The 57,671-nt window shown below is 37.7% G+C and carries 54 protein-coding genes, 1 tRNA gene and 1 other RNA gene (1 of these 56 running past the window's edge); 35 read left to right on the top strand and 21 right to left on the bottom strand.

Going from position 1 to position 57,671, the window contains the following annotated elements:
• Window positions 1-319 precede the first annotated feature (319 nt).
• From hmgA to A994_RS06355, 5 genes are all read left to right on the top strand, one after another.
• The gene (hmgA, locus tag A994_RS06375) at window positions 320-1,528 is read left to right on the top strand and encodes a hydroxymethylglutaryl-CoA reductase (NADPH) (RefSeq protein ID WP_004030550.1); all 1,209 of its coding nucleotides are present in this window, start codon (window positions 320-322) and stop codon (window positions 1,526-1,528) included.
• A gap of 225 nt (window positions 1,529-1,753) precedes the next feature.
• Complete coding sequence (locus tag A994_RS06370; RefSeq protein WP_004030549.1) at window positions 1,754-2,335, top strand: TIGR00267 family protein; 582 nt, start codon at window positions 1,754-1,756, stop codon at window positions 2,333-2,335.
• Between the two features lie 356 nt (window positions 2,336-2,691).
• Complete coding sequence (gene dph5, locus A994_RS06365) at window positions 2,692-3,480, top strand: diphthine synthase (protein WP_004030548.1); 789 nt, start codon at window positions 2,692-2,694, stop codon at window positions 3,478-3,480.
• Window positions 3,481-3,532: 52 nt separating this feature from the next.
• A complete protein-coding gene (locus tag A994_RS06360) occupies window positions 3,533-4,477 on the top strand; it encodes a DNA adenine methylase (RefSeq protein WP_004030547.1) in 945 nt (314 codons plus the stop codon).
• A 65-nt stretch (window positions 4,478-4,542) separates the two neighbouring features.
• Window positions 4,543-5,118: a DUF1847 domain-containing protein gene (locus tag A994_RS06355; protein WP_004030546.1), complete on the top strand. Its 576-nt coding sequence runs from the start codon at window positions 4,543-4,545 to the stop codon at window positions 5,116-5,118.
• A gap of 113 nt (window positions 5,119-5,231) precedes the next feature.
• Here A994_RS06355 and A994_RS06350 read toward each other — a convergent pair whose 3' ends face one another.
• Window positions 5,232-5,456 (bottom strand): hypothetical protein, encoded by a 225-nt coding sequence (locus A994_RS06350; RefSeq protein WP_004030545.1) that lies wholly within the window; start codon window positions 5,454-5,456, stop codon window positions 5,232-5,234.
• Window positions 5,457-5,932: 476 nt separating this feature from the next.
• Here A994_RS06350 and A994_RS06345 point away from each other — a divergent pair, with 476 nt between their 5' ends.
• The 5 genes from A994_RS06345 (at window position 5,933) to A994_RS06325 (ending at window position 9,851) form a co-directional block, all read left to right on the top strand.
• Complete coding sequence (locus A994_RS06345) at window positions 5,933-6,445, top strand: PadR family transcriptional regulator (protein WP_004030544.1); 513 nt, start codon at window positions 5,933-5,935, stop codon at window positions 6,443-6,445.
• 95 nt (window positions 6,446-6,540) lie between these two features.
• Window positions 6,541-6,786, top strand: a complete 246-nt coding sequence (locus A994_RS06340; protein ID WP_004030543.1) for a hypothetical protein — start codon at window positions 6,541-6,543, stop codon at window positions 6,784-6,786.
• 191 nt (window positions 6,787-6,977) lie between these two features.
• Window positions 6,978-7,919, top strand: a complete 942-nt coding sequence (locus tag A994_RS06335) for an ABC transporter ATP-binding protein (protein ID WP_004030542.1) — start codon at window positions 6,978-6,980, stop codon at window positions 7,917-7,919.
• Between the two features lie 6 nt (window positions 7,920-7,925).
• Window positions 7,926-9,200, top strand: a complete 1,275-nt coding sequence (locus A994_RS06330) for an ABC transporter permease (RefSeq protein ID WP_004030541.1) — start codon at window positions 7,926-7,928, stop codon at window positions 9,198-9,200.
• Window positions 9,201-9,272: 72 nt separating this feature from the next.
• Window positions 9,273-9,851 (top strand): class I SAM-dependent methyltransferase, encoded by a 579-nt coding sequence (locus A994_RS06325; protein WP_004030540.1) that lies wholly within the window; start codon window positions 9,273-9,275, stop codon window positions 9,849-9,851.
• Window positions 9,852-10,179: 328 nt separating this feature from the next.
• Here the strand turns inward: A994_RS06325 and A994_RS06320 are convergent, their stop codons facing one another.
• A complete protein-coding gene (locus A994_RS06320; RefSeq protein ID WP_004030538.1) occupies window positions 10,180-10,908 on the bottom strand; it encodes a queuine/other tRNA-ribosyltransferase in 729 nt (242 codons plus the stop codon).
• 300 nt (window positions 10,909-11,208) lie between these two features.
• On the opposite strand from A994_RS06320, the gene hdrC reads away from it, so the two are divergent.
• From hdrC to A994_RS06285, 7 genes are all read left to right on the top strand, one after another.
• Window positions 11,209-12,126 (top strand): CoB--CoM heterodisulfide reductase subunit C, encoded by a 918-nt coding sequence (gene hdrC, locus A994_RS06315; RefSeq protein WP_004030537.1) that lies wholly within the window; start codon window positions 11,209-11,211, stop codon window positions 12,124-12,126.
• Window positions 12,127-12,136: 10 nt separating this feature from the next.
• The gene (gene hdrB / locus A994_RS06310) at window positions 12,137-13,033 is read left to right on the top strand and encodes a CoB--CoM heterodisulfide reductase subunit B (RefSeq protein WP_004030536.1); all 897 of its coding nucleotides are present in this window, start codon (window positions 12,137-12,139) and stop codon (window positions 13,031-13,033) included.
• A 114-nt stretch (window positions 13,034-13,147) separates the two neighbouring features.
• The gene (locus A994_RS06305) at window positions 13,148-13,414 is read left to right on the top strand and encodes a DUF749 domain-containing protein (RefSeq protein WP_004030535.1); all 267 of its coding nucleotides are present in this window, start codon (window positions 13,148-13,150) and stop codon (window positions 13,412-13,414) included.
• A complete protein-coding gene (locus A994_RS06300) occupies window positions 13,411-13,956 on the top strand; it encodes a DUF2096 domain-containing protein (RefSeq protein WP_004030534.1) in 546 nt (181 codons plus the stop codon). The genes A994_RS06305 and A994_RS06300 overlap by 4 nt, the downstream gene beginning before the upstream one ends.
• Window positions 13,957-14,280: 324 nt before the next feature.
• Window positions 14,281-14,949 (top strand): metallophosphoesterase family protein, encoded by a 669-nt coding sequence (locus A994_RS06295; RefSeq protein ID WP_004030533.1) that lies wholly within the window; start codon window positions 14,281-14,283, stop codon window positions 14,947-14,949.
• A gap of 126 nt (window positions 14,950-15,075) precedes the next feature.
• Window positions 15,076-15,993 (top strand): 2-phosphoglycerate kinase, encoded by a 918-nt coding sequence (locus A994_RS06290; RefSeq protein WP_004030532.1) that lies wholly within the window; start codon window positions 15,076-15,078, stop codon window positions 15,991-15,993.
• Window positions 15,971-16,369: a CBS domain-containing protein gene (locus tag A994_RS06285; protein ID WP_004030531.1), complete on the top strand. Its 399-nt coding sequence runs from the start codon at window positions 15,971-15,973 to the stop codon at window positions 16,367-16,369. Before A994_RS06290 ends, A994_RS06285 begins: the two co-directional genes overlap by 23 nt.
• Before the next feature lie 163 nt (window positions 16,370-16,532).
• Here A994_RS06285 and A994_RS06280 read toward each other — a convergent pair whose 3' ends face one another.
• From A994_RS06280 to A994_RS06270, 3 genes are all read right to left on the bottom strand, one after another.
• Complete coding sequence (locus A994_RS06280) at window positions 16,533-16,946, bottom strand: hypothetical protein (RefSeq protein ID WP_004030530.1); 414 nt, start codon at window positions 16,944-16,946, stop codon at window positions 16,533-16,535.
• Window positions 16,947-17,214: 268 nt separating this feature from the next.
• Window positions 17,215-18,438: an FprA family A-type flavoprotein gene (locus A994_RS06275; RefSeq protein WP_004030529.1), complete on the bottom strand. Its 1,224-nt coding sequence runs from the start codon at window positions 18,436-18,438 to the stop codon at window positions 17,215-17,217.
• A gap of 347 nt (window positions 18,439-18,785) precedes the next feature.
• Window positions 18,786-19,766 (bottom strand): inorganic phosphate transporter, encoded by a 981-nt coding sequence (locus A994_RS06270; RefSeq protein WP_048204104.1) that lies wholly within the window; start codon window positions 19,764-19,766, stop codon window positions 18,786-18,788.
• Window positions 19,767-19,849: 83 nt separating this feature from the next.
• On the opposite strand from A994_RS06270, the gene ffs reads away from it, so the two are divergent.
• The 3 genes from ffs (at window position 19,850) to A994_RS06260 (ending at window position 21,871) form a co-directional block, all read left to right on the top strand.
• Window positions 19,850-20,165: signal recognition particle sRNA (gene ffs, locus A994_RS13050), an RNA gene on the top strand.
• A 197-nt stretch (window positions 20,166-20,362) separates the two neighbouring features.
• A tRNA-Ser gene (locus A994_RS06265) sits at window positions 20,363-20,447 on the top strand.
• A 122-nt stretch (window positions 20,448-20,569) separates the two neighbouring features.
• Complete coding sequence (locus tag A994_RS06260) at window positions 20,570-21,871, top strand: hemolysin family protein (RefSeq protein WP_004030525.1); 1,302 nt, start codon at window positions 20,570-20,572, stop codon at window positions 21,869-21,871.
• Between the two features lie 70 nt (window positions 21,872-21,941).
• Here the strand turns inward: A994_RS06260 and A994_RS06255 are convergent, their stop codons facing one another.
• The 4 genes from A994_RS06255 to A994_RS06240 all read right to left on the bottom strand — a co-directional run bounded on the left by A994_RS06255 (window position 21,942) and on the right by A994_RS06240 (window position 26,870).
• On the bottom strand, window positions 21,942-23,435 hold the full coding sequence (locus A994_RS06255) for a phytoene desaturase family protein (protein ID WP_004030524.1): 1,494 nt from the start codon (window positions 23,433-23,435) through the stop codon (window positions 21,942-21,944).
• A 111-nt stretch (window positions 23,436-23,546) separates the two neighbouring features.
• Complete coding sequence (locus A994_RS06250) at window positions 23,547-24,398, bottom strand: prenyltransferase (protein WP_004030522.1); 852 nt, start codon at window positions 24,396-24,398, stop codon at window positions 23,547-23,549.
• Between the two features lie 141 nt (window positions 24,399-24,539).
• Window positions 24,540-25,391, bottom strand: a complete 852-nt coding sequence (locus A994_RS06245) for a phytoene/squalene synthase family protein (protein ID WP_004030520.1) — start codon at window positions 25,389-25,391, stop codon at window positions 24,540-24,542.
• 6 nt (window positions 25,392-25,397) lie between these two features.
• Window positions 25,398-26,870, bottom strand: coding sequence for a phytoene desaturase family protein (locus A994_RS06240; RefSeq protein WP_004030519.1), 1,473 nt, complete (start codon window positions 26,868-26,870; stop codon window positions 25,398-25,400).
• A 253-nt stretch (window positions 26,871-27,123) separates the two neighbouring features.
• On the opposite strand from A994_RS06240, the gene A994_RS06235 reads away from it, so the two are divergent.
• Complete coding sequence (locus tag A994_RS06235; protein ID WP_004030518.1) at window positions 27,124-28,041, top strand: prenyltransferase; 918 nt, start codon at window positions 27,124-27,126, stop codon at window positions 28,039-28,041.
• Window positions 28,042-28,087: 46 nt separating this feature from the next.
• On the opposite strand, the gene A994_RS06230 is transcribed toward A994_RS06235, so the two are convergent.
• A complete protein-coding gene (locus tag A994_RS06230) occupies window positions 28,088-28,579 on the bottom strand; it encodes a carotenoid biosynthesis protein (RefSeq protein WP_202802586.1) in 492 nt (163 codons plus the stop codon).
• A complete protein-coding gene (locus A994_RS13465) occupies window positions 28,576-28,839 on the bottom strand; it encodes a hypothetical protein (protein ID WP_202802585.1) in 264 nt (87 codons plus the stop codon). Before A994_RS13465 ends, A994_RS06230 begins: the two co-directional genes overlap by 4 nt.
• A 122-nt stretch (window positions 28,840-28,961) precedes the next feature.
• Between A994_RS13465 and A994_RS06225 the strand changes: the two genes are divergently transcribed.
• From A994_RS06225 to A994_RS06215, 3 genes are all read left to right on the top strand, one after another.
• Entirely contained in the window at window positions 28,962-30,638 is a 1,677-nt protein-coding gene (locus tag A994_RS06225; RefSeq protein ID WP_048204124.1) for an ABC1 kinase family protein, read from the top strand.
• 58 nt (window positions 30,639-30,696) lie between these two features.
• Complete coding sequence (locus A994_RS06220; RefSeq protein ID WP_004030516.1) at window positions 30,697-31,065, top strand: DUF5518 domain-containing protein; 369 nt, start codon at window positions 30,697-30,699, stop codon at window positions 31,063-31,065.
• Window positions 31,066-31,244: 179 nt separating this feature from the next.
• A complete protein-coding gene (locus A994_RS06215; protein WP_004030515.1) occupies window positions 31,245-31,685 on the top strand; it encodes an Hsp20/alpha crystallin family protein in 441 nt (146 codons plus the stop codon).
• A 156-nt stretch (window positions 31,686-31,841) separates the two neighbouring features.
• Here the strand turns inward: A994_RS06215 and A994_RS06210 are convergent, their stop codons facing one another.
• The 8 genes from A994_RS06210 to A994_RS06175 all read right to left on the bottom strand — a co-directional run bounded on the left by A994_RS06210 (window position 31,842) and on the right by A994_RS06175 (window position 43,003).
• Window positions 31,842-32,156, bottom strand: a complete 315-nt coding sequence (locus A994_RS06210) for a VOC family protein (RefSeq protein WP_272942733.1) — start codon at window positions 32,154-32,156, stop codon at window positions 31,842-31,844.
• Window positions 32,157-32,409: 253 nt separating this feature from the next.
• Entirely contained in the window at window positions 32,410-33,984 is a 1,575-nt protein-coding gene (locus A994_RS06205; RefSeq protein WP_004030513.1) for a hypothetical protein, read from the bottom strand.
• Window positions 33,985-34,110: 126 nt separating this feature from the next.
• Window positions 34,111-35,025: a DNA-3-methyladenine glycosylase family protein gene (locus A994_RS06200; RefSeq protein WP_004030512.1), complete on the bottom strand. Its 915-nt coding sequence runs from the start codon at window positions 35,023-35,025 to the stop codon at window positions 34,111-34,113.
• Window positions 35,026-35,049: 24 nt separating this feature from the next.
• Entirely contained in the window at window positions 35,050-36,228 is a 1,179-nt protein-coding gene (locus A994_RS06195) for an aminotransferase-like domain-containing protein (RefSeq protein ID WP_004030511.1), read from the bottom strand.
• A gap of 176 nt (window positions 36,229-36,404) precedes the next feature.
• A complete protein-coding gene (locus A994_RS06190; protein ID WP_100222266.1) occupies window positions 36,405-37,259 on the bottom strand; it encodes a 4Fe-4S binding protein in 855 nt (284 codons plus the stop codon).
• A gap of 91 nt (window positions 37,260-37,350) precedes the next feature.
• A complete protein-coding gene (locus A994_RS06185; RefSeq protein ID WP_004030509.1) occupies window positions 37,351-39,906 on the bottom strand; it encodes a cation-translocating P-type ATPase in 2,556 nt (851 codons plus the stop codon).
• Between the two features lie 363 nt (window positions 39,907-40,269).
• Window positions 40,270-41,382 (bottom strand): guanitoxin biosynthesis PLP-dependent (S)-gamma-hydroxy-L-arginine cyclodehydratase GntC, encoded by a 1,113-nt coding sequence (gene gntC, locus A994_RS06180; protein WP_004030508.1) that lies wholly within the window; start codon window positions 41,380-41,382, stop codon window positions 40,270-40,272.
• A gap of 70 nt (window positions 41,383-41,452) precedes the next feature.
• Window positions 41,453-43,003, bottom strand: a complete 1,551-nt coding sequence (locus A994_RS06175) for a radical SAM protein (protein ID WP_004030507.1) — start codon at window positions 43,001-43,003, stop codon at window positions 41,453-41,455.
• 171 nt (window positions 43,004-43,174) lie between these two features.
• Here A994_RS06175 and A994_RS06170 point away from each other — a divergent pair, with 171 nt between their 5' ends.
• Both A994_RS06170 and yjjX read left to right on the top strand, forming a co-directional pair.
• The gene (locus tag A994_RS06170) at window positions 43,175-43,645 is read left to right on the top strand and encodes a phosphopantetheine adenylyltransferase (protein ID WP_004030505.1); all 471 of its coding nucleotides are present in this window, start codon (window positions 43,175-43,177) and stop codon (window positions 43,643-43,645) included.
• 1 nt (window position 43,646) lies between these two features.
• Window positions 43,647-44,174, top strand: a complete 528-nt coding sequence (yjjX, locus tag A994_RS06165; protein ID WP_048204122.1) for an inosine/xanthosine triphosphatase — start codon at window positions 43,647-43,649, stop codon at window positions 44,172-44,174.
• 70 nt (window positions 44,175-44,244) lie between these two features.
• Here the strand turns inward: yjjX and A994_RS06160 are convergent, their stop codons facing one another.
• Window positions 44,245-45,750: a hypothetical protein gene (locus tag A994_RS06160; RefSeq protein ID WP_004030503.1), complete on the bottom strand. Its 1,506-nt coding sequence runs from the start codon at window positions 45,748-45,750 to the stop codon at window positions 44,245-44,247.
• Between the two features lie 1,692 nt (window positions 45,751-47,442).
• On the opposite strand from A994_RS06160, the gene A994_RS06150 reads away from it, so the two are divergent.
• The 3 genes from A994_RS06150 to A994_RS06140 all read left to right on the top strand — a co-directional run bounded on the left by A994_RS06150 (window position 47,443) and on the right by A994_RS06140 (window position 51,991).
• Entirely contained in the window at window positions 47,443-49,071 is a 1,629-nt protein-coding gene (locus A994_RS06150; protein WP_004030500.1) for a glycosyltransferase family 39 protein, read from the top strand.
• A gap of 21 nt (window positions 49,072-49,092) precedes the next feature.
• Window positions 49,093-50,775 carry a glycosyltransferase family 39 protein gene (locus A994_RS06145; RefSeq protein ID WP_004030499.1) on the top strand — a complete coding sequence of 561 codons (1,683 nt, stop codon included), beginning with the start codon at window positions 49,093-49,095 and terminating at the stop codon, window positions 50,773-50,775.
• Between the two features lie 106 nt (window positions 50,776-50,881).
• The gene (locus A994_RS06140) at window positions 50,882-51,991 is read left to right on the top strand and encodes a glycosyltransferase family 4 protein (RefSeq protein WP_004030498.1); all 1,110 of its coding nucleotides are present in this window, start codon (window positions 50,882-50,884) and stop codon (window positions 51,989-51,991) included.
• A 410-nt stretch (window positions 51,992-52,401) separates the two neighbouring features.
• Here A994_RS06140 and A994_RS12885 read toward each other — a convergent pair whose 3' ends face one another.
• The gene (locus A994_RS12885) at window positions 52,402-53,061 is read right to left on the bottom strand and encodes a class I SAM-dependent methyltransferase (protein ID WP_004030497.1); all 660 of its coding nucleotides are present in this window, start codon (window positions 53,059-53,061) and stop codon (window positions 52,402-52,404) included.
• Between the two features lie 85 nt (window positions 53,062-53,146).
• Here A994_RS12885 and pseB point away from each other — a divergent pair, with 85 nt between their 5' ends.
• The 6 genes in view from pseB to A994_RS13450 are tightly spaced (at most 18 nt apart) and all read left to right on the top strand, a layout consistent with a single transcriptional unit that may run on beyond the window.
• On the top strand, window positions 53,147-54,145 hold the full coding sequence (pseB, locus tag A994_RS06130) for a UDP-N-acetylglucosamine 4,6-dehydratase (inverting) (protein WP_004030496.1): 999 nt from the start codon (window positions 53,147-53,149) through the stop codon (window positions 54,143-54,145).
• A gap of 12 nt (window positions 54,146-54,157) precedes the next feature.
• Window positions 54,158-55,078, top strand: coding sequence for a DegT/DnrJ/EryC1/StrS family aminotransferase (locus A994_RS06125; RefSeq protein WP_004030495.1), 921 nt, complete (start codon window positions 54,158-54,160; stop codon window positions 55,076-55,078).
• Window positions 55,065-55,289, top strand: coding sequence for a DegT/DnrJ/EryC1/StrS family aminotransferase (locus A994_RS13650; protein WP_081580329.1), 225 nt, complete (start codon window positions 55,065-55,067; stop codon window positions 55,287-55,289). Before A994_RS06125 ends, A994_RS13650 begins: the two co-directional genes overlap by 14 nt.
• 9 nt (window positions 55,290-55,298) lie before the next feature.
• Window positions 55,299-56,306, top strand: coding sequence for an N-acetylneuraminate synthase family protein (locus A994_RS06120; RefSeq protein WP_004030493.1), 1,008 nt, complete (start codon window positions 55,299-55,301; stop codon window positions 56,304-56,306).
• Window positions 56,303-57,058 carry a cytidylyltransferase domain-containing protein gene (locus A994_RS13455; protein ID WP_004030492.1) on the top strand — a complete coding sequence of 252 codons (756 nt, stop codon included), beginning with the start codon at window positions 56,303-56,305 and terminating at the stop codon, window positions 57,056-57,058. The genes A994_RS06120 and A994_RS13455 overlap by 4 nt, the downstream gene beginning before the upstream one ends.
• Before the next feature lie 18 nt (window positions 57,059-57,076).
• On the top strand, window positions 57,077-57,671 hold the 5' portion of the coding sequence (locus A994_RS13450; protein WP_004030491.1) for an aminotransferase class III-fold pyridoxal phosphate-dependent enzyme. The gene runs 722 nt beyond the window's last position; 595 of the gene's 1,317 nt are visible here — the first part of the coding sequence; it begins with the start codon at window positions 57,077-57,079; the stop codon falls past the right edge of the window.

Below are 57,671 nucleotides of genomic sequence, written 5' to 3'. Positions count from 1 at the left end.
CAAAATTTAATCCAAACAGAATATATTAATTTTTAGAATATATTATTCCATAGAATGATTATTTAAAACCAATAAACTGATTGCTTGAAAAAGGATATCCTATAACAAGGATTATTCATTAATTTTTACCAAAAAAAATATTCATAACATTGAGCTTAATTCTAATTGTAAAAAAGAAATTTACTATTAAAATTGATTAAGACTCAAAATGTCCAATTTCACATGGAAATAGTTTACAGGAAATTATAGTTACCTGGGAAATTTACAGGAAATTTTATCAACTTATTTACTACCGGGAAAACATTACAAGAGGGTTTTTATGGAAAACAAAGCAGAAATTATTGAAAAACTGATTAAGGGAGAATTGAAACTCCATCAAATTGAAAATTACACTAACAACGTCCAGGAGGCAGTTGATGTAAGGAGAGAGTTTGCGGAACACTTCTCCGGCGCTAATTTAAACCATATCTCTAATTACTCTCTAGATCTGTCTGAGGCCATGAAAAGGAACATTGAAAATCCCATAGGAACTGTGCAGATCCCGGTGGGACTGGCTGGACCACTGCACCTCAATGGAAAATATGCTCAGGGAGCTTACTATGTTCCTCTGGCTACTTCCGAAGGTGCGCTGGTTGCATCCATCAATAGGGGATGTTCCGTCACTCGGGAAGCAGGTGGGGCCACAGTACGCATAATCGACGACAAAATGACCAGAGCGCCAGTTATACAGGCAGATTCTGTTTCTGAAGCCATTAAAATTAAAGAATGGATTGAAAGACATTTCATAGAACTAAAAGAAGCTGCAGAAAGTACAACCAGCCATGGTCGTCTTTTAAAAATCGATCCCATAATAGTGGTGGGGCGTTACGTTTACCCACGTTTCACATTCACCACCGGCGACAGTATGGGCATGAACATGGTCACCATAGCCACTGATAAGGCCATGGATATTTTAACCAGGGAAACTGGAGCCCATGTGCTGGCGCTTAGTAGTAATCTCTGTGTGGATAAAAAACCATCAGCAATGAACCTCATAGAAGGACGGGGAAAAACCGTAACTGCAGATATTACAATTCCCAGGGAAGTAGTGGAAAAGAAACTTAAAACCACCCCTGAATCTATTATGGAAGTGAATATGGCTAAAAACCTCATTGGTTCTGCCATAGCAGGGAGTATGGGTTTCAATGCCCAGTACGCCAACATGATCGCTGCCATATTCCTGGCCACAGGGCAGGATGCAGCCCACGTAGTGGAAGGAAGCCTGGGAATAACCACTGCTGAGGTTAAAAATGGTGATTTACACTTTTCAGTGACCCTCCCTGATCTTCCCCTGGCCACAATTGGGGGAGGAACTCGTTTAGAGACTGCCCACGATTGTCTGGAAATCATGGACGTGGCTGGATCAGGTAAAGTTAACAAATTTGCAGAAATCGTAGCAGGAACAGTCCTGGCAGGGGAACTCTCACTTATGGGTGCACTGGCTGCTGGACACCTGGCACGGGCACATAAGACTCTGGGAAGGGGATAATAACTAATACATCCCTATACTCTATATTAATTAATTGAAGAAAAATAAGAGTTATTGAATTTATTAAATAATAAGTAACATATTCAAATAGTAATTAACATTCAGAATTAAAGGATAAATATATTGAATAAATGATAATATGCTGAACAAAAGATTAAATGAATGATAGATATTTAAAATAGATATTAAAATTAACTAATTTTTCAGATCGGAGATAATGACATTATGAACATCCGCGAATTTATACGAGAATATTTTAAAATGAGCCGTTACGTGGCTCTGGGAACTATGGACGGAATACTGGCAGTTATGGGAGTGACACTGGCTGCCAGTGGTGTGTCCGCCGCCAGTGGAGTAGAACTTTCCAACTTCGCTGTTGGCCTGACTGGTCTTTCCACTGGTGTGGCTCTGGCCATGTCCAATTCATATGGGTCTTTCATTGGTGAAAGGGCTGAAGAGGTTCGTAGTATACGTGACCTGGAGCACCAGATGATGCTGGAAGAGGGTAAACTGGATGACACCCACATTCACCAGCAGGCCAAAAGACGTATTTACATGAGCATGTTCACCCATGGATTCAGCAGCTTCGTTGGCTCATTCGTACCAGTCCTACCATTCCTGCTCCTTTCCACCAGAATAAATGCAATAATAATCACACTGGTGCTCTGCTTCACTGCACTGATCATACTGGGTGTGTACCTGGGGAAAGTATCCCGTGGAAGTCTAACCAGAACCAGCCTGGAAATCGTGCTTATTGGAATTTTAATCAGTGTAGTCTGTTACCTCATTGGTGGTGGGCATGGGTAAAACCATGTCCCGGTCACAGTTACTAAATTAATAATTAAAATAATATTGTGCTATTTTTCCAAACAACCATTGAATTCGTTATTTTGAGCTTAAAAAAGAGAAAATGTTGCAGAAATTATTGTAAATCAACGAAGTGTCTAGCACACTTCAAATTTTAAGAATTAGTTCACGATTCAAACCGGAACATACGTTTCTAACACTCCAAATATTTTTTTGTGAATTACCAGTTTAACAGATTACTGTTTTATTTGGGGTTTTTGGCAGTTTAACCTATAGCAGATTTAACATTTATCTTAACTCCAAAATAAAATTTTATAAACCTTCCATCCCATAATTAGATGTTGAAGGTGAAAAAAATGCTCTACCTGGTTGGATTGGGACTTTACAATGAAAAAGACATATCTTTAAATGGTCTTGAGGCCATTAAATCTGCTGACATTGTTTACGCGGAATTTTACACTGCACGCCTGTTTGGAGGTGATTTAAAATCACTGGAAGCACTGGCTGGAGTAACCATAAATATACTGCGACGTGAAGAAGTGGAAGAAGAGGATTTGCCTATTAAACAGGCAGAAACCAAAAATGTGGTGTTTTTAACCGCGGGTGATCCTTTAATGGCTACCACCCATTCTGATATTCTGATGGAAGCTCGAAAAAAAGGTATTAAAACCAGGGTTATACATGCGTCATCCATACTCTCAGCAGCTCCGGGTATTGCTGGGTTGCAGGCGTATAAGTTCGGTAAGGTTACCACTATACCTAGACCAGAAGAGAATTACTTCCCCCATTCTCCCTATCAAGTTATCGGGGAGAATAAGAAGATGGGATTGCATACCTTGGTACTTCTGGATATTCAGGCTCACCGGGATTATTACATGACTGCCAATGAAGGATTGGAATACTTAATACGCGTTGAAGATGAACGGAAGGAAGGGATTATATCTGAAGACAGTCTGGCAGTGGTTATTGCCAGGGCAGGTTCTCCAGAACCATTGGTTCGCGCAGACCGGGTGAACGCTTTAACTGGAGAAGACTTTGGAGGACCACTCCACTGTATTATAATACCGGGTGATATGCACTTTTTGGAGGCAGAGGGGCTGGTTGTTTTAGCGGATGCACCTGAATCCATTTTGGAAGAAGATTAAATACGATAAATTATTATTTGGGATTTTAAAAAAATTATAAGGATTTAAGAAAATGGCTACAAATCTAATTAAAAATAATTTCAATAATGCCAGACCATTTCTTAAATGGGCGGGGGGCAAAACTCAGCTACTTTTAGAACTTGAAAGAAGGTTCCCTAAGTCAATACGCAAAAGTAGGGTTATCAAACGATATATTGAACCTTTTGTTGGTGGCGGGGCCATGTTCTTTTACCTTAAAAATCATTACCTGGTCAAGGAATCCATTCTTATGGATGTGAATCCGGAGTTAATCATGGCTTACAGGGTGATTCAACAGGATGTGGATAAACTCATTACCATACTAGCAGATATGGAAACTGAACATCTTCAAAAGGGCGAAAATGCCAGAAAAGAGAATTTTTACAGTATTCGGGCAGACTACAATCAACAACTGGAGTTGGTGGATTATTTAGATTATGGGACTGGATGGATCCAGAGAACTGCTTCCTTGATTTTCCTGAACAAGACATGTTTTAATGGCCTTTTTCGCCTGAACAGTAAGGGTGAGTTCAATGTACCCTTCGGTAGGTACAAAAATCCTAACATCTGTGATGAAGCAAACCTGCATGCGGTTCACCAGGCTCTAGAAAAAACAGAGATACTATGCGCAGACTTCACCCATGCTCAGCACTTCATTAAAAAGGACACATTAGTCTACATGGACCCACCATACCGGCCTTTAAACAGCACTTCTCACTTCACCAGCTACTCCGGAGAAAGGTTCTGTGACCATGACCAGGAAAAATTGGCCAGATTTTATCAGAAAATGGATTTAAAAGGTGCATTCCTTGTTTTAAGTAATAGTGACCCCAAAAACCATGATTTGGAAGATAATTTCTTTGATGAACTCTACAGAAAATATGCAATAGATAGAGTACCGGCTAAACGTAATATAAATTCTAATACGTCCAGTCGAGGTGAAATAAACGAGCTAATCATCAGGAATTTTAATGATTAACGTTTTGAAGTAAAATTAAACAGTAATAAAGATGTATTGTTGATAATATTATTGGAGGGAATAATTTGAAATGTGCTTCCTGCACTAAAAAAGATTGTTTTAACGGTAAAGACTGCCTGGAAATGAGGGACAAAACCAAAGAACTTTACGTAGATGATGAAATCAATTTACTCAAAGCATCTTCAGCTATTGAAGCCAGATACTACATGGAAAAAACCCGTATTCAGGAAGTAATTCTTTTTTCAAAGGAAATGGGTTATGAAAAGATTGGAATGGCATTCTGTGTTGGTTTAGAACAGGAAGCTCGCCAGATTCATGATCTGTTTCGAAAACATTTCCAGGTGCACTCAGTTTGTTGTAAAGTATGTGGGATTGATAAATCCGATTTCCAGCTGGAACAGATTGATGAAAACGGTTATGAAGCCATGTGCAACCCTCTAGGCCAAGCAACAATCCTCAATGAAAAAAATACATATCTCAACATCATAATCGGTCTGTGCATTGGTCATGACATTCTCTTCACAGAACATTCAGAGGCACCAGTAACCACTCTAGTTGTGAAGGATAGAGTACTTGCCCATAACCCCTTAGGGGCAGTTTATTCTAACTACTATCAAAATAAACTTAAAAATGGGATATAAATCAAATTAAGATGAAAAAAACTGTTAAATTTCATGAATTCAATTCTTAAATTTGGTTTATTCACTTATTTTTTCTATATTGGATTATTTGATATTGGGTGTATTATTTAAGTTCAATCATTTTCTTTAGAAGTTTTTTCCATTTTATCGGTGAATTCGCATTTTTCCACATTTTGAAGGGGAATTAGTACGATTTTCTTCCCAGTATCCTGTGATCCATAAATTACTTCAATCAGGCCTCTTTTTTCATGGATTTCTATAGATTCAACTCCAAACTCTCCCCTGCGAAAGTTGTGCACACTTTCATTGATCATACTCACTTCAATACGGTCAATCATTTTTCCCCCTCTTTATAATTTTTTAACTCTATTTACCTTGTTAAATTATCTTTCAATCTATTCTTTCAATTATTGTACTATTTTTTTTATATCAGATTTTATTATCTTCCTTAAAATAAATCAATTTTTTGTTTTAATTCATGTTCTGATCACAGTTTTGACTATTTAAATTGATTATATGGGGGCATATATTCCAAAAACGTGCAATCAACGATTTTGAAAGAATAAAAATGATTTTAATATACTAAAATTTTAAATTAGGATATATTTTAAATTTATTTTTTCCATCTGCTTAATTATAACCATTCAATATTTCCGTTATATTCTACCAGAAACTATAAATACTCAAATCAACTATGTTAAAAGTAACCTATGTTATAAATAACCTATGTTAAATTTATCACATGTTAAGTTTAACATTATTATTAATTGAATATTTGAATTAAATTGGAGTGAATTAAGAACGTGGTGATTCAATGGTAAACACAGAACTCATTATTTTAGGAATGATATCTTTCCAGCCGAGCCATGGGTACCTGCTTAAAAAAAATGTAAGCGATTACTTTGGAAACCCCTATTTCAAACTGAATAATAACGTACTCTATTCTACACTGACCAAACTGGAAAAAAACGGATTCATCATTGGAAAAGAAATGCCCCGTGAGAAAATCAATAAGAAAGTATACCACATCACAGAGGAGGGAAAAAAACACTTAATCGACATGGTGTCTGAACCTGCAAAACCAGAGATAGATGATTTCAGTTTTAAAGTACAGGCTGTATTTTTAGACTTGATCCCCCAGGAGAGTAGAATAAAAGTTGTCAAACCATTACATGATGCTAAACTAAAATTGTATCATGACGCTCTGGAAAAGAAGAAAAAACATGGTTCAAACATGCTCCCGGTTTCATATACGGTTCTTGAATATGGTATCAAAGAATTGGAGAATTCAATTGAGTTTTATGAAAAATTGATGAATATGGAATAAACTGGAAATTTGTGAATTACTTTAAACTTGAATTAACAGGCAAGATGATCAAATGGTAAATTAAGTGAAATAATCAAAAAGGAGAGCAATAAAGGATGAATTTAAAAAGTGAGGGATGTCTGTTAGCGTATTATTCGTGTGAGGGGGATAACATTGTCAGTGGGAAAATTGTGAACCTGCCAATCTGCAACCCAGAAGTAACAGCGAAGATGATTCAAGAAATTACAGATATCCATGTTTCCAGTAATGGTGCAGAAAATTCTTATCCTGTAGACTGCACTGAAATCACCAATGGTTATATGAATGAATTATTCTTATTCCTAAAGTTTAACCAAGAATAAGTAAAAATTGAGAACAAATAATTATTAATTTAAAAAAATGAGAAATTTATAGTGGCGTATTATTTGTTTTTAGTGAAACAATGTCAATAAAAGGATTCAAAGGTGCTAAACATGTTTAAATGGGAATTTATGGGGATAGGGAGACCCAACTGTCAAAGTTTTCATGATTGTTGTAAGGAGGATTTTTAAATATGAATGATGTCATTATTGAGGCCAGGGATGTCACCAGAGACTTCGGTGATTTCAGGGCAGTGGATAAACTCAATCTAAAAATAAGAAAAGGAGAAGTTTTTGGTTTTTTAGGCCCTAACGGTGCAGGAAAAACCACTTCCATTAGCATAATGGTAGGATTACTACTTCCCACCAGTGGACAGGTCCTTATCAATGGTGAAGAAGTTGATAAGGTGAAAAAAGGCACAATCGGCATATGTCCCCAAGAACTGGTGCTTTGGGACTTTTTAACCTGTAAAGAAAGTCTCATGCTCATGGGGGAAATGTACGATGTTCCCAGGGATGAACTGGAAAAAAGGGTAGAAAAACTCTTAAAAGACCTTTTTCTCACGGATAAGGCAGATACCGTTGTAACCAAATTATCAGGTGGTATGAAACGTCGCTTAAACCTGGCCATGGCAGTGGTTCACCAACCAGAAATCGTCCTGCTGGATGAACCTTCTGAAGGTCTGGACCCCCAGTCCCGCCGTGTGCTATGGAATTACATACGCAATCTCCGGGATGATGAGGGTAAAACCGTTATATTAACCACCCACCTCATGGATGAAGCTGACCGCCTGTCGGATCGAATAGCCATCATTGACCATGGTAAACTTCTGAAACTGGACACACCCACCAACCTTAAAAAAGAGATAGGGGAGGGAGACGTGGTGGAAATGAAACTTTCTCATCCTGAAAAGAACCAGGAAGTTACCACCCTGCTTTCGGTGATGGAAGATGTGCACTCTGCAGTGGAGGTTGATGGCTCGCTCAATGTAAGGGCCATGGATGCAGTGGGTAAACTTCCTAAAATAATTGATGCAGTTGAAAAGGCAGGATGTCATGTTCTGGATCTGTCGGTCCGTCAGAATACTCTGGAAGACGTTTTTATAGATTTAACTGGAACCGGACTGAGGGAGTAAGATAAAATGAGGTTTATAAGCATAGCTAAAAAAGATTTAAAAGAACTTATCAGGGACCGCAGAGGCCTGATGATGATACTACTCTTTCCAATGTTTTTCATGCTGGTCTTCGGCTTTGCCTTTGGAGGAATGGGACAGGAAAACGAACCCCACAACATAGCAGTGGTTAACTACGATACCGGTGCAACCATGCCTGGCACTGGGGAACAGGTGAACTTCGCAAACAACCTGACCCGTGTATTACAGGACTCCAAGTATCAGAACAGTGATGTTTATCTATTTAACGTCACCCAGACCACAGAAGCTGATGCTAATAAAAAACTAAAAAATAGAGATGTTGATGCCGAACTCATCATACCACCCAACTATTCCCAGTCAGAGGTGGCCTTCATCACCAGCACCATACAGCAGCAGACAGCCCTTGGCACGGTAAGTGCACCCCCGGCCAACCAGACCTCCACTATCATCATACGTGGTGACACCAGCTACATTGGATTTGGAGTCTCACAGGGAATATTAACCGGGGTTATGGGTCAGTATCAGGATAAAATGGCCACCCAAACACAGAAGGCAGTGCTTGGAACATCAGGAGTTGATGTCAACAGTTATATTCAGAGCAAGGTAGAAGGCCTTCCAGGAACCGGTGCATTCACTAACTTTGACTTCCTGGCACCGGGAATGATCGTATTTGCCATACTGCTTTTAACCAACACTGTCGCCACAGGCCTAACCAGGGAAGTGGATAAAGGAACTCTCACCAGACTTAAACTCTCTAAAATGACTTCTTTCGATCTTTTATTTGGAGGTATGCTCCCCTGGTCCCTTATTGCTGCAGCACAAGTGATCATCCTCCTGGCAGTGGCCATACTAATTGGTTTTAATTGGCAGGGAGGTCTAAACTCCATTATACTGGCAGTGATAGTGGGAATAATTGGGGGAATTGCTTCCATATCCCTGGGAATGATCATAGCAGCCTTTGCCCGTAACGACAAGCAAGCATCCAGCCTGGGAACACTCATAAGTGTGCCGTTATCCTTCATGGTTGGAGCATTTTTCCAACTACCTCAAATGACCATTGCCAGTTTAGGAGGACAGTCCATCCAGTTATATGATCTACTACCCTGGACTCACGTGCTCAATGCCCTAAGATCCACCCTCACCTATGGTGGAGGATGGGGTGACATTTCATATCAGGTGGTATGGGCAGTCCTGTTAACCATAATCATATTCATAATTGGTCTGGTGCTCTTTTCAAAAAACAGGTTAAGGGCTGAAAACTAAATAATAGTTTACTAAAATATTAACATGTTGAAAAAGACTTGCCAAAAAATGTAATTGAAGGAGTATGGTCAAATGGCAGATGGAAAACAGGAACATAGACATCATGGAAAATCTACCCGGGACATACTTGATCCTAAAAAGATACTAGGTGTTCTGGAATTAAAGGAGGGTCAAACATTTATGGATGCCGGTTGTGGGGATGGTTACATCTCCATTGCTGCTTCTGGATTGGTTAAAGAGTCAGGAAAGATATACTCTGTGGATGCGTATCAACCCAGTTTAGATGGACTCAACCAGGAGGCTAAAGAACTCCAAATCAATAATTTAAAGACAGTGCTTGCAGATATGACCATTGCCGTGCCACTGGAAGATAACCTGATTGACGTGTGTGTCATGGCCAATGTACTGCATGGGTTTACCAGTGAAGATACACTTAAAACTGTTTTAACTGAAATTAGAAGAGTCCTGAAACCAGGGGGCACATTTGCAGTGGTTGAGTTCATCAAAGCTGATGGACCACCCGGACCATCCTATGATGTTCGTTTAACTCCGGAAGATGTGGAGAAAATCCTGGAAGAACATGGATTCACCATAGGTGGAACCGCGGAAGTTGGTAAATACCATTATCTGGTGAAATCATTTAAGAAGTGAGTTTTTAAGAAAAATCTCAAAAATTGTTTTTAGGCCTTTTTAGGCCATTCTTTATTATTTTATAAAATAACTTAAGTGGTTACTCCATTTTATTCATTGATTCCTAGTTTTATTTATAATAAAAACTAATTTAGAGTTTGATGTGGGAAATTACTAAAATTAAAGGATTTTTGTAGTATAAATATTCATTTGATTGATAAGTGGATTGAATCAGAAAAAAATAGTGGTTTTTAATTTAAAACTCAATCTGTGAGATACCCTTTTTTAGAATTTTTTAAAAATTTATAAAAAGAAGTTTTTTCCCATAAATTTGGTGGGGCACGTTTTATCAGTACAGTTGAGTGTAACCATCCAAAAAATCCCCATAATCTCGATCTAAAATCCTTAAAGCAGACATTGCCTCGGGAGAAGAACAGCATCGCTCTTCCACCAAATTACGTAGGGTACCGTTTTGTATATGGGCCCTCACCTCTCTCAACACAAAGTCCAGAGAGTCTCGGTTGTATTTTTTCAATTCTTCTGGAGTAAAATCGTATATGGGATATTGCTGAAGGTCATAATTACCGTGAGGGGTGGTCATCACCCCTATCTTGGCATAAAAATCTGCACTGGAATCTCCAAATAAATCTACGCCCAGATAGACCAGTAAAGGAATGAAATTTAACTCTGCAAATGGGAAAAATAGTGCTGAATTGGGGCTCATATTCTCCCGTAGACTGGTGATTATCTTTAGAAGATCCTGTGGTTTTCTTAGAAGATCATCCGTGTTTGCCACCAGAAATAGCCGATAACCCAGTTCTTCCAGTGCACTGGCACATTCCAGGCGAAGATCCGGATATTTAGCTCCATGAAGCACTGCTATCTGGTCAACATCACCTTTTTGTGCATTTTCTATGGTGTTTTCAACAGACCATTTGGCCATTTCTCGAGGTACATCATAAGGCATGGGTTCATCTGGAACCACGGACTCCTGAGTGATTTGTAAAATGTTTGGAGTTTTTGTGGCCTGGTATTTGCCCTGTCTTGCCGGTCCGTCGTGAGATTTTATTTCTAACATGCGATCAGTGTTTTTTAATGATTTTTAATGAATTAAGCTTATTTTTAATTGGATAAATTATCAATCAGTCTATTCAATTACTAATATCATTATGCTTATTTAATTTTAGTACAGTTATCACATTTACTTATATTCCTGAACTGGTAACAAAATTTTCTACAAACCTATAAAAGACTGTAACCTAAAAGGTTACACTAACCTAATTTTTAGCAACCTTTATATAGCTCTATATCCAAGACTTTTAACTGGAAATCACATGGTTTTCCAAGAGAACCGTAGGATGACCGGGGTGTGAATATAATGAGCTTTTTAGATCGCTTAAAAAACGTATTTAGTGGCGGAGAAGAGCCAGAAAAGAAGGATCAAGCAGCAAAATCAGAGACTGAAAAGCCCCCGGTTGAAAAAGAAACAGTAACACAAGACACAGTCAAAGAAGAACCAAAAACAGAGACTCCAGTTGATGCGAAGCCGGCAGAAATTCCGGCTGAAGAAAAACCAGTAACTGAGGAAAAAACCTCAAAAACAGAAACTGAAAAAAAACCAGAACCAGCAAAAGAATCAAAATCTGATACAGAGATTAAAGAAGAAGTTAAACCGGAAATGGCTGAAGCTGAAGAACCAGTGAAAGCAAAAGAACCTAAAAAAGAAAGGAGTGAAAGCATGACTTTACTGCAAACTGATGAAAACTTAATAACTCGTGCAGATGTGGATGAAGATTTCAAACAATCAATCATGGATGCTGGCGCAGAATCAGTGGCCGTATGTTTCCAGTGCGGTACCTGTACTGGTGCCTGCCCATCAGGAAGGAGAACCCCTTACCGAATAAGAGGAGTAGTCCGAAGGGCCGTAATGGGATTGAAAGAAGATGTAATATCCGATGATTCCATCTGGATGTGTACCACCTGTTACGAATGTCAGGAAAGATGCCCACGAGGAATCAAAATCGTGGATATCGTGAAGATCATACGAAACCAGGCAGCAGCAGCCGGATACATGGCCCCTGCACACAAAATGACTGGATTATTCGTTACCAAAACAGGCCACGGTGTGCCAATCAACGACGCTACCATGGCACTGAGAAAAAGTGTGGGTCTAGATGAACTACCACCAACCACCCACCAGTTCCCAGAAGCACTGGAAGAAGTACAAACAATAATCAAAGCCACAGGTTTCGATAACCTCATAGGCTACAACTGGGAAACCGGAGAACTAGAATAAGGTGATAAAAATGGCATTCGCATATTTCTTAGGATGTATAATGAACAACAGGTACCCTGGAATTGAAAAAGCAACCAGGATCATGTTTGACAATCTGGACATCGAATTACAGGACATGGAAGGAGCATCATGCTGCCCAGCACCAGGAGTATTTGGATCATTCGACCGAACCACCTGGGCTGCCATAGCCGCAAGGAACATAACCATTGCTGAAGAACAGGGTAACGACATCTTGACCGAGTGTAACGGATGTTTCGGATCACTATTCGAAACCAACCACATGCTCCACGAAGATGAAGAAATGAAGGAAAAGATCAATGGAGTCCTAGCAGAAGCTGGCCGTGAATACAAAGGTGAAGTTAACGTTAGACACTTCGCTGAAATTCTTTACAACGATGTAGGGCTGGACAAACTCTCTGAAGCAGTTACCAACCCATTAAACCTCAACGTTGCAGTACACTACGGTTGCCACTTCCTCAAACCAAGCGCAGAAATTGACATTGACGACCCAATCCAACCAACCATCCTTGATGAACTGGTGGAAGTAACCGGAGCAAAATCCGTACCATACAAAGACAAAATGATGTGCTGCGGAGCAGGTGGAGGTCTACGTTCCCGTGACCTTGACGTGACCCTATCATTCACCCGTGAAAAACTCCAGAACATGAAAGAAGCAGGAGTAGACGCAATAGTTAACGTTTGCCCATTCTGCCACTTACAGTTCGATGTGGGACAGACCGAAGTAAACAAAGCCTACGGTGACAACTGGGACATCCCTGTTTTCCACCTGGCACAGCTCTACGGACTGGCAATGGGAGTCAGCAAAGAAGACCTAACAGTCGATGCTCACCAGATCAGCACTGACCCTGCCCTTGCAAAACTGGATGAAATTACCGGTGGAGAATAATCCTATTCTCCCTTAATTATTTTTTTACCCACAAGTTTTTTATTTTTAAAAGTACTAATTAAATACTAATTTTAACTTAAACTAACAGAATAAAAAAATATAAGAGGTGTTCTTTTGTTCGTAGCTACTCTAGCCGGAGTATTTAAATTCGCGGAATTACCGGAAAAATACGGTCCATTTGTACAGTACAAAGCATCAATAGAAAATAAAACAATTGAATCTACTGATAACATAGCCATCCTTGATATTAGTGGTACTGAAAGCGTGCATGTATTGTTTTTAGACTCCTATAAAAGTTTAAAAGAGATCGATGAGGAGCTTAAGGCAGCTGATGCCCAACTCAACCATAGTTCTAAAAATGTTCTGGAAGGTTACTTATGAGCGAATTGCCAGCAGAACAGACCTGGCTGGTGCTGGTTGACCTTCTTACTGATCTTAAAAAGAAAGAAAAAGAGATCCCCAAGGAAATTACCAAAAACATCCAGATGGCCAAAACCACCATTAACTTCTACAAGGTGGATCCCACTGACCCTGAAAGACAGGTAGCAGTAAAACGAATCAATGAATTTTTAACTTCAATTCAGAATTTTTTAATGGGTCTGGCTGAAGAAGTAAGTCCAGAATATGCAGATAAATGGATGGATAAACTCCTAAGAGCTTCCAGGGGAGAAGTAGTTTATCCCCAGAAAAAAACTGATTCCAAATTCGTGGTAGGAGCACCCTCTGGTTTTTCAATGGTTCGAATGAACTTCAAGACTCCCCTCTCTGAAGATAGGGTTCAGGAAATCGCAGAATATGAAAATGTCATCATTGAATTCGAGGAAGATACCCTGATAGTAATCTACGGAGACAAAGAAAACATTAAAAAAAGCCTTCAGGAACTTTCATCATTCTTCAAAGAACAGATAATTGAAATGGAATAACATAGAAGTTTAAATGTATTCAGGGATTAAATTCCAGTTTTCAGGATATTGGTTGATTCATATTATATATTGGTCTGATTAAATATGCATATTGGATAAATATCGGTGAATGAAGTTTAAAACTGGATTTAATAAAAAAAGTTTATAAATTGATAATCAATGGATTTTTTAAATAATGTCATTAATGGAATCTTAGATTCGTATCAAAAACTTTTAGTATCAAAACTTTCATATGTATCAAACTCATTTTTAGTACTAAAAACTTCAATTTAGTATGGATTTGAATTTTCAAGATTTAATTATAGAACGTTAAGGAGGAGAACTATGAAAATCATTGCTATAACTGATCTCCATGGTAATATAAAGCCTATCATTACCTATCTTAAAGATAACAAAGTGGACCTGATAATCATAGCTGGTGACATTACCAATTTCGGTCCTCCCAAGCTGGGCGAGGATCTGTTAAATGAAATCAGTTCATTTGGAGTACCAGTACTGGCAATACCAGGTAACTGTGATCCAGAGTCCATACATGTTAACATAGATCAATCACAGGCCATAAATATCCACGCTCGCAACATGGTAATTAAGAACATAGGAATATGCGGTTTTGGGGGTTCTAATCCCACACCATTTGACACTCCCCTTGAATTTGAGGAAATTCAAATCTATGACGAAGCAAAAAAAGCCATTAATGGGATTGAAAATGAGGAAATAACTCTTTTTATTACTCATGCTCCGCCTTATGGTACTAAAGCTGATCTTTTACCTTCAGGGGCACATGTGGGAAGTAAAAGCCTGCGTAAAGTAATTGAAGAAATGCAACCCACACTAAATATTTGCGGTCACATACACGAAGCACGTGGCACTGATAAGATTGGTAAAACCACCATTGTAAATCCTGGAGAATTATCACATGGCTATGCATGTTTAATCCAAATTTCTGATTCTCCTGAAGATAAAGAAGTAGAAACAGAATTAATACAACTTTAAAGTTAATCATAGCTCTTTCATATTTCTGGGATAAAAAATCCATAAAGAAAAGGATTTAAATGATGTTGACAAATAATATTTTGATTTTTATATCTTGCAATGCCCCATTTTTGAGGTGAGGTTACTATGATAATGGTTGAAGGAGAAGTAAGCGGGAAAAAATACAGGGAACCATTTTCTAAGGGAGTTTTAGCCAGATCCCTAACCCGTGCTGAGATGGATCCCAACAAAGCCTACACTTTCTCTTCCCAGATAGAAGCTCAGCTCAAAAAAGAGGGTGTGAAATTAATCAAACTGGACGACCTGGTGAATGTCGTCCGCCAGAGGCTGAAAGAGGAAGACAGTGAAATAGCTGTCCAGTATGGTCTTTGGAAAAGGATAAGGAAATGTCAGGACCCTTTAGTTATTCTCATAGGAGGTTCATCAGGAGTGGGAACTTCTTCCATAGCATTTGAGGTGGCCAACAGGTTGGGAATTCGTAACATGATCAGCACGGACATGATACGAGAAGTAATGCGTAAAATCGCATCCAAAGATCTTTTACCCACCATCTATGAATCCAGTTACACTGCCTACCGTTCCCTCAGAATACCACCACCACCTGAATTGGATGAAGTGTTAATAGGTTTCAGGGACCATGTTGACACGGTGAGTGTGGGTGTGGAGGCAGTTATTGAACGATCCATAACCGAGGGCATCAGTATTGTTATTGAAGGAGTTCACATCGTACCTGGATTCATCAGGGAAGACCTGGTTTCCAGGGATAATGTACACATGTTCATTTTAACCCTGGAAGATGAAGAAGTGCATAAGGGTCGCTTTTATTCAAGATGCCGGCAGCAATGGGCAAGAAGGCCTCTTGAAAGGTACATGAATTATTTTGGGGCAATTAGAAGGACTCATAAATACTTTGAGAGTCAGGCCAACAAATATCATGTTCCAGTGATAGAAAACATTGATATCACCACCACCATTGAATCGATTATTGAAGATATTACCAAAACCTATGGAAGTGAAGACTATGTTACCGAATCTAAAGGTTAAGGATGTAATGAGCCAGAAAGTTATTACAGTCCCTCCTACTGAAGATGTTGTATTTGCATTTGAAAAACTGATGAAACATAAAATAAGTTCACTACCAGTAGTGGATGAGGATGAAAAACTGGTGGGAATTGTTACTGCCACTGATCTTGGTCATAACCTGATACTGGATAAGTATGAGTTAGGAACCACAGTGGAAGAAGTTATGGTTAATCAGGTGATATATGTCCATCCTGAAGATGATCTAACCACAGCAGTGCGTAAAATGCATGAATACGGTTCTGATGATGGTATAATCAATCAGCTGGTGGTTCTGGATAACCATGAACTGGTTGGTATTGTTTCAGATGGAGACATAATAGGTTCCATTGAACTGTAAAACCAGAATATTTAATCACTTTTTAAAAAAATGGGGGAAGGTTATTTTCTAATTTTTTCTTAAATAGGAAATGATTCCTAAAGAAAAAAAGAGAATAACTTTATCTATTGAAAATATCTTTATTCTATTCTATTCATCCTTGTTCTGTCCATTTTTGTTTGTTTCAGTTCTGAGGAGTTACCCTTGGTTTGAATGAGTCACATAAACTGGGAAACTTCTTGGTTAATTCCATTTCCAGTTTTTCAATGATTTCTTCTTCTATTTCTGGACTTTTTTCCACAGAAACTGAGAAAGAATCTGCACTGAGGGAGACGTTAATGTTTTCTTCCCCAATATTAAACTCCATGGGAATGGATTTACCTGCATCCAGTGTTTGGACCATATCTTTCATGATATCGTCACTTATCTTGAGCAGTTTATTCCCTGATGGAGTGTAGGTTTCATTTTCAGTTTCTATTCTCTTTATCTTGAATGGAGCACAGCCTTCAGTCCGGGCAGCCTTTCGGTTAGTCCAGAAGATGCTTACCATCACTTTCCTTTCATTGTCCAGTCCACTTTCAAAATTCACGGATTTCATGATTAACCCCCTTTTTTATCCATAAAAGTTATTTTACTAATAAAATGCATTAACTCTCAAAGTCATCAACTCCCTGAAATTCATAACTTCTTAAATAAATTAACTTCTTGAATGATAGCCCCCCCTAATGAATTAACTCCTTGAAATTCATAACTTCTTAAATGAATTAACTCCTTGAATATAGTTCCCTAATGAACTAACTCCCTGAAATAAATTCACTCCGTAGAATGGATCAACGCCCATTTAAATGAAGGATCAGATGGATCCCTCACATTTTCTTGATCTTCTGGGCCATTTCCTGACCTATGTGGTAGCAGTGATCAAGCTGGTCACTGTTGGGTACGTAGTTAACCTCATATTTGTCCTGAACTTCAAACCCACATTTAGTAAGTGTCTCACCCACTTTATCCACAGCTTTACCACTCCATCCCTTGGAGCCGAAGGTAACTGCCAATCGTTTAAATCCGGTTCGCTGGAAGCTCAATCCTTCCAGGTAGTAGAGCAAATCTCCTGCACTCGGGTAGGGTCCATTGAATAATGTTGGAATCCCCAGAAGCAGTGCTTTACTATCCAGGATATCGTTAACCATTTCGCTGCGTTCATCGGTGTGCATGAAGTACATGATCACATCCACCCCTTCACTCATGAGACCTTCGGCCAGGGCATGGGCCATCATACGGGTGGAGTAATGCATGGTATCGTAGATGATGGTAGCTTTATCCCGGCACTTGCCAGTGGCCCAGTTGTTGTAGGCCGTGATGATCTTGGCAGGATCAGTCCATATCTGCCCGTGAGAAGGTGCAATCATCTTGATCTTATCCAGCAATCCCAGCTCCTTAACCTCTTCCAGCTTGCGCACCACCAGCATGGAGGCTGGTGTCACCAGGTTAGCGTAGAATTTCTGGGCAGCATTCATCAGCACGAATTCGGGTATCTGGTGGTCATATCTTTCTCTGAAGCAGAGGTGCTGGCCAAAGGCGTCATTGGAAAACAGGATACCCTCATCCAGGAGAAGGGTGAACATGCTGTCTGGCCAGTGAAGCATTTTGGCATCCAGGAAGGCTAATGTCCGACCACCCACTTCCAGGGTGTCCCCGGTTTTTACTGCCTTAAAATCAGCACCTTCCAATCCTGGGTAGTGCTGTTTCAGGCCGTTGATTGCCACCTGACTGCAGTATATGGGGGCATCAGGGAAGCGTTTGTGAATCTCACCTAAAGCCCCGCTGTGGTCCTTTTCAATATGATTCTGGATGATAACGTCTACCTTTACTTCTCGGTTTTCCTGGGCAAATGCATCCTCTATTCGACCCCATAACTGTGCTGAAGAACCAGGGTAGGTGTTATCTATTACCGCCACCTCATTATCTCCAAATACTAAAAAAGCATTGTATGTAGTTCCTTTGAGAGTGTAACCGTGGTAGTCCCGAATATCCCAGTCCATCACACCAATCCAGTACACTCCTTCTGCAATCTTAACCGCATCTGCTTTCATTATTTCCCTCCTAAACAAATATAGAAATTCGTGATCTATAACTTATTAATAATTAGCAAATTGTATCATATATTTTTTATTCTAAAGAGTTCCTACTTTTATTCTATAAGCGGTACTTTCTCTAATTTTAAACAGATTAACTTATTTTTATTCAAACAGTCTCCTCTTTTTTTTATTCTAAACACTTTACAGATTCATTAACCGTTCTAAAAGTCATGAATCCCTTAAAAAGAGATTTGTGTAAAATTTAGTGAAAATTAATATTCATTTATTGTAAAAATAAATCACCATAAAAAAATATTGGTAAAAAATAATTATTCATGTTTTAAATCTTGAATTTTTATTCCCTACAAAATAAGGCTCACTATAAAGTACAATGAGATTGAAATGGCAATACAGGCGGGAATGGTTACAATCCAGGTGGTGGCAATGTTTTTTATAACATCCAGCCTAATGGTCCTGGAACCCCTGGCCAGTCCCACCCCAATAACAGTTCCTACCAGGGTTTGAGTGGGAGATACAGGCATTCCCAGAATTGCAAAGATGAAAACAACTGATGCCGCGGATATTTGTGCTGCAAAACCCCTTGAAGGGATTAAATCAGTTATTCTCCTCCCTACAGTGTCGGTGATCCTACCCCCTGCTACCAGGATCCCAACGACTATTGCCAGGGCCCCAATTATCTTAATATCAAAACCCGCACTGGTCCCGAATGTATAATAAAGCACTCCTGTGGCTACTGCAATGTCAATTGCCCCAACATTCAGTGCTGCAAAGGCAGAGCTGCCAATCTGGAGGTAGGAGAAAATTTTCTCCAGACGGCCCTTAACTGCAATATCCTTAACTTTATCTAAGAATGTATTTTTAAGAAGATAATAAAGTATAAACCCGATTGCTAACCCTATTAGTGGTGATAACACCCAGCTGGCCAGTATAAGTCCCAGAACATTGAGATTCATGCTGCTGATACCAACACTCACCAGGCCGTAACCAAAAACAGCACTGATAATGGCATCTGAGCCGGATATGGGTATTTTTTTAATGATGGTTATGGTTATCCACAGTGCAGCTGCCAGGGTGATTATGAATGCTCCGGTGGCAGGTAGGGTGTCTGCACTGATTATTCCACTACCCACAGTTTTTATCACATTATTTCCCAGATACATTGCCCCTATAAATTCAAAAATAGCACCCAGTATCAGGGCTTTTCGCATGGTAAGGGATCCACTGCCTACTGCAGTTCCCACTGAGTTTCCAATGTCGTTGGCGGCAATGTTAAAAGCCATGTAGATGCTGATAACCACGCCGATTATTAGAATCCAGTCCATGTGATTATTATGATGAGTGATAGTTGAAATATTTTGACTGGATTTGTTAACCGTAACCTTAAAATACCATCACCACCAACATTAACTGGGCTAGACTGGAGGGTCAGGGGTCCTCTGTAAGCGCACATCCCCTATATGGTGCGGTCGAAGTTCAAGGGGCGGCAGTTTAACTGGGTGTTGGCCCAGTATTTCAACGTCGAAACCTCGTCCCGCAGGATCAGTGGTGGCAGAGCCTCGGCTGGAGGGCCGGGGCGAACTGTCTTAACTTTGGGAACGGGTCAGGTCTGGAAAGAAGCAGCTCTACCTTAGACAGCTGATGCTTGTGGAGTAGCGGGGTGGAGTTGGAATTCTGGATCACCAGCATTCACGAGAGCTGTCCACCCTTGAACATGCCCATTAAACTTATAGAATGAGTTTCATCAAACATGTTGGGTACCCAAGTAGTTAATCGGGTATTTGAAATTATTTAACCTGGTATTAAAATTAGTTTAAAAATTTTTGATGAGGTTTGCCTTTTAAGTACTAGCTTAAAACTTTAAATAGTAGATTAGACAATGTTTTGTTACCTACTTTTTTAATTAAATACATAAATCAATGCAGGGGTGGCCCAGCCTGGTACGGCGTGGGACTGCTAATCCCATGATCCTTTGGATCACGCGGGTTCAAATCCCGTCCCCTGCGCTTTAATCATTATACCAACATATCTTTGTCAATTTAAAAGTAATTGTTATACAATTTATATCAATAATTATAAAATAAATTACATCAGAAGAATCAAATTCTTGAAAATGTTGGGATAAGAAATGGATTTAATATATCTTGAAATTTTAACTATTCTGTTTTTAATATTCTTAAACGGTATTTTTGCCCTTTCTGAAATAGCAATAATCACATCCCGTAAGATAAAATTGCAAAAGATGAGTCAAGATGGAAATAAAAATGCAGACATCGCCATAGAACTTTTAGAGTCACCTAATCAATTTTTATCCACTATACAAATTGGAATAACTCTTATAGGTATTTTAGCCGGTGCATTTGGTGGTGCTACTATTGCACTAACCATTTCCACCAAACTGGAAGGCATAGCTCTGCTACAACCATACAGTGAAGCCCTTGGATTTTTAATAGTGGTTTTGATCATCACCTACCTGTCCCTGATAATTGGGGAATTGGTTCCTAAGAGGATCGCCCTTAATAATCCTGAACGTATAGCCGTCAAAATTGCCCGGCCTATGAAATACATTTCCAGAATCACCTCCCCTCTCGTGGCTTTACTAAGCATATCCATGGATTTAGTCCTGAAAATTCTTCAGATAAAAGAGTCTAATAAAGAAAAAGCTTCTGAGGAGGAAATTAAGCTTTTAATGGAGGAGGGTACTCAAACTGGTGAGTTTGAGAAGGCAGAAGAAGACATAATAAAAAGAGTGTTCATGTTGGATGACAGAAGGGCCAGTTCACTTATGACTCCCAAAACAGGGATAACCTGGCTTGATGTGGATGAACCCCCGGAAGATATCCGGAAAAAAATAGTCGAAAGTAAAAGGGCAATGTTTCCGGTGGGGAAGAAGTCACTGGATAATTTTTTAGGGGTAATACAGTTAAAGGATCTTTTTGAGGTGGAAATTGGAGAAGGGAGTGTTCTTAAAGAATACATAAAAAGCCCCATCATTGTTCCGGAAAGTTCTGATGTTCTGGAGATTCTCAACTTGTTTAAGGAATCCAAAGAAAACGTTCATATGGCAATTGTAGTTGATGAGTACGGAAGCATAGAAGGATTGATTACTCTTAACGATATATTAGAAGCGATTGTTGGGGAAATTCCAGCCATTGATGAGCCAGATGAACCAAAAGCAGTTCAAAGAACGGATGGAAGCTGGTTAATTGACGGGGCAATATCTATAGAAGAATTCAAGAGCATATTAAACGTTGAAAATTTACCTGGTGAAGAGATGGGAGTTTACATAACATTAGGTGGGTTCATCTTGGATTATTTAGGTAAAATACCCGATACTGGAGAATCATTCCAGTCTGGGAATCTTAATTTTGAAATAGTAGATATGGATGGCCACCATATTGATAAGGTTTTGGTTTCCAAAGCAAACTAACTTCATTTGATTTAATGTGAATATCCCTCTCCTTTCATTATTCCTATCTATATCAACTCCTTATCTTTTTTTAATTCCTATCTTTCATTAAATCCCTTCTTTTCATGATGTCCTGAACTATTATCTGAGATGATACCATAACCATAGGAACACCTATACCTGGATGGGTATACTGTCCCGAATAGTAAAGATTTTCAGCCTTTTTACTCAAGTGGGCTGGTCTCCAAAGGGCAGTTTGTCTTAAAGTATGGGTTAAACCAAATGCAGTTCCTTTATATGCATTGTACCTTTCTTTAAAATCATTGATTGCGAATAATTTCTTAACCTGAACATGGTCCCGGATATTAAGTTTGATCTTACTTTCCAGGTCATCCAGGATATGGTTATATAGGGTTTCCCTCAATTCAGGGGTATCCACCATTCCAGGGGCCAGTGGTATTAACAAGTAGAGGGTATCCGAACCCGGGGGAGCTGCACTTTCATCAGTCTTGGATGGCACGTTAACATAATACGAGGGGTCTTCTGGCCATTCTGCTTTTTCAGGGTCAAAAATATAGTCAAAACCTGTTTCCCAGTCCTTGTTCAAAAACAAGTTGTGATGGATTAATTTACCCACCTTTATATCCACACCCAGATAAACCACCATTGCCGATGGAGAAATAGTCCTCTTTTCCCAGTACTTTTGACTGTAAGTCTGATGGTCCGGGGTGAGAAGATCCAGCTCAGAATGAGGATAATCAGCGGTGACTATAACTAAATCCGGTGCATACGAACCTTCACTGGTCACCACTTTTTTCACCAGTTTATCTTGTATTTCAAGTTTCTCCACTGGTTCATCAAATCTAAAAACGGCACCGTAGGATTGGGCAAGTTCATATAATGTTTTTACTACTTTCCTCATACCTCCCTGAGGATACCAGACACCCATGGTCAGATCCGCATGGCTTACCAAGTGATAAAATGAGGGGGTGTTCTGGGGAGCACCTCCTAGGAATCCAATGGCGTACTTTAAGATCTTCCGGGCCTGATCACTCTCAAATTGTTGGTTAATATAATCCTCCAGATTCTCCCATAAATGAAGCTTTAATGATTTCAGGAGCAGTTTACCACTCAGAAGATCCAAAATTGAATTGTAATCCTTATAGAGCATTTCCTTAATGGAAAACTCGTACAATTCACGGGAAGACTTCAGATATTCCTTTAATTTCTCCCCACCACCGGGTTCGAAGCTTTCAAAGAGTTGATAATTTTTTTCCGGGTTTGCAGATAGATCATAAACCGCCTCATCGTAGCTGAATATACGATATGATGGATCCAGTTTTTTCAGTAAGAAGAAATCCTCGGCTTTTTGATCAAACTCACTGTAAAAATTTTCATAGACATCAGGCATGAGATACCAGGAGGGCCCCATGTCAAAGAAAAAACCTTTTTCAGAGTAAACACTGGACCTTCCACCTGGTGATTCATTTTTCTCCAGAACTGTAACCTGAAACCCATTCTTGGCTAGCAGAGCTGCGGATGAAATGCCTCCGAAGCCAGCACCAACAATTATTACATTCTTCATATAAAACCCCCTTTGCGGAATTTTAATTCCTATTGTTTGCACGATTCATTTTCATTCATTTGCATGCTTAAATACAACTTTTTTTCAGAAATCAACATTTTGTAAGGTTATTTAAATGAATACGAGCTTGTAAACCACCAGTGACGTGAATAATAAACCTCCCAGTGCAGTGTTAACGTAGGGGAGGTACCAGTAAAGATCATCAATACTCCAATCCTTTTTAATCAGGAGTAACAGTGGAAATAATGGATAAAGAAATACTAAAAAGCTGAGAGGGAAAAAATCTGTTAGGTAAATAACTATTAATGATAAACCCATCCAGAAAACCAGACACAACCAAAGGGCAGAATTAGCCCCTATGAACACAGGGGTGGTGTTTATTCCTGCTTTCCGATCGTATTTTATGTCAGGGATAGCTGAAAATATGTGCATGGCTGATATATGGAGAAAAGCCCCGAACATATAAATTAGGGGGGGAATAGTGTTTGATGCCAAGTAATATGCGAATATTCCCGGCATGATGTAAAGATAATTGGAAACAAAATCTAAAAATGGTTTATCTTTAAAACGAAGTGGTTTTGCACTGTAAAAGTAGGATAAGAACAGGAAACCAGTGAATATGATTCTCTCTACATTATCCTGGAAAATCATTAGAATTAAACTGAAACCAGTTACCAATATAATAACATTTAAAAGCTTTTTACGTTCTATAACCGATACTCTATGTTCTTTTTCATCTTTTTTAGGGTTTAACTTATCAGTATCTTCATCCCAGTAATCGTTAACTCCATAAATAAAAATGTTAGCTGGGAAAAAGAAATAAAAAAGATAGAGATAATATTCTGGTCGAAGAAAATCTCCAAAAACACTAAAACCCAGGGCGTAACCTACAACATATGTTCCACCAGTATAGATCCAGAAACGGAACCTAGATATTTTAAAAATAAATGTTAAGATGTTCATAAGGCATCTAGGTCCATTGTATTTATTTTCCAGATGATTAGGATTTTTTATGATTAGGATTTTTCAGATGATTAGGATTTATTTCCCAGATCATTGGAATTCATGATTTTTAATTAAATCCAGATATCCCATTAACTCACTTTAATTTAAACTGAGTTTTATGGAGTTTGTGAAAATATTGGATACAATTTTAGGTGCAGATGGTTTGACCTTTCTCTGGTAAACCACAAAGGGATCTATCTCTATCTGCCTGGCGGTCCATTTGTACATATCTGAAGCAGTTTTAATGGGGATCAGGTAACGATATGGAATGTAATGGAAACCACTCTCTGCTGTTTTCTGCCATGATTTATAGATTTCTAACTGTTTATGCATAAATCCTCTAAATTCCTCAGGGTTACTTTTGGTCTGTTTTTCATCCAAACTGGTAAGATTGAACTCTTCCAGGTCATTCTGGGGGAAATATGTTCTTCCCAGTTTTATGTCTTCAGCAATATCCCTTATGAAGTTAATGTACTGCATGGCACGGCCCAGGTGACGGGCAGCAGGGAAAGATTCTTCAGGTAAATCCATTATCCTGGCCATGAAAAGTCCCACAACTTCTGATGAACCATATAAATAGGTTAAAAGTTCATTCATATCTGGGTAAGTTGATCTGGTGATGTCCATGGCCATGGATGCAAGGAATGCGTCAATCCATTTATCTTCAAAGTTTTTACGCCGGGCAAGGTCCGCAAATGAATCTGTAATTATGTTTCCAGTCTTTATACCCTCTTTGGCCTGGTAATAAAGTTCACGGAACTGGTAGAAACCCTCACTATCCTGGGGAACCTGGTCCACATAGTCATCGGCCTTTCTTAAGAAGCTGTAAAGGATGAAAACGTCACGTTTCACCTTTTTAGGGAAAAAAATAGTACTATAGTAATAGGTTTTACTACCTTTTTTGAATATGGAGTAGATAGTCTTATTAATCCTATTAGTTTGGCTTGTCATGTATTTTCAACCGTATCTTTGGTTTATTTCCTGGGCAACGATTTCAGAGGATATCAAAGTCATGGGGACTCCGATTCCAGGATGGGTGAATTGCCCTGAGTAGTAAAGATTCTCCACCTTCTTACTTTTATGTGCAGGTCGGAAGAGTGCGGTTTGCATGAGAGTGTGGGATAATCCAAGTGCAGTTCCCTTGTAGGCATTGTACCTTTCTTTGAAGTCTTCCAATGCGAATATTCGTTTAACCACAATGTGGTCCCTTATATTTTCCCCAGTTTTAGTCTCTAAATCATCCATGATCTTGTTGTATAGTTGTTCCCTTTTTTTAGTGGTGTCTTCAATTCCAGGGGCCAGGGGGACCAGAATGAATAGGGTATCTGAACCTGGGGGTGCAGCGGTTTTATCAGTTTTGGATGGTATGTTAACATAATATGAAGGATTTTCGGGCCACTTTGCCTGTTTAGGGTCAAACAGGGTGTCAAAACCTTCTGCCCAGTCTTTGTCCAGGAAAAGGTTGTGGTGTACCAGGTTTTCCATCTCCCGGTCAATACCCACATATGCCACCAGTGCTGAAGGTGCCAGAACTCGTTTCTCCCAGTAATCCTCATCATAAGTCTGGTTTTCTTCAGTAAGAAGATCCAGTTCTGAATGAGCATAATCAGCATTAACAATAACTATGTCTGGTTCGTAAACCTCTTTACTGGTTATGACCCTTTTAACATGTTTTTCGTGAACTTCTAAAAGTTCAACTGGTTCATTGAACTTGAATAGAGCACCATATGTCTGGGCCAGTTCCATCATAGTACGGGCCACCTCTCTGATACCTCCCTGAGGATACCAAACCCCCAGGGTTAAATCGATGTGAGACATGATATGGTAAAGTGATGGAGTTTTCTTAGGTGAACTTCCTAAAAATCCAATGGAGTACTGGACGATTTTACGGGCTTCATCACTGGAGAACTTGCGGTTAACGTAATGTTCTAAGTTTTCCAGAATGTTCATCCTGATGCCGCTTAGTAATAGTTTACCGTTTAAAAAATCCAGAACTGAGGTATAATCTCGATACAGCATTTCTTTAACTGAATGATCGTAAAGTTCTTCGGCTGATGCAAGGTATTCCTTGAGTTTTTCAGCACCCCCTTCTTCCAGACTGTCAAATAACTGGTAATTTTTCTCCAGGTCAGAGGAAATATCTACAATGTTAGTATCATCAAAAAAAACACGGTAAGATGGGTCTAACTTCTCCAGCTGGAATAAGTCCTCTGGTTTCAGGTCAAAGTTTGCATAAAAATGTTCAAAGACATCAGGCATCAAATACCATGATGGTCCCATATCAAAATAAAAGCCATGGTCACTATAAACACTAGCTCTTCCACCAGGTCCTTCATTTTTCTCAATGACAGTTACCTGATATCCATCTTTTGCCAGTAAAGCGGCTGCTGATAGCCCCCCAAATCCAGCTCCTACAATCAATACTTTCATGATATCTTCACCAGATATTTTTATTGTATTTTTTTTCGATGCTAGAAATTTAGAATAGTTTACATTTAATATAATTATGTTCAGTTATTCTATAAATAATAATATTACTAAACCAGGAATATTCCAGTTTTTGTCAAATACTCAAAAATATGAAAAAAAATAATAAATAATTCCTTAAATGTTACTGGAAATGATGTTAACCCTTTTAAATCTTTAAAACATAATAAGTATAAATTTGGGGGTGGAATGGGCCATGGATTTAAATAGGATAAAATTAATTATTAAATTGGGTCGTTTTCAGTTCCTCTTTTTTGGATTTCTGTGTTTTACTACCGGTACATTATTGGCAGTTATTTTAAACAATCAATTCTCATGGGATCGTTTCATCCTGGGATACGCTGTTTTACTCCCTGCCCACCTTTCAGTTTCATACAGCAATGATTACTGGGATTTCATGGTGGACCACTACAACCTGCCCACCCGATTCACTGGTGGAAGTGGGGTCCTGGTTGAAAATCCAGAGCTTAAACCCTTTGCCAGAAGATTTGCTATTCTTCTGATACTCATCTCCATATCAATAGCTCTTATTTTCACCTATATCTATTCTTCCCTAGCTTTCCTGTTGATAGCACTTTTAGGGAACTTCATGGCCTGGTACTATTCTGCACCACCACTTAAGTTCGCTTACAGGGGTTTAGGAGAAATATCAACCGCTTTAAGTGGACTTATTATTCCTTCATTGGGATATGTGGCCATCACCGGATTTTTGGATTTGAAAATTCTCTTATTCTCAGTTCCATTCATGATTTATATGGGCTTTTTTATCCTGAGTGTGGAAATACCAGATTTGGAGGGAGATAAAAAAGGAGGTAAAAACACTTTCATAGTAAAATATGGGAGAAAAATGGGTTTTGCAATAATATTCTTGGCCGGGATAGTTGGAACTACTTCTTTCTTATTATTATCATTCACTGGATTATATAACAACATCAACTTTCAAATATTAATGTTATTATCATTTCTTCCCTTGTTTACAGGGGTTTATGCTTTTACAAAGCGAACGTCCTTCATGGATAAAGCAACTAAACTGGTGAATTACACAGTTCCATCACTGGTTATTTTCATCATTCTAATTGATTTATATTTTTTGACCATAATTTTTAACATTTGAATTATCCTTATCAAAAGTTCTAATGGAATATTCTTTAATGTTTTTTTTATTTGATTAACTCGAAGTCTCCCACTTTTCCTTTGGTTTTGTTCAAGATGAAAATAACGAATAATACTCCAATTATGCCCGGTAACCATAACTGACGATAAAGGCATACTGCAGTCCAGAAACTGATTATCAGGAAGAGGCTGGATGATAATGCAGGGATTTTTAGACTTATCAACTCTTTTTTGAAGAGTAATAAACCAATTAACGCTGCAATTATCCCGGTGAGGATCCATCCTAAGAAGTTCTGGAGGGGCACACCATAAAAAATACCCATGTATTCATAAACCCAGAAGTTAAGGGACACTGCAGCAGGGTCTAATATTAAATCAGCAGTTAAAACCAGTAAAGCAATAATTATAACTAGTTTTAGTATGTTTCGCCAGTAGGGTAAATCTTTTTGCCAGTACTGGTTTGCCAGATAAATACATCCCATAAACAGTGGCACATAAGCAAAGGGGAGAGTGAATGGTGTTAAACCAAATAATTTCATTCCAATAAGTTCAGTGTAATGGAATGATGAGTAGGAAAACCAGTTATGATGGCGAAGGTTTCAATGCTTAAGGTGTAAATACTGAGAATGATGATGCTGATTAATCCCTTCTTCCAACCCAACCATATTATCATAGCTATAAAGGAGGGAATGGCTAAGATAATTATGAATAAAGCAGAAATACTGGCCATTTCCGAACTAATGTTAATATTGGCCACAAAAAAAGCAACAATCACCAAAGCAACTGCTGTTATCCACATGTATTTAGAGTAATCTTTAATGATTAATCCCCCAATTAATATTTACATTAAGGAGAAATAAAACTTTCTGATTTTCATAATTGAAGAAAAAAATATATGATAAAAAGGCTCAAATTAATCTTATGAATAATCGCTTAGGCGAAAATAAGAACCCTGACATCAAACGTTTAAGGGAAATATTGGGAGTAATGGTCAAATATCGTTTTGGTAACACACTGATAAAGTTAGGTATCCGCAGTGGATTCCGAGTACCTTCCATACTTTCCCGAGAAGATGATGATGAACTGGATAGCACAGCTCCTGAAAGGTTTCGAATGGTCCTACAGGAACTGGGAACCACCTTCATCAAACTGGGGCAGGTTCTAAGCACCCGGCCGGATCTGGTGGGTAAAGACATTGCTGATGAACTCACCAAACTCCAGGATAGCCTCCCTCCAGTAACCTTTGAATCCATAAAAGATGTGATTGAAGATGATCTGGACCTCCCACTTGAAGAACTATTTTCTGATTTTAATGAAGAACCATTAGCTTCTGCTTCTATTGCCCAAGTCCACCGTGCTAAACTTCCTGATGGTACTGAAGTAGCGGTCAAAGTTAAAAAAAAAGACATCACAAAACGCATAGAACAGGATATTGTAATCATGCGTTACCTGGCCAAACAGGCAGATAAACGCGTAGGATCCCTTAAATATTACAACCTCCCGGGAATTGTGGATGAATTTGAAAGGGTTATCTTCAAGGAACTTGATTTTTCCCATGAAGCCCGTAACATTGAACGATTCCGTGCAATGTTTGAAGATGATTCACGTATCCAGGCCCCTGAAGTTTACCCGCAGCAATCCACCAGCAAGGTTCTCACCATGGAATACATTGAAGGGGTTAAGATCAGTGAAGCCCTGGAATCAGATATGGAAGTTGATGGAAAGGTCATAGCAGAATTAGGTACTGAATGCTACTTTAAACAGATATTTGATTATGGATTTTTCCATGCGGACCCACACCCTGGGAATCTTATGGTTTTACCTGGTAACCGTTTGTGTTTTGTTGATTTTGGAATGACTGGAAATCTGGAGAGAGATTTTCGAGAAAACCTTGCCGAATTGTTCATATTCACAGTTAAATACGATGTTAAGGGACTAATAAATCAAATGATGTATATGCGTCTGATTGATGATGAAACTAACCTGGAAACACTTAAATATGATCTTATGGATCTTTTAGATCGTTTTTATGGGGCACAGATTCAGGATATTGGGGGTATGATTAATGAGTTCAGTATGCCGGGGGTGATGGTTAAAAACAAGATCAAACTCCCTCGTGATTTTATTTTACTGGGAAGGGTGTTGAGCATGGCAGAAGACCTGGGGCGCCAATTGAACCCTGAATTCAATGGTATTGAAGTGGCCCAACCATTGATAAGGAAGATGATCGCCCGTCGCTTAAACCCCCTTCGTCTGGCAGATTATCAGACCCGGTACCTCTTTGAACTGGAACATTTACTCAAAGACCTTCCTGAGACCATAAATCGGATTTTTCTCCGGTTTGAGGATGGGAAGATCAAGATGGAAATTGAACACAAAGAACTGGATGAATTCTCATCTCACTTGGAGAAGATAACCAACCGTGTTGCCCTGGCCCTGATTGTATCTTCACTTATAATTGGTTCTTCCCTCATTTTACAGACAGATAAAGGAATGCCAATGCCAGGAATTGGGTTCTCAACAGTGGGGATAATTATATTCATTATAGGTGCAGCTCTAGCCATAGCTTTGGTTGTTTCATTCATAAGAAGATTATAATGTGTGTTGGTGTTGAACAATGAAATTGTAATGTGTGTTATATGGGTGTTGTATTAAATTGAGATTTAATCTATTTGAAATAGTATTGGGATTGATTTTAGCTTTATTCTTAAGCATATCACTGGGTTTATTTTTAGGGAGCCCAGGATCGTTTGCCGGATTCTTAATAGCCACATTCATAGTGGGTTATCGTGTTGGTGATGACGTGGCTCAGGGAGCTATACATGGTGCACTGGTTGCTGTAATAACTGGCATAGTCTTCATCAGTGCCATGCTTTTAATGGCTTCATCACCAGGGGAGCTGGGATCATCCATGATGGAAATGGGATACTCTGGAATAATAGTGGGAATAATGCTTAACGGGATAATCGGGTCCATTGGTGGCATATTCGGGTCATATGTTCGTGATCGCATTTTAATAGTATAAATTTACCCTTAAGACAAATGAAATAACCCTGTTTTCATCTATTTTATTTTTTTCCAATTATTTCTCTTTAAATCATTAATAACCCTCTAAACATACCGGGTTCATAATTACATGACATAGAAAATTATATATTTTTATTAAATCATAAATTATAATGACTCAAAAATGAGGTGAAAAAGATGCATAAAAAGGATAGTATTGAGGATATGAAAGAAATAGTAAAGGATATGCTGGAAGATACCTCTAGAACCGTGGATAAAATGCGGTTTGATATTGAAAAATCCATTGTTGACTACACATTCCTACCAGGGAAAGACATTATTGAAACAGACGATAGTGTAATTGTTAACATCGTGCTTCCAGGTATTGAAAAGGAAAATATCAACCTTAAACTCACTGAAAACAAGCTGAAAGTCAAGGCCAAATTCGATTTTGAACATAAAATGGGGGGAACTTATGTAACCCTCTCTGATCGTAAGAGTGGATACATACGTAGAACAGTACGCCTACCCAAAAAGGTCATAGTTGAAGAGGCCCAAGCCAAATTCGAAAATGGAATACTCAAGGTAGAAATACCCAAACAGGAAAAAGAAGAAGGAACTGAAATCAAAATTGACTAATGTTCCTTTAAAAAAGGATTTTTAATCAACTTTTTCCTTTTTTCTAAATTACAAAATTTTTTCTAAAATTACAAAAGAATCAAATTATTCAAATCATCTGTTACTTACAAATTAATCTGTTACTTAAATACTTCTTCTTTTTAACTGACAAGTTATTCACAATGTCCTTTTAACAAACTCTAAAGGCACAGAACACCTTTCTGCGATCTCTTCTGTGGAAAAACCCTGTCCTGCAAATCTCCTCACCACGAATTCCAGAGGTTCGCCCACCTCGATGATGTAACCATCAGGGTCATAAAAACGTAAAACCCTCTGCCCCCACGGTTGAACCCTGGTTTTATGAACAAATCTACAATTGAGAGATTCTAGTTTCTCCTGGACACTATCCATCTCTTCAGATTCAAAATATAAAATGTTAACATTTTTTGCCATTTTCAAGTTATATTGTATTTTTTCTAGTTTCTTTGCTATTTCGCTAAAATCATTCTTTTTCTGACCAAATTCAATTTAATATGGATTTATATCTAGAAAAATGAATAAAAGTGGTTTAAAACACAAAGAAAAATTTTTTATAATAATATAAATTTGCAATTCACAATCTTCTAGATTTAGAAGATATATTCAAATTGATTTATTCAACAGAAAATAGCCAATTAATAGAATTCAAAAAACTTCCCAAGACAAACATGTTTTTTGAGACTATTAAAAACTTTCACACTGATGTTTATGTGGATTCTTTAGCGACATTTTCAATTGAAATTTTTATTAAATTATAATCTTTGATGTTAGGTTTTAAAAAAGGTATTAAATAATAATTATCATTAAATTTAATCGGACTTAATTGTGTATAATTATTTTCTAAGACATATTTTTCCTCTGCTATAGGGGGATTAGTCCAATCAATCGATTGATTATATGAAATAAAAATAACGAGTTCAGGATGTTTTTCTTTTAAATATTCGGTTGTTACTCCATTTTGTGCTATAAATTTATCATTCAACCCATCTAAAAGATTCCATCCAGAATAATACGCAATGGAACCTGCATCACCGCAAAAAATAGTATAATTATCTTCAGAGAAAGAACTAAGAGTTTTTCCTAGAGGAATATGTGCATTATTTAAACTATCACCATAATTATGCTGGTCTACAAGTTCATTTACTCCAATAAAATTTGTGAATACAAGAAGGGTCAAAATTATGACTGAAGAAAATATAATTCTGGTATTTTTTGCTGATTTTATATTTGTTTTATTCTTTCCTATTTCATTGAATAATATGTTGATTGCAATTCCAAATGCTGCATAAATCAGTACAAATGAAGGATAAAAAAATCTCTGGGCAAAATTAATGTTGGGAGTGTAAACATATACTATAATTGCAAAGAATAAAGTTACGCCTAAAATAAGTAAAAAATACTTAAAATTTGTTTTCAGTTGATTTTTATTGGTATCAATCTTTTGATTTATTAAGTACAATGAAATTAATATGATGATTACAAATGGTATTAAATAAATTAAAGCTATTAAGAAATACAGGGGATAAGTGTTTGAATGGACCATTTTAGCTAAAAAAGACAATGGGAATAATCCATGGAAGTAAAAAATACGAAAAACATTATAAATAACAATAGGGATTAAATATAAAATCAAAACAGGTAGATAAGAAGTAAGTTTTATTGAATTATTGTTCTTTTTGTAGGTAATGATAATAATTGAGAATATCAACCCTAATGATACTAGCATTCCTTCTGGTCTTGTTAAACTTAATAAAAGTGCTGTAAATGCAAAGAACCAAATGAACTTTGAATTAGGAGATATAAGGATTTTCCATGCGCTATACATCACTCCCAATAATAAAAATGCAAATAACATAGTTTCCAATCCAGAAACAGCATGAATAGCAGTGTAAGGATTAATAAGAAGAAAAGTAGTACTAACTGTAAATGCGATTGACTTATTTTTAATATCTTTAAAAATATCGTTAGTAATGAGCCAAAATAGAATAATAATTCCTAAAACCGATAATAAACCAATAATTTTTGTTAAAAATACAGGATCTAATTTCAGTAGAAATAAAAATGCTATTATTAAAACCCATAAAAAATTAGTATAACCCTCAACGGGTGGTTGACCAATATCCCATACTAATCCAAATCCATTAGCCAAATGTTCACTATATCTAAAGGATATAAATGCATCATCAACAGTAAAATGCCACACATAACCTACCATAAAAATAAACAAGACAACAGAAACAAAAAGGGTAACAATACAAACATTTTTAGAATTTAAATCCATAAATGAACTAGATTAATATAATATATAACGTTTATGGATAATTGTGGTTGTAAAGTGCTGGTTGTTGAAATATTTTCTTGAATACAGTCAGATTGTTAATGTTCATAAGTTTAATATTTTAGCTACTCAGAATTTCATTAACTCTGCAACAATCAAATAATAACTCGCCAAGCCCTTCCATTTTCCCCATGAACTGGCAATTTCCCGGACTGCTTCTGATGATAATTTTTCGTCCGCTCTATAAACATTTCCAATGACCCTCTGCAGACTGATATCATCGGCAGGAATAGCATCCAATCGGCACAATCCCCTAAGTAGTGCCATTTCAGCGGTCCAAACACCAATACCCCTGATTTGGGTCAACTCTTCTACCATTTCAGTGGTGGTGTTCATCTTTTCAATGGATTGCAGGTTGACATCTTTTTGCACAATGTCAAGGGCCAGGTCATGAATATACTCTGCTTTTTTATGGCTTAAACCACAATTGCGAAGTTTTTCAAGATCCAAATCTGTTAAATCTTCGGGTGAAGGGTAGGAATAATAATCCTGACCATAAAGAGGAACTGACCTTCCCACATATTTTATCAAACGGTTTTCTATACTATGGGCTGCTTTAAGAGATATCTGCTGTTCTATGATGGAATCCACCAGTGCCTCGAATAATGTGGGTGTGGAAGGATTTTTAAGACCGTAAAGTCTGCCAATGATAGGTGATAATACAGGATCTGATTTTACCTGCTCATAGAAATGATGAAGATCCAATCCCAGGTTAAAAATCTGGTAAACAACTGGTGGAACTGAATTTAAAATATCTGGGGAGAGTTCCGTATCGGATTCTACACTAACCTTGAGTTCAGGATCATTAACTGATCCCACAGATTCAATGTACAGGAGTATTGTTTTATCTTTGATGGTGAAAGCCTGCCAGAAGCGATTATTGGCATACTTTTTTATATTTTTATCCCCACTGGCAAATATCCTGCAACTAAGATCAAAATCAAAGGGTGCTTTAGCCTTTATATTGAAAGTTGATTGATACATGATTTACCCCTTAAATTATAACCATTACTTATTATCTAATCGCTTAATGGCATTTCCCAACCTTTTCATCCCTTCTTCAATTTCCTCTACACTTGAATTGGAAAAATTCAGTCTCATGGTATTCTTTTCAGGATTTTCAGTGTAGAATGTTTCTCCAGGTACAAATGCGACATTTTCTTCCATTGCCAGTTCAAACAGTTCCATTGAAGATGTGCCCTCAGGTAAAGTGACCCATAGGAACATCCCACCTTGGGGCGAAGTGTGTTTAACTCCTTCTGGGAAGTACTTCCTGATGGAATGGACCATCTGGTCTCTCTGGGACTTGTATAATTGTTTTATACTCTGAATATGCTTGTCCACGTTGTTATCCTGGAGGTACTGGTAAACCACTCTCTGGGTGAAGTAGTTGGAGTGTAGATCAGAGGCCTGTTTGGCAGTGATCAGTTTATCCATAACTTCAGGGGGAGCCACAATCCAGCCCATCCTCATCCCAGGGGAGACGATCTTGGAGAAAGTTCCGAAGAGAATTGAATCAGGTAAATGGGACTTAATAGGAGGTATATCATCTCCCATGAATCGTATCTCACCGTAAGGGTTGTCTTCAACCAGGATGGTCTCATGTTCTGCCATTATTTCTGCAACTTTTTGTCTTTTACTTTCAGAATAGGTTATACCAGTGGGGTTCTGGAAACTGCTCACAGTGTAGAATAGTTTGATATTCTCCTCTTCCAGGATCTTCTCCAGGATGGTGGTGTCTGCTCCATCTTCCAGTAGAGGTACAGAATGAAATTCTGGTTCGTACAATCCAAATGCCTGTATTGCCGCCAGATAGGTGGGTCTTTCCATGATCACACCATCATCCCGGTCCAGGAAAACATTCCCCACCAGATCCAGGCACTGCTGTGATCCATTGGTTATCAAAATATCCTCAACTTCAACTTCCATGCCCTGTCTTTGGTACCGCTGGGCTATGAATTCCCTTAACTTACGGTAACCTTCGGTGGTGCTGTACTGGAGAACTTTATCCCCGTCTTCACTTAGAACTTTGGATGTGGCATTGTTAATGGCTTCCACCGGGAAGGACTGTGGATTGGGAAGTCCACCAGCAAATGAAATCATGTCATCATCATCGGTAACCTTCAAAATTTCCCGGACAAAAGACCTTGGTATTTTATTCATACGACGAGTAAAATGGTAATTCATGAAAAATCCTCTTAATTAATTGTTAAATGGAATTATATTTTATTTAATCAAACTTTAACTTATTTTATGTTTCTCCGGACTAATCATTTTATGTGGAATTTCCTGATCAAACTTTTTTGCATTTAAACTGCCCATTTGGAACAACATCTTTTACTATTACGATCATTTTTATAACATCACGATGTTTTTTTGCTACCATAACGGCGCACATGCTCCCAGGCTTGATGATACTCTTCAAAACCCTCTTTATGGTTGTACATGGATGTTTCATTTCTATTAAACACCTTCCTATCTTCACCCACCGGGCAGACTTTGATGCAGATACCACATGGGGAACGGTATTCTTTTCGAAGTTTCCTGCTACGGGTGGCACATCTCATCTTGTTTATCAGGGGAGGAAAATCATTTCCAGTTTCATACTCTGATTTTATGGCATTTACTGGGCAGTTCTGGGCACAGGACAAACAGCGGGTGCACAGATCATCACCAGAAATCTTGCTTCCCTCCAGTTTGAGAGTGGTGAGTATACTGGTAAAACGCACCCTGGGTCCAAATTCTGGTGTGAGGAGGACGTTATTTAATCCAAAGGATCCAAGACCTGCCAGGAATGCGGCGTGTTTATGGGAAAAGAATGCCAATGGTTTTTCCAGGAGCACTTCAATATCACCATAACCGTCCCTGGGAATGAAAATAGAGGGGTAACCCTTCAGGGTAAGGAAATTGGATATTTCATATGCCTTTTCATCCAGCAGAATATTCACTGTTTCATAGAGTTCATGATAATAAATAGATGGGGCAGTTTCCACAATGGGAAGCTGCACTGGTAAACCAATCACCACCACAGTCCGGGCCTCAGGGTAAATGGACTGAGGCCAGAATTCTCGGGGTATCCAATTGGAAAAATGCTGTGGAAGTTCTTCTGGAGGATTTTCCCACCTTTTCACCGGTGCAAAACCCACCATCGATATTCCAAGGTCCTTACACTTATCCAGAAGCTCTTTTTTTAATACTGTGGAAGTTTTAGATTTCATCTTGACTCCTTTATTTAATATGTTGGTTCTGGTGAAATAAAAATTTTGCATAAACCCCTGTTGTACAAGACTACCTTACGTACTCAGGAGACTACCTTGAGGTACTCTTTCTATTCCTGTTTTTAATCACCTTGTATCCCTCAAACCACAGCACACTCACCATACCTGAGACGAAGCATAACAGAATCTCCCACAGGTTAAGGGGGCAGAACTGGAATAATTGCTGCAGGGGTGGGAAGTACAGGATAGCAGCCAGGAATATTACTGCACCGCCTAAAACCCACCAGAGTGCCTGGTTAGGTGATCTGAGTGTTTGGTAGATGGTATGGGACCAGGAACGATTGGTCATTATGAGAGCCAGGTTAGCGAAGATCAGGGTGATGTAACTTAAAGTTCGGGCGCTTGCTTCTCCCTGCCATTTAAGACCAACAAGGTATACTGCCAGAACCACTACCAGAACCACTATTCCCTGTAAAATGCTCATTCCAATGTTTTTTCTGCTGAATAATTTTTCAGATGAGCTGCGTGGAGGGCGTTGCATGGCATCTGCTTCTGCAGGTTCTGCCTCAAAGACCACGGAACAGGCAGGGTCAATGATAAGCTCCAGGAACACGATCTGCACCGGAAATAAGACCAGTGGCCACTGGAACAGTACTGGTAAAAAGGACATCCCCACAATGGGAACATGCACCGCGAAGATGTAGGCAGTGGCCTTTTTCAGGTTATCGTAGATACGCCGGCCCATCTTCACACTGGCAACAATGGATGAAAAATCATCCTTAAGTAGTACCAGAGCCGATGCTTCCCTGGCCACATCAGTACCACGTCCACCCATACTTATACCTACCTGGGCGGATTTAAGGGCAGGGGCATCGTTAACACCATCACCGGTCATGGCCACGATCTCACCGTTGGATTTAAGGGCCTCTACCAGGCGCAACTTCATCTCTGGCACCATACGGGCAAAGATGTTGACATCCCTGACCTGCTCTTTCAGGGTCTCATCATCCATTGCATCCAGCTGGTCACCAGTTATAACTTTTTCTGGCTGGGTCAGTCCTATTTTTTGGGCTATGCTTCTAGCAGTGCCCGGATAATCTCCGGTGATCATCACCACCCTGATACCAGCCTGGTAACATTCTGCAACTGACTGGGGGACTTCTTCACGAACTGGGTCCAGGAATCCCACCAGGCCCAGAAACTGGAAGTTAAAATCATGTTGTTTTCCAGGGAGATCTCTCTTTTTAAATGATGCACGGGCCACTCCTATTATTCTCAAGCCCTCATCAGCCATTAAAGATATGTTACTGGCTAACTGTTCCATTTCCCCTGGAGTCATATGGCATAGATCAGCCACAGCTTCCGGTGCACCTTTAGCAGCGATTATGTAATCCTCACCATCAGGGGATTGCCATACATGGGACATGGCCAGAAGTTCAGGGGATAAAGGGTATTCATGGACCAGTTGCCAGTCCTCATGAAGGTGTTCAGTTTCCTTTAAGGTTGTATCACCAAATTCTTTGAGAGATTTTTCCATGGGGTCAAAGGGGTCTCGCTGGCTGGCCAGTATACTGAATTCCACCAGTTTATGGAAGCTTTCAGGGAGGTGATGGGTGGCACTGGTTACATCGTGAAACTGTGATCCATTCATGATCTTACCAACTGACATCTGGTTCAAGGTCAAAGTGCCTGTTTTATCCACACAGAGAACTGTTGTAGATCCCAGTGCCTGAATGGCATGAGAACGCCGGGTTAGCACATTTTTTCGAGATATTCTCCAGGCACCCAGTGCCAGGAAAATGGTTAACACCACCGGGAACTCCTCTGGTAGAATTGCCATGGCCAGGGTTATACCAGCTAAAAATCCGTTAATCCAGTCCAGCCTGGTGATTCCATAGATAACCACCACTGCGGCACATAATCCTGCACCAACCAGTGCCATGTTCCGTACTAGTGTGCGGGTTTCCATCTGAAGACTGGTGTCTTCGGTTTCCAGGGACTGTAACCGCTTGCCAATACGGCCCATCTCAGTCTCAAGGCCAGTGGAAACTACCTGAGCCACTCCCTGACCCTGCACCACCAGAGTTCCAGAGTAAACCGAGGGCAAACCATCCCCGCCGGGTGGATGCATGTCCATCAATCCTCCACACTGCACCTTCCGCACAGGTACAGATTCACCAGTTAAGAGAGACTCGTTTATGAGGAGGTTGCTGCAGGATAAGACCACACCATCTGCCGGGACTCGGTCACCCTCCTTGAGCATGATAATATCATCACGGACCACTTCCCGTCCCGGTATTCTCTTCTCTTGCCCGTCACGAATAACCAGTGCCCTGGGACTGGACAGATCCCGTAGTGCCTCCAGTGTACGTTCAGTTTTACGTTCCTGATAGAAAGTTATCCCCATAATCACAAAAACAAACCCCAGGAGCATCAATGCTTCCTGAAGATCCCCTAAAACAAGATAAATAGCCCCACAAGCAATTAAGAGGAGGAACATGGGTTCCCTGATTACCTCAAGAGCAATGGTTAAAAAGGATTTCTCTTCAGTTGATGGAAGCTCATTATAGCCATGCTCTTTTATTTTTCTGGCCACTTCTGATTCTGAGAGTCCTTTTATGTTTTTCAGGTCCAGTTCATCTGCCACGTTGCCCCTCCTTCATGATAAATTAGTATGGATTAAATTAAACTTATTATGGGGTTAAATTAAACCTGTTATGGTTAAATTAAACTTTTTGTGGATTAAATTGATGCTTTTATGGGATTATACTCATTATCTATTGGATTATCTATTGAGTGTATTAAAATATGAATAAGGCCACATATATCTTTTTCCATTGATTAACGTGTTAGGAATCCCTAATTCTCTAAAATAAAATGTTAGGTTAGTCTAATTCGTGATAGGCTTACCTAACTTTAAAAAAATTAAAAAAAAGCAGTAATATTAACTATTCTTTTCAAGTTTGGAAGTGAAAAATTCTCTTTAAAAGTAAAATTAGTGGGGTTTTCACTACCATTCCAGAGACTCCAGACGGTCCATGGCTTCTACCAGGTCCTCGTAGGATGCTGCATATGATATGCGGAAGTGACCTTCACCGTACTGGCCAAAGGAAGAACCTGGAACCAGAACCACGTCTTTTTTAAGGGCTTCTTCCACAAATTTTTCCGGATTTTCAATGGAGGGAAACACGTAAAAGGCTCCGTGTGGTAGATTACACTCTATTCCCATGCCTTGTAGTCTTCCCACCACCAGATCCCTTCTCCTTTTAAATTCATCCCTCATTTGGATCACACTATCCTGAGGTCCCTGAAGGGCAGCCAAAGCAGCTTTTTGAGATATGGAAGTTGCACAGGTGACACTGTACTGGTGTACTTTTAAAACAGCTTCCATTAAGTGGGGTGGTACTGCAAGGTATCCAATACGGAAACCAGTCATAGCATAGGTTTTGGAGAATCCATTAATGGTTATAACATTATCAGAATAGCTTGCCGGGCTGTAATGTTTCTTTTCATAGATGATCTTATCGTATATCTCATCAGAAATAAGGATCAAATCATGATCATCGGCAATATCAGCCAGGCCCTTAATATCTTCTTTTTCCAGGACTGCCCCGGTGGGATTGTTTGGTGAATTGATTATAATGGCCCTGGTACGTGGTGTGACCTGTTCCAGCACATCTTCCGGCAGCATCCGGAAATCATTTTCATCCTTAAGGGGTGCTGGTACTGATCTACCTCCACTGAGCTTCACACAGGCATCATAAGCTACAAACCCCGGATCAGGGATGATAACTTCACTTCCTTCCTCGATAAGTGCATTGATACTGGAATAAAGTGCCCCACTGGCTCCAACAGTAACTATGATTGATTCAGGGGATGTTTTGATATGGTTGTCTGTCTTTAATTTATGGCAGATGGCTTCCCTTAGTTCCATGATCCCGGTGTTCCCGGTGTAATGGGTGAAACCCTCATTCAATGCTTCTTTAACTGCTTCGCGGATATATGATGGTGTGTCAAAGTCAGGTTCGCCCAGTGCCAGGTTGATGGAGTCTTCTCCCACCATATCGAACATTTTCCGTATTCCAGATAGATCAATGGACTCTACTCTTTTAGCTGGTTTCATTGTAATCGCCATTTCCTTTATTAATTATTTAATAATTGATTAATGTTCTGATGATTTTAATTAACTTTTTTTAATTACACGCCCCACAGTTATAACAACCAAAAGTTTCACACCATGGTGTCAAATCACCGCTTAACGCCTTTTTATATTCATCTTCCAGAAATTCCTCGTTTATGTTCACATTTATCTCATTCCAAGGAAGATCAGCACCAGGGTTTAATTGTGGTGTTAATTTTTTCCATTCACCGAGTGGAACCTTTCTCTGGGATGATTCTTCAATGATACCGGATAGTTCATTGCCTCCCACTGAGAGGATGTATTGTACCATTGCTTTATTGGGATTTTCCACCTTGAAATGCCTGTTTTTCAATTCTTTCTTCAGGAAGTTCACCCTGGATTTGATGTCTTTAAGGCTGAACCCGGTCCACTGGAAGGGTGTGTGGGGCTTTGGTATGAATGGGTTTACACTTATCCTGAGTGAATCCCGATGAGGAGCCATAACTTGCAAATTCTTTATTAGATTCACCATGTCTTCCATGTCATCATGCGTTTCCGTGGGCAGTCCTACCAGGAAATATAGTTTAACATTCAAGTTCAAATTGAAGGCAGTTTCCATGGTTTGCCTGATATCCTCATCAGTGATTGGTTTATTTACCACCTGTCTGAGTCTCCAGGTGGATTCAGGGGCAATGGTAATGGTCCTAAGTCCGCTTTCAGTTAAGCTTTCCAGAAGATCCTTGGAGATTGATTCAATACGCAGGGATGGGGTGGTAACCTGGAAATCACGATCTAGAAGTTCACGACATAAATCTTCGATACGGGAGTAATCGGAAACAGCCCCACCGATGAGTGCAATTTTCTCCATACCAGTAGCGTGTCTCCCCTCCTCCGCAGTTTGGATAATGGTTTTAATATCAACTTCTCTCCGGGGGCGGTAAATACAACCTGCCATGCAGAAACGACAACCCCGGGCACATCCCCTGGAAACTTCCAGGAGGAAAGATTTTCCAAAGGCTGGAATTAACTCTTTATTATCGGTTTCCGGGAAAACCTGGCGAACCGGACGCCAGGCATCACGCATATCCTCCACCTGGACCAGGTTCACATTATTGCCTGGAATGTAAACTCCTTCCACATCCAGAAGTTCATCAATCTCCTCCCGGGGATTATCCAGTTGGCTTAACTTATCCAGAAAATCAGGTAGAATGACCTCACCATCCCCCACCAGGAAAAGATCAATAAAACTGCTCATGGGTAATGGATTGGAACTGGCACAGGGACCACCAGCAATTACCAGAGGATCATCTGGAGTTCTATCCTCTTTTCGAAGTTTTAAACCATCTTTCCTGAGCATTTCCAGTACATGGGGATAATCCTGTTCATACTGGAGGGAAAAACCCACCACATCAAAATCCTTCAGGGGGGAACCAGTCTCCAGGCTCTTACCATAAGGGTAAACCACTCTTTCACAGTAAACATCTTCCTGGTGGTTTAAGAGGTCGTAGATTATATGGAAACCCAGTGAAGACATGGCACTGCGGTATAAGTTAGGGTAGCATGATGCGAAGCGAAGTCCAATTTTCAGTGGATCCTTCACCACCACATTGTGTTCCAGGAGCATAGTTTATTATCTTGCCCACAATATAATCAAGATATCTACATAATTAATCTAGGAAGATCAAAAATCTGGGAAGATCAAATATTTTCTGAAAATTTGTGATCAAAGTTTTCAATACTATACTTATAATTTAGTTTCACGGGATAAAACCTATAAAATTGAGGATAATCACCAATGATTGAACAAAAATATCACAAGGTGGCAGTTGGAGGCACCTTTGACAAGTTCCACCGGGGTCACCAGTTACTGGTAAAAACAGCATTCCAGGTGGGTGAACAGGTACTCATCGGAGTGACCTCTGATAAATTTGGGGGTATAAAAGGAGAAATAGAACCCTGTAATGTTAGAATGTCCAACCTCAACCAGCTACTGGAAAGACGTTCAAATTATACCCTATCCCGTCTGGATGATCCATATGGAGTTACCATTGATGATGAATCAGTTGATGCCATAGTGGTGAGTCCTGAAACTGAACCAACAGCGTTTAAAATTAACCAGATACGCAGGGAGAAGAGAATGAAACCCCTGGATATTATCACCATAAGCATGGTTCTGGCAGATGATGGTAAGCCCATATCATCCACCCGTATACGTCGAGGGGAGATTGATCAGGTGGGAACTTTAATTAAAAAGGTTGAAAGGTAAAATGAAGGTTGTAGTTGGATCCAAAAATCCGGTGAAGTTAAAGGCCACCAGGAATGTTTTAAAGAAGATATATCCTCAAATGGGTGTGCAGGCAAAACACGTGGATTCTGGTGTGCCGGACCAGCCCATAGGATTAGAAGTTACCATTCAAGGAGCTATTAACCGGGCTAAAAATGCATATTCTGAAGAATTTGATCTTTCAGTGGGCATAGAATCCGGTCTTTTAGAGGTGCCCCATAGTATAACCGGTTACCTGGATTTGCAATGGTGTGCCATCTATGATGGTGAGAAAACCACCCTTGGGGTTAGTGCTGGTTTTGAATACCCTCCACTGGTCATAGAAAAGGTCTTGGAAGGTATGGAAGTTGGGGATGTTATGGACCAGGTTACCGGTATTGACCGATTGGGACAGAAAACTGGTGCAGTAAGTCACCTAAGCCGGGGGTTACTGGACCGTACAGGGAATACTGAGCAGTGTGTATTGATGGCGATGATACCCAGGATGAATGAGGGGGTTTATTTTGGTTAATTAATCTTTAATTTAAAAAACGATTTTTATTTTAAGTTTACTGAGTGTTCATTTTTTTTGATAGGATTAATTAATTGGTTAAGTATTTCCCTCTTTGTTCAACATCTTTAGGTAATCTAAACGAGAATAGTCTTAATTTTTCATTTAAATATGCTTCATATTGCTGATTTGGTGCGTAAAATGAAACTAAACTATCACCGCATACAATGTTTCCTTTAATTTCCCATTCTCCAACTTTAATCCAATCTGGGGGTATTTTATTTTGAAAGGCACTGTCGTATATTATTATTAAACTAACATTATTATTTGTGGTTAAATTAGAAATTTCATTTGTAGTGTAATTTCCTTCATTTTTCTTTTGTGCCACTTCTAAATTTCCCAATCCCCATAGATCCAAACATTTTATGTCAGACATGTAATTAATGATACCTATATCATTTAATCCAACAGATTTACCTTGATAATATTCTTCTATAAATAAAGCCATTTGATACTGTTGCTCATAAATATTTTTACTTGCTTGTGGTACAGATGTAATTGATCCATAACCATTGGTAGCTGCGGGAATCATGAACAAACATATAAGCAAAAATAAAAATGAATATCTGAGGATATTCCATTTATATTTACGGATATTATTTTGATAAATTAGGGTTTCCAGATCTTTTAGGCACAATGAAATCCCTAAGGATGTTCCTAATAAACCCAGAGCAATTAAATAAGCTTCATATCTATAAAAATATCCAGTTTGCACAAATGAAATGTGAAAAATAAGATTAAAAATAAAAATGATAAGAATTATTATATAAAAGTCATTGATTTTTTTGGTAAAGTTATCTTTTAATATTATATATAATAAAAAAACTGCTGTGATAAATAAAATTAATAGATGAGGCTCTAAAATAGTATATATAAGTTTTTTTAAGGTTAATAAAATGTAATTTAGTGATGTAAGGTTTTTGAGATAAGCGGATTTAAGTATAAGGGAATTTGGTAAGAAATACCATCCTTGAATTTTGGAATAAAGTCCATAAATTATTAGGGGTATCGTTCCGGATAGGAGAATGTATATTGCTTTTAATCTCTTTTTGTAGATAACAAATAATAAAACAACCGCAAGGACTGTAAACAAGTTTTCATATCTATTCAAAGTTAAAAGTGATGCTAAAATCAATAACAAGATTACTTCATAATTTTGAGATTTTTCTTGGTTTAATATTTTAGCTGACATGTACACAAAAGCAATTGTAAGGAAAATCTGCAGTACATGTTCCATTCCTGTGAAAATAAGTGGTATAATTGGTGTAAGGAATGTTATAACCATTAAACTGATAAATATAAAGAGATTACAATATTTGATATCTTTCACATATTGCTTGAGAATATAGTTTGTAAGGATAAGTGTAGATGTAGCAAATATTATGTTTAGAAAGAATGGTATTAGTTCATTTATCCCGAATATTTTAAATAATGCCGCAATAAGTCCCGGCCAAAGTATTGAAGATGTTGATGAAGTGAAACCATATTTAGTTACTCCCCAAACTCCATAGGATACGAAATTTTTTGCAACAACCATATGGATGTAAGGATCATCCAGAACATATATTAAGTGGCCGTTGGTATTGCTGATGGATAATAATGTCACAATTAATGTGGTAATCCATAAAATGATTAGAGAACATATTAATGGCCATTGATTTTTGTTAAATAACATGCTTATCAAAATTTGGCATTTGCAGTAAGGTAATTTGCCACTGATTTTGTTTATTATACTTACTCATTGTACCACTAGTGTTATTGTAGGAATCATACTTATCAATATTTCTGTAATTCTTTTGTCGTAAAATCACCTTGGTATTTAGTTCCTTTTTGAATGTCCCATATCTACCATTTGATACCTCCTCCCAGTTAACCAAACAATTTTATCTGCAGATGAAACCCAAAAAATTTCGCTTTGATTTGAATTACATGGTATATAATCACCCAATCCAACATATCCATTAATAGGTATATTTAGGAAATCCCAGTTGGCATTTGTATTTTCTACAATTGAAAGAAATGGTGAAACTCCCAAATTTGATAATAAAACAAAAATTAAGACAAAATAACTGGATAAAAACTTTTTTTAATTTTAATAATTCCGTATATCCTTGAAACAGCTAAACCCGACATTATGGTCAAAGGAAATGCTACATATTCAAATCCTAGGGAATAATAGTGCACTCAGAAACTATAATAATTATGATATACGCAATTATCAGTTTAAATAGTTTATTATCCATTAAAAAAGAAAATTAGTCCAAATGGAACCAAATAGACTATTGGATTAAACTGAATATCTGTATTGTTGGGATGATATAAAATGGAGGATACTCACTTTCTATAACTCCACTTTGCCCTGAAAAGGGTATAAAATACCACAAAATATCACAGATGGTAATAATAAAATACATTTCCAATTTTTTCTGGTACCATCAACTAAGGATAATGGAATAAAAATTATCAAACTAACTGAATGGGTCCAAACACCTATCACTGATGCCATGAATGATTTAAATTGATCTTTAGGTAGAAAATAAATGGTTAAAGTTGCTAAAATTGGATAAAATTGGCTGGAAAGGTCACAGCTAAAATATCTACTTTAAGTACAGTTAAAGAAAACATTCCTGTAAAAAACCAGCCATAACCTCATATTCCCGTTTTTCAATCCATGAAGCTACAATAACTGTTAAAATGATTGAGGTTAATACAAAAATTGTATTCGTAAATCTCACTCCAACAAGATACCATAAAAATGCGAAAACTGCATGGAATAAAGGAGGATGCCATAATGCTCTTCCAACAGGATAATATTTTAAATAATCTCATAAATACCATAAAACGGGTTCATAAGTATTTCACGAGCTTGAATAAGATGAAAATCAGTATCACCCACCCACAGATATGCTATATGGCCTTAACTAAGTAAAATTAAAACGCTAAATAAAAGAATAAAATGGACTTATTTAATTAAATTCTGTTTCAGTTTTCCTGATAATTGCATCATTATAAATAGGTTATATTACTGATTAATATACTCACTTAATTTGTTAAAAAGCTTCAATTGAGATTTAGAGCATATAATATGATTACAATAATTATATATTCTTTTATAACTGAAGAATACTAGGATTATAAATGATCTGTATAATTAAATATGAATGCAAAAATTTCAAATATTTACAAATTATGTCGTTATTAAAAATCTTCTTAACTTATGGGGGATTCTTTGTATCTGAAATTAAGAGAATATGTTAGGGATCATGATTCATTGGTTTTTGGCGTTATTCTAGTTTTTTTCGTGGCTTTAATTGCGTATTACCGGGTTCAGATCCAAATAGAAATTGGCCCTATTTGGGATACTTTCGATTTCCTATCCAATGCCATGTTCTTTGCTGGACAGGGATTCGGATACACAGATCTGACCAGACCTCCCTTTTTCCCATTTCTAACATCACTCATCTTCCGATTAGGTGTGGTATCTGAATCAGTGATATTCTATTTAGATGCTTCATTCTTAGTATTCGGGGCCATTGGATTATATTTATTTTTCCGAATGAAATTTGAGGCCATGGAAAGCTTTTTGGGCAGTTTACTCTTCAGCACTTTTCCAGTGGTTGTTTTATTTATCGGAGTTGGACTTACCGATATTCCAAGTGTGGTTTTATCCATCTGGGCATTGTATGCTACTGTTTTAGCAGTTAAAAAGAACTCATTGTTCTTTTACTTTTCTTTTCCCCTGGCGATGCTGGCCTTTTTAACCCGGTATCCTGCAGGATTCATTATTTTTCCCATATTTTTCTATCTGGCAATTAATCGCCATGATGTATCCCTTAAAAATATGTTTGGGGGAATGTTATTATCTTTATTACCTGGCTTGATTGTTCTTTTATTCTTTTACAATCAATTCGGCAATCCTTTGGGTCCATTGTCTTCATTTTATGGCTCAACCCAGAAATCATGGTCTACGACTTACGTATATTATCATCCTGATCCTTTATATTTCCTAAAAAATTTGATTCTGTACATAGGTGTGGGTGGATTGACCATTATATCGATTATGGTCTTTAGCATTTTCATCTACTTAATAACTAAACTTAAGAGTGTTAAACTTAAATTTAAAGAATTATCCAATTATGAAACGGAACGTTTTACCAAAATAAAAATTTTATTGTTTATTTCATTACTGTTAATCTTTGTTATAACATTTGCATGGACGCATTACCTTGTTAGTGAGGGTTTATTCTTTGTTCTGAGCCTTTTAACCTATAACATTCTAAGAAAGAGTGAAGTTAAGGATTTAGATTTTCATTTTCTATTTATGTCATGGTTTATGGCATTTTTCATATTTCACAGCGTTTACATTATAAAAGACGACCGGTATTTTGTTACCATGGCCCCGGCTTTAAGTTATTTCTTAATATTGGTTTTCAGTGAAATTAAAAGAACATGGGACATCAAAATTAAGTATAAAAACATATTATATAATTTATTGGCATTTTTATTGGTATTGATGGTACTGGTATCTGCTGTAGATTATATACCTGCAATAAAAGAAAATGAATCTCCTAACACAGAAAAATTAAGCAATGTTCAAATGGCCAGCCAATGGCTTAAAGTTAATGATCCTCAATATCAGGATAAAAAAACGTCTGCTGATCTATGGCCATTCTTCAGCTGGTATCTAAAGACTAATGTAAGCCAAGTCCCCTTATTTAACACTCAAGAATCCTATGAAAACTGGTTAAACACAGATAAACCTGATTATTATTTATCTATTGTTGAAGGGTTAAATTTAACTAATTATAATCCAATAAAACAGTTTGGAATAGTAACCATCTACAAAAGACGAACTTAGACAATATTGGTGAATTAGACTATGAAAACGGAAAAATTTGAAGATAAGAATTCTAAACTGGTTTTCCTAGTTCTTTTAATAATAACTGTCGGGTTGATAACTTATTTTAGGGTGAGAATCCAGTTAAGTGTGGGTCCCGAGTTTGATGGTTTTGATTTTCTGGCAAATTCTGCTTTATTTGCAGGTAAATCAATAGGATATTCAGATCTCCTAAGGCCACCATTACTTTCCTTTTTAGCATCCCTCTATTTCCGATTTGATGGTTTGTATATGGGGATCACATCTATCATAGACGGACTCATATACATTCTAGGATGTATTGGTCTCTATTTATTCTTAAAAGAACGTTTTAATGCCATTATTAGTTTTTTGGGCAGTTTATTGTTCGCAACATTTCCCATAATAATCACTTTTGCAGGAGCCGGCCTTACCGATGTTTCAAGCGTTTCTATTTCAATATGGGCCATGTACCTCACTTACCTTGGTGTTAAACGGAACTCTAAATTTTTCTACTTAGCCTTCCCTGTGGCTATGTTGGCTTTTTTAACCCGCTTTAACTTGGCTTTGATTATTTTTCCAATATTTGCCTATATCATTGCAAATAGAAGAGAGATTAAAAATCCTCGAAACATTGTAATTGGAATGATTTTAGGGGCCCTGGTTTTACTTCCACTATTCATCTACTTCAATGCCAAATTCGGTAATGCATTATATCCATTCATGGATTTTTTTAGAAGTTCAGAAAGTTCAGGGAGTACAATACACTTTGCCTACAACCCAGATACACTATATTTCGTTAAAAATATTCCCTATTACATAGGAACAGCGTCCTGGATAATCATACTTTCTGCTGTATTTGCTTTATTTGTTTATTCATACCAGAATATTTCTAAAATAGGGTCAGTATTTGGTAAAATTGGATCTTTAACTCCCCTAAAAAATTTAAGAACTGGAATTAAAGTTAAATTACTTTTAATCTTGGCTTTATTGGTAGTTTTTGTCGCGACTTTTGGAAAAGCCAATTACATGGTAAGTGAAATAATTTTCTTTGCCATCACCCTCCTTATCTATAATGTCTCGTTTGAATTGGAATTAGATGTTGGCTGGGACTTACTTTTCTTTTCATGGTTCATGGCCTTTTTCATATTCCAAAGCGTGTATGTTGCCAAGGATCACCGGTATTTCATTTCTATGACTCCTCCAGTGGCTTATTTCCTGGCACGAGGATTGAATTTTTTCACCCAAAAATTTGAATTCAATTTTAAAAAGAAAAATATGACATTGTATGTTTTTGCCATAGTATTATCCTTAGTGATGATATTTTCAGTTACAGTGCAACTTTCTGAAATAGAAGAGGTGAATCAGAAGAATAAAATATTCAATCAGGATGTTTATAATGCCAGTCAGTGGCTAAAGATTAATGATCCAGATTACAAATCTAAGGTAATCTATGCTGATTACTGGCCCTACTTTGGATGGTACATGCAGACTAATGTGGGGAAAATGCCAATGTTCCGGGACAATCAGAAATTATATCAGGGTGTTAAAGATTTCAATTTCACTGCTGATGATAAAATGGCTTTAAATCAGGAACTTAATAGGATAAGTCCCGATTATTATATATGTGCATGGGATGATATGAATTTCACAAATTATACAGCGGTGGCAAGATTTGGCTCTGTAACTATATATAAACGGGTATAACTATGTTTAAAATTAATGAAGTGGTGTTAACATAAAAATAGGAGTTATAACCTCTGCTTATCCCGATTTTGAGGATGATCCTCATGGAATATTTGTTCACAGGTTGATGACGGAGATCGCCAAGAAAGGACATGAAGTTCATGTTCTGGCACCTTTTACTGGTGGAGAAACAGATTACGTCCTGGAAGGGGTGCACGTGGAAAGATTTCACTATTTCTACCCTCAAAGATTTGAAAAGCTTTCTGGGAGATCTGGGATGATTGATAATGTTAAAGAAGGATTCCTAGTTAAAATTCAGGTTTTAACATTTCTGTTTTTCAATGTTTTGCATTCACTGTTAAAACTAAGGAAAATGGATGTTATCCATGTTCAGTGGCCCATTCCCAATGGGTTAGGTGCATTGTTCCTTAAAAAGATTTATGGAATTCCTTATATAAACACGATACATGGGGAGGAAGTGCATCTTTCCAAACGGTACCACATGCTTTTTGCTCTTCGCTGGCTGGTAAATAATTCATCTAAAACCATTACCAACAGCACTGCAACCCGTAAGTTTTGCCTGGAAGCAGGTCTGGATGGTGAGAAGATTGAGGTAATACCATTTGGAGTGGACACAGACTTTTTCAGACCATTGGATGTTTATAAAGATGGAAATATATTCCAAATATTGTCAGTTGGTTACCTAATAGAAAGGAAAGGATTTGAATACTTAATAAAGGCTATGCCTCATGTTTTAACTGAACATGAAAATGCCCGGTTGAAAATCGTTGGATCCGGGCCATTGGAATCAAAGTTGAAATCATTAATCTATGAATTGGACCTCGGAGACCAGGTGGAAATTGTTAAGAATGTTTCTGATGAAAAATTACTTATGATGTACAACTCTGCGGATTTGTTTGTTTTGCCCTCCATTGTGGATTCACAGGGGAATACTGAAGGACTTGGTGTGGTTTTGTTGGAAGCTATGGCTTGTGGGGTTCCTGTTATTGGGTCTGATGTTGGTGGGATTTCTGATATTATTCATGATAATGTTACGGGGTTATTGGTATCTGAAAAAAATAGTATTGAACTTGCTAATGCAATATTAAATCTGGTTGGTAACACGAATTTGAGAAAAAAATTTTCGATGGATGGATATGACAAAGTAATAGAACTTTTTGGCTGGGACAAAATTGCTGAAAGTTACTTGTTATTTTATTCATTTAATCCTGTCTAAAATCGAAGATCAAAAAAATGGGACCAAACAGTTAATGTGTGTAAGCGATCTAATAAATTAGTAGTTGTTCACTAAACCAAAAATATAAAATGATTTATCAAATGTTCTTTCCTGTCTAAAACTGATAGAGGGGAGTAATGATAGAAAAACCACCCATAAGTCAATCCAATAATTATAACAGTTTGAGGACTAATGCTCACAATATTATTTTTATTCAATAACTACTCTATGTTATAAAAGTTCATTCATCTCTTATTTTATGTATAATATGTTTTCATTAAAAAATCTCTATAAATGTCAATGGATTATTGGAATAGTTATTTTTAACATGAAAGGGGTAAAACAATGATTTTCATGAAATGAGTTATAAGATTGAAAAAATGTTAAGAATGATATCTTAATCCATTAAGCTAGATACTTAAATCATCTTTTTCAGGATATGCATCATCAATACTGACTTTTTTATATAAAGCTGTTTTTAATGCATTCCATTCATCCTCAAATTTATAATATTCACAAAATATCATTTTCATTTGCAATGAAGACTCTACCAAGTTTTGATAATCTATTTTATAAGTTTTTAGACCATTTTGATGTTTATATTCAACACTATATGGTATTAACGGAGCGAAATCAGAGATTATTAAATATTTGTTACTTACTCTAATTGCTTCACCTACAGTTTGCATAATATAATCTCTATCAACCCAATGCAGAACGCTTCTCAATATTACCAAATCAAAGCTGTTTTTTTTAAAGGGTAGGTCGTGCGAATGACAATTAATAAATGTTATCTCATCAAAGTTCTTATTTAATAAATTAACAAGTTTAGGGCTAACCTCAATTCCATAAACATCAGCTTTAAACATATTTTTAAGCCAATAAAGGTTATTACCTGCTCCACAACCAATTTCTAAAATTTTATTATTGTTTAAGTCAAGATTTGTTTTTTTTAATAAAGATTGCAAGTTAAAATTAGGTTTGATGGTTCTTAAATCAACATCTCCGTAATTTCTCTTGAAATAATTATAACTTTCATTAAGCCATAAATTTTGATATTTTTCTTCCATAATAAAACCAACAAATCATTATTAGTATACAGCCATAAAATTAATTAGTTAACATGCCTATTAAGTTAATAGGAAGGTTATCAGAATGCTTAATGACAAAGTTATATTGATTACCGGGGGAACCGGTTCTTTTGGTAAAAAATTTGTGGGAAGGGTTTTAAGGAATTATAATCCTAAAAAAATCATTATTTATTCCCGAGATGAATACAAACAGTTTTTAATGCAGAAAGAGTTTAAGGGCTATAATGATAAGCTCCGTTTTTTTATTGGAGATGTGAGGGATAAAAACAGACTTTATAGGGCCTTTGAGGGTGTTGATATTGTAATACATGCAGCTGCACTAAAACAAATACCTGCTGCCGAATATAATCCTCTTGAAGCTGTTAAAACTAACATATATGGTGCAGAGAATATAATAGATGCAGCAATAGATAAAAAAGTTAAAAAAATAGTCGCATTATCAACAGATAAGGCGGTGAACCCTATTAACCTTTATGGTGCTACTAAACTTGTTTCAGACAAACTTTTTATTTCTGGAAATGCTTATGTAGGTTCTGAAGATATTTCATTTAGTGTCGTGAGATATGGGAATGTGGCAGGTAGTAGAGGTTCGATAATACCTTTCTTCCAGTCTATCGCAGAGGAAGGAAACTTAAAATTTCCCATCACAGATTTCCGTATGACTCGCTTTTGGATTACACTTGATGAAGCGGTGGATATGGTTTTAAAGGCCCTAGATGTGTCTAATGGGGGGGAAATATTTGTACGCAAATGTCCTTCATTCAAAATCAGTGATTTGGCCAAATCAATTAAACAAGATGTTGAATTTGATGAGATAGGTATAAGACCTGGAGAAAAAATTCATGAGATGATGATCACAGAAGAAGATTCGAGGAATACCTACGAACATGATGATCATTTTGTTATTTATCCTGATTTGGATTGGTGGTGGAGATTTAATTCTTCCAAAAAAACAGGTGGTAAAAAGGTTAAAGAGGGGTTCAGATACTCATCGGGTGATAACAAAGAATGGCTTGATAGTGAAGATTTAAGAAAACTTATTGATTCAATGGATATTGTTTAATAGGGGCTTTTTATGGATCAAATACCTTACGGAATGCAGTGTATAACTGATGATGATATAAAAGAAGTTGTTACTGTTTTAAAGAGTAATTGGATTACTACGGGTCCTAAAGTGGAAGAATTTGAAAAATCTTTGTGTAAGTACATTGGATGCAACTTTGCCACTGCTGTCAATTCAGGCACTAGTGCTCTAGATATTGCAGTTCAAACATTAAATTTGGAAAAAGGGTCTGAGGTTATTACAACTCCCTTTACTTTTGCAGCAACTGCAAATTCTATCATATATAATAATTTAACTCCTGTTTTTGCTGACATAGAAAAGGAAACTAGAAATATCAATCCTAATGAACTAATGGAAAAAATTACTGAAAAAACAAAAGCAATCATATATGTTGATTATGCGGGCCAACCCTGTGATATTAATGAAATAAAGAAAATTGCCAATGAAAATGGATTGTTTTTAATAGAAGATGCCTGTCATGCATTAGGCTCCAAATATTATGGGAAGAATGTGGGTAATTTCGCTGACATGACTATTTTTAGTTTTCATCCTGTGAAACATATTACAACTGGGGAGGGAGGTGCGGTAATAACAAATAACTCTGAATTTGATAGAGAATTGAAAATTCTCAGAAATCATGGAATAGACAAAGATTTGCATAAAAGACAGGCCAAAATGGATTATGCCTATGATATCAGAAGGTTAGGGAGAAATTACCGTATAACTGACTTCCAGTCTGCTCTGGGTATTTCTCAACTAAAAAAATTGGATGGATTCCTAAATAAAAGGCTAAAATTGGTGGAATTATACTCCAAAAGACTATCTGAAGTAGATTTTCTGGAATTGCCCACTGCAAAGTCCAGTGTTAAACACGCTTGGCACATTTACACTATCCTTCTTGATAAACAAATAGATAGAGATGAATTTTTTTAGATACATGAAAAGCAACGACATTGGAGTAAATGTTCATTACATACCAATATACCATTTTTCTTATTATCAAAATAATTTCAATTTTGATCCAAATGATTTTCCTGTTACCGAGGATGTTTTTAACAGGATAATAACCTTACCTCTCCACCCCCAATTAAAAGAGGATCAAATAGAATTTATTTGTAATAAAATAGAATTATTTACGGAATAAGGTGGAATTGTGCTTAATAATATTAAAATTGCCGGTAGGAAGATAGGGGAAGGTGAGCCATGCTTTATAATTGCTGAAGCGGGTTCTAATCATGACGGAAAGCTGGATCAGGCCAAACGTCTAATTGAAATCGCGGCGGAAGCAGGTGCTGATGCTGTAAAATTTCAATCATTTAAAGCTAGTAATCTCTTTCAAAATTTAAAAACAGTGAAACTACTTGAAAAATTGGAATTAAAAGAAGAATGGTATGAGGAACTCTTTGACCACGCAAAAAAACATAAAATTATCCTTTTTTTCAGTGTTTTTGATGAAGAAACACTGAAAACAATCGAAAAATTCCCGATTCCCGCTTATAAAATAGCATCTTATGAATTAATGCATTTTCCTCTTTTAGAAAGTGTTTCTAATACAAAAAAACCCGTAATAATTTCCACGGGAATGGCAAATTACAATGAAGTAGAAGAAACTGTTGATTATTTGCTCTCTAAAAGAAACAATAATCTGGTGATATTGCACTGCGTATCCCAGTATCCCACCGAACCTAAAAATGTAAATCTCAAGTCTATATTATCTTTGAAGGAATTTGGGGTTCCTGTTGGATTTTCGGACCACACTTTGGGAATTCATGCTCCCACAGCAGCTGTAGCGTTAGGTGCCAATGTCATTGAAAAACATTTCACCATTGATCGAAACTTAGAAGGGCCTGATCATTCCTATGCATTGGAACCATCAGAACTGAAAGAGATGATCATGCACATTAGAGAAGTTGAAGAAATGCTTGGTGAAAATAATATAACACCCTCAACTCCTGAAATAGATGAAAGAAAATGGAGAAGGGCAGTATATGCTAAAACTGACATTCCGCGTATGCAAATAATCGGAAAAGAAGATTTAATTGTTTTAAGACCATCACCAGATGGATCAATACCTCCCACAGAAATTAACCACATTATTGGGAGAAAAACGTACTCAGATATTTTTAAGGGTGATCTCATTAGGAGAGATATGCTAAAATGAATACTGTTGTAATCATCCAGGCACGAATGGGCTCAACCAGACTCCCCGGAAAGATCATGGCAGATATAACTGGAAAACCTATGTTATGGCATGTTATTGAAAGGGTTAAAAAGGCTCAAAAGATTGATCAAATTGTTTTAGCCACCACAAAAAACGAAGAAGACCACAAAACCGCTTGTTTAGCGAAAGAATGTGGTGTTGAACTTTATAGGGGAAGCCAGAATGATGTTTTAGATCGATATTTCCATGCTGCAAATCAATATAAGGCAGAATTAATTGTAAGAATCACTGCGGACTGTCCATTGATAGATCCCCACGTAATTGACAAAATGGTGGATTATCATTATCAACATGAAGATTTAGATTACATATCCATGGGAAATCCCAATCCATGCCCTGACGGCCTTGATACCGAAGTTTTCACATTCCAATCTCTGGATAAGGCTTTTCGGGAAGCAAGATTGCCCTCTGAGAGGGAACATGTGACGCCATATATATGGAAAAACACTGAAAAATTCAAGTTAGGTTATGTTTTTGATCAAAAAACGGATCTATCCCACTTAAGGTGGACAGTTGATGAAGAACCTGATTTAAAATTTGTGAGAGAAGTGTATAAACGACTATATCATGAAGGAGAGATATTCGTTACCCATGATGTTCTGGAACTTCTCAAACACGAACCTAAACTGATGGAAATAAATCAGGGAATAATGAGGAACGAAGGTTATTTAAAATCCATAAGCGAGGATTAAATTTAAGGTGATTAATTCATGAACACTGGTGTTGAACTGTGGAACCGAGCTAAAATGATAATTCCTGGGGGAAATCAACTACTTTCTAAGCGAAGCGACCAATTCCTACCGGATCACTGGCCTTCATATTATAAAAAAGCCAAAGGAGTTGAAGTGTGGGATCTGGATAATAATCATTACATTGATATGTCTATAATGGGTATAGGAGCATGTACGCTGGGATATGCTGATGAAGAAGTGGATAAAGCTGTCCATCGAGCAATTAAAAATGGATCCATGTGTACCCTAAACTGTTATGAAGAGGTTGAACTGGCGGAAATGCTCCTAGAGATAGAGCCATGGGCGGACATGGTTAGGTATGCTCGTACCGGGGGAGAATCAGCAGCAATAGCTATTAGAATAGCAAGAGCAGCTACGAAAAGAGATAAAGTAGCTTTCTGCGGATACCATGGTTGGCATGATTGGTATCTTTCAGCCAACATTACCAGTAATGAAAACCTTAATGATCATTTGCTACCTGGACTCAGCCCATTGGGTGTTCCCCAAAACTTGAGGGGGACAATGTTCCCATTTAACTATAATCAGATTGATGAATTAGAATCCATTGTTGAAG

The organism is Methanobacterium formicicum DSM 3637, assembly GCF_000302455.1.
Classification (GTDB): Archaea; Methanobacteriota; Methanobacteria; order Methanobacteriales; family Methanobacteriaceae; genus Methanobacterium; species Methanobacterium formicicum_A.
This window is presented reverse-complemented; position numbering and strand designations above follow the sequence as displayed.

Excerpts from the sequence above, each read along its gene's own strand:
- hmgA (WP_004030550.1), top strand. The coding sequence starts at position 320 with ATGGAAAACAAAGCAGAAATTATTGAAAAACTGATTAAGGGAGAATTG.
- A994_RS06370 (WP_004030549.1), top strand. The coding sequence starts at position 1,754 with ATGAACATCCGCGAATTTATACGAGAATATTTTAAAATGAGCCGTTAC.
- dph5 (WP_004030548.1), top strand. The coding sequence starts at position 2,692 with ATGCTCTACCTGGTTGGATTGGGACTTTACAATGAAAAAGACATATCT.
- A994_RS06360 (WP_004030547.1), top strand. The coding sequence starts at position 3,533 with ATGGCTACAAATCTAATTAAAAATAATTTCAATAATGCCAGACCATTT.
- A994_RS06350 (WP_004030545.1), bottom strand. The coding sequence starts at position 5,456 with ATGATTGACCGTATTGAAGTGAGTATGATCAATGAAAGTGTGCACAAC.
- A994_RS06345 (WP_004030544.1), top strand. The coding sequence starts at position 5,933 with ATGGTAAACACAGAACTCATTATTTTAGGAATGATATCTTTCCAGCCG.
- A994_RS06340 (WP_004030543.1), top strand. The coding sequence starts at position 6,541 with ATGAATTTAAAAAGTGAGGGATGTCTGTTAGCGTATTATTCGTGTGAG.
- A994_RS06335 (WP_004030542.1), top strand. The coding sequence starts at position 6,978 with ATGAATGATGTCATTATTGAGGCCAGGGATGTCACCAGAGACTTCGGT.
- A994_RS06330 (WP_004030541.1), top strand. The coding sequence starts at position 7,926 with ATGAGGTTTATAAGCATAGCTAAAAAAGATTTAAAAGAACTTATCAGG.
- A994_RS06325 (WP_004030540.1), top strand. The coding sequence starts at position 9,273 with ATGGCAGATGGAAAACAGGAACATAGACATCATGGAAAATCTACCCGG.
- A994_RS06320 (WP_004030538.1), bottom strand. The coding sequence starts at position 10,908 with ATGTTAGAAATAAAATCTCACGACGGACCGGCAAGACAGGGCAAATAC.
- hdrC (WP_004030537.1), top strand. The coding sequence starts at position 11,209 with ATGAGCTTTTTAGATCGCTTAAAAAACGTATTTAGTGGCGGAGAAGAG.
- hdrB (WP_004030536.1), top strand. The coding sequence starts at position 12,137 with ATGGCATTCGCATATTTCTTAGGATGTATAATGAACAACAGGTACCCT.
- A994_RS06300 (WP_004030534.1), top strand. The coding sequence starts at position 13,411 with ATGAGCGAATTGCCAGCAGAACAGACCTGGCTGGTGCTGGTTGACCTT.
- A994_RS06295 (WP_004030533.1), top strand. The coding sequence starts at position 14,281 with ATGAAAATCATTGCTATAACTGATCTCCATGGTAATATAAAGCCTATC.
- A994_RS06290 (WP_004030532.1), top strand. The coding sequence starts at position 15,076 with ATGATAATGGTTGAAGGAGAAGTAAGCGGGAAAAAATACAGGGAACCA.
- A994_RS06285 (WP_004030531.1), top strand. The coding sequence starts at position 15,971 with ATGTTACCGAATCTAAAGGTTAAGGATGTAATGAGCCAGAAAGTTATT.
- A994_RS06280 (WP_004030530.1), bottom strand. The coding sequence starts at position 16,946 with ATGAAATCCGTGAATTTTGAAAGTGGACTGGACAATGAAAGGAAAGTG.
- A994_RS06275 (WP_004030529.1), bottom strand. The coding sequence starts at position 18,438 with ATGAAAGCAGATGCGGTTAAGATTGCAGAAGGAGTGTACTGGATTGGT.
- A994_RS06270 (WP_048204104.1), bottom strand. The coding sequence starts at position 19,766 with ATGGACTGGATTCTAATAATCGGCGTGGTTATCAGCATCTACATGGCT.
- A994_RS06260 (WP_004030525.1), top strand. The coding sequence starts at position 20,570 with ATGGATTTAATATATCTTGAAATTTTAACTATTCTGTTTTTAATATTC.
- A994_RS06255 (WP_004030524.1), bottom strand. The coding sequence starts at position 23,435 with ATGAAGAATGTAATAATTGTTGGTGCTGGCTTCGGAGGCATTTCATCC.
- A994_RS06250 (WP_004030522.1), bottom strand. The coding sequence starts at position 24,398 with ATGAACATCTTAACATTTATTTTTAAAATATCTAGGTTCCGTTTCTGG.
- A994_RS06245 (WP_004030520.1), bottom strand. The coding sequence starts at position 25,391 with ATGACAAGCCAAACTAATAGGATTAATAAGACTATCTACTCCATATTC.
- A994_RS06240 (WP_004030519.1), bottom strand. The coding sequence starts at position 26,870 with ATGAAAGTATTGATTGTAGGAGCTGGATTTGGGGGGCTATCAGCAGCC.
- A994_RS06235 (WP_004030518.1), top strand. The coding sequence starts at position 27,124 with ATGGATTTAAATAGGATAAAATTAATTATTAAATTGGGTCGTTTTCAG.
- A994_RS06230 (WP_202802586.1), bottom strand. The coding sequence starts at position 28,579 with ATGAAATTATTTGGTTTAACACCATTCACTCTCCCCTTTGCTTATGTG.
- A994_RS13465 (WP_202802585.1), bottom strand. The coding sequence starts at position 28,839 with ATGTGGATAACAGCAGTTGCTTTGGTGATTGTTGCTTTTTTTGTGGCC.
- A994_RS06225 (WP_048204124.1), top strand. The coding sequence starts at position 28,962 with ATGAATAATCGCTTAGGCGAAAATAAGAACCCTGACATCAAACGTTTA.
- A994_RS06215 (WP_004030515.1), top strand. The coding sequence starts at position 31,245 with ATGCATAAAAAGGATAGTATTGAGGATATGAAAGAAATAGTAAAGGAT.
- A994_RS06205 (WP_004030513.1), bottom strand. The coding sequence starts at position 33,984 with ATGGATTTAAATTCTAAAAATGTTTGTATTGTTACCCTTTTTGTTTCT.
- A994_RS06200 (WP_004030512.1), bottom strand. The coding sequence starts at position 35,025 with ATGTATCAATCAACTTTCAATATAAAGGCTAAAGCACCCTTTGATTTT.
- A994_RS06195 (WP_004030511.1), bottom strand. The coding sequence starts at position 36,228 with ATGAATTACCATTTTACTCGTCGTATGAATAAAATACCAAGGTCTTTT.
- A994_RS06190 (WP_100222266.1), bottom strand. The coding sequence starts at position 37,259 with ATGAAATCTAAAACTTCCACAGTATTAAAAAAAGAGCTTCTGGATAAG.
- gntC (WP_004030508.1), bottom strand. The coding sequence starts at position 41,382 with ATGAAACCAGCTAAAAGAGTAGAGTCCATTGATCTATCTGGAATACGG.
- A994_RS06175 (WP_004030507.1), bottom strand. The coding sequence starts at position 43,003 with ATGCTCCTGGAACACAATGTGGTGGTGAAGGATCCACTGAAAATTGGA.
- A994_RS06170 (WP_004030505.1), top strand. The coding sequence starts at position 43,175 with ATGATTGAACAAAAATATCACAAGGTGGCAGTTGGAGGCACCTTTGAC.
- yjjX (WP_048204122.1), top strand. The coding sequence starts at position 43,647 with ATGAAGGTTGTAGTTGGATCCAAAAATCCGGTGAAGTTAAAGGCCACC.
- A994_RS06160 (WP_004030503.1), bottom strand. The coding sequence starts at position 45,750 with ATGGTTGTTGCAAAAAATTTCGTATCCTATGGAGTTTGGGGAGTAACT.
- A994_RS06145 (WP_004030499.1), top strand. The coding sequence starts at position 49,093 with ATGAAAACGGAAAAATTTGAAGATAAGAATTCTAAACTGGTTTTCCTA.
- A994_RS06140 (WP_004030498.1), top strand. The coding sequence starts at position 50,882 with ATGACGGAGATCGCCAAGAAAGGACATGAAGTTCATGTTCTGGCACCT.
- A994_RS12885 (WP_004030497.1), bottom strand. The coding sequence starts at position 53,061 with ATGGAAGAAAAATATCAAAATTTATGGCTTAATGAAAGTTATAATTAT.
- pseB (WP_004030496.1), top strand. The coding sequence starts at position 53,147 with ATGCTTAATGACAAAGTTATATTGATTACCGGGGGAACCGGTTCTTTT.
- A994_RS06125 (WP_004030495.1), top strand. The coding sequence starts at position 54,158 with ATGGATCAAATACCTTACGGAATGCAGTGTATAACTGATGATGATATA.
- A994_RS13650 (WP_081580329.1), top strand. The coding sequence starts at position 55,065 with ATGAATTTTTTTAGATACATGAAAAGCAACGACATTGGAGTAAATGTT.
- A994_RS13455 (WP_004030492.1), top strand. The coding sequence starts at position 56,303 with ATGAATACTGTTGTAATCATCCAGGCACGAATGGGCTCAACCAGACTC.